The organism is Microbacterium sp. NPDC087589 (assembly GCF_044743635.1).
In the GTDB taxonomy this organism is placed as follows: Bacteria; Actinomycetota; Actinomycetes; order Actinomycetales; family Microbacteriaceae; genus Microbacterium.
On sequence record NZ_JBIUWV010000008.1, the window covers coordinates 55,346 to 109,922 of the forward strand.

Genomic DNA, 54,577 nt, shown 5'->3' on the forward strand with positions numbered 1-54,577 from the left:
CAAAATGGCCCCCGAGGCGAACTACCTCACCCCGCAGCAAGTCTGCGACCTCATCCCAGGCATGACCGTGGGCGGGCTCGCGCAGCTCCGCTTCAAGGGCACCGGTCCCACGTATCTCAAGCCCACCGCAAGAAAGGTGCTGTACCGCCCCGCCGACATCACGGATTGGCTCGACGGCACCGCTCGCACGTGGACCGGCGAGGCTCGCGCAGCGTGAAGCGGCCACTGAGCGTAAGAGAAGCCGCGAGCATGACCGGCAAGCACCCCGAGACGATCGCCGAGGCGCTCAGGCGCGGCGACCTGCACGGCGGCCAGCGGGTCAAAGGCGGCACGTGGAGCATCCGCGAGAAGTGCCTAGAAGCGTGGCTCTACGGCAAGAAGTGCAAGCACCAGATTGAAGGAACGGCATGAGCATCACCGGCAAAGCAATCGTTGAAACCACGCTCCGAGCAGACGGCATCTCTCCGCTCGTCTACGGTGTGCACATCACCGAAGGCGTCATCCACATGGGCGACACGCTCACCGCTCCAAGCGGAGAACGCGCAACAGTCGTCGCCGTCCAGACACACAACCGAGAGCCCGTCGAGTATGCACTCGCCGGGGCGCGCCCAGTGCTCGTCACTAGCCCCGTTATCGCCTTGCGGGAACTCGACGAGATCACAGTGGGCGGGGGCGTGCGTTGAGCGCCTTGATCGCAGAGGTCGGCAGCGGGAGGCGGCTGCGGCTCGAGGAAGTCGATCATGCGCCGGGCTCCGTGTTCCTCACCATGCTCACCGAGGCCGGCCGCGAGTCCGGGTGTTTCGAGTTCGCCAAGAGTGAGTTGCTCGAGGCGCTGCGAGAGACGTTCGGCCTCGTCGATCCGCTCGAGGCCCTGTTTGTCGAACCGGGGGTCGAGAGGCGGATCCGCGCTTAGACTCCGCCGCGCTCACCCATCCGCCCGCCTCGCTTGGTCTCTCCTTCTCTTTCAAGCGAGGCGGGCCTTCTCATACCTGCGCACCGCCTGAGCGCGCACACCTAGACTCCGCCGCTCACCGGCGTGAGCGCCATCCGTAGTCGCGGCAGAGGCCGCAGCACCTCATAGGAGGAAACCCCATGACCCATGACCCCTACGCCCCGTACGGCCGAGAGGCGAAGCTCTACCCAGCCAAGGGGGCTGGCTGGCACCCCACCCTGGGAAGGATCGAGGACGCGAACGCACTCGGCGTCACCCTCTCCTATCCCAACCCGGTCAACAGCCGCTACCGGACGGTCTCGACGTTCCCGCTCACCTCGATCGACCGCATTGAGTACCCGGCGACGGATGCGGAAGTGCGCGCCGCTGCCGCCGACCTCCAGGCCGAGTATGCCGACGCGCTGCACGACACCCAGACCACAAACCGACTCGAAGTCATCGCCACCGCCTCAGAAGAGATCGCCGAGTGCAACGGGCAACATACCTGGCGCGGCATCCGCGAGGCGGGCGCCGCGTGAGCGCCGCCGAGAACCTCGCACCCGATCCCATGACGAAGGCCCTCGGCCTCGCGTCGCGTGCTGCTCTCGCTGTGCTGCCGGTTCGCAGCGACGGCACCAAGCGGCCAGCGGGCGGGCTCAGCGTGTACGACGCCACCACCGACCCGCAGCGAATCGTTGATCTCTGGACAGATCACCCCGGCTCGCTCGTCGGAGTCGCGTGCGGTGCAAGCGGTCTGCTCGTCGTCGATATCGACCGCCACGAAGGCGGCGCGGATGGCTTCGCGAGCCTCGACGCGGCACGCGTCGCTCTGCCCGAGACATGGCAGCACGCTTCGCTCTCCGGCCGCGGTGCCCATCTCGTGTACGCGGCGCCGAGCGGCGGCGCAGCTGGCGGCCAGCCTCACCCCGGCGTCGACCTGAAGGGCGATGGCGGATATGTCGTCTGGACAGGCGGAGTACCCGACTCCCGCGACGCATTCGCGCCGGCACCCGAATGGACTCTCGCACCGCGGCGCGAAGGCGTGGCCGGCTCTGACTCTGAGCGCGTCGCGGCGTGGTTGGCCAAGCACACCGGCCAGCCATCTGCGACCCTCGCTGACGCACTTGCCGCGCTGCCTTCCCACGGGTCGACAGAGTGGAACAACGCCAACCTCCTCGCGCTCGCGCTGCCCCTCGTGCAAGCCAGTCAATGGAGCCTCGGCGGTGCAGCTGCTCGGGCAGAGTTCGCGGCTCGGTATTCGGCCGGCACTTGGCACAGTCCTGAAAATGAGCGTGCCGCTCTCCGCGCCTTTGATCGAGCGCTTGCGAGACTCGACTACCCCTCAGCCTTCGCCGCGGTGCCCGCTGTAGAGGCCACCTTCATCGACATGGCCGATACCGCGCCTGTCCCGACCGCTCCGACGCACAGCGCCCCGTTTCAGATCCTCTCGCGGGCAGACCTCAAGGCCCTGCCTCGACCTGAGTGGCTGGTCGATGGGCTCGTGCAGGAATCCGGCATCATCGTGCTCGCGGGCGAAGGTGGCCTCGGCAAGTCGTTCTTGGCCATCGACTGGGCTTGTCGGCTCGCGACGGGCGAGCGGTGGTTCGGGCGCAAGGTCAAGCACGGGAAAGTGCTCTACGTGGCGGGCGAGGGTGTCGAGTTCTTCGATGACCGCCTCACCGCATGGGAAGAGCACCACGGTCTCCGCGTGCCTGACGACCGCCTGCAGTACGTCTGTGACGGGTTCACGCTCTCGGATCCGGCCGCCGTCGAGCACATGCGCCAAGTCGTCGCGGCTCATGGGTTCGATCTCGTCATCCTCGATACGCTCTCGCAGCTGGCTGAGGTTGAGAACGAGAACGACAATGCGCAGCTGGCCGCCGTTCTCAGGCAAGCGCGCGCGATCCGTCAGGCACGTCCGGGCTGCTCGGTGCTGATCGTCCACCACACCAACAAGGGTGAGCGCGCGAAAGTGCGTGGAGCCTCGGCGATCCGATCGAACGCTGACGCAGTGATCGTCGCGAGGTCGGCGGATGGGGACACCTTCAAGCTCTCCACGAAGGTCGAGCACGACGGCAAGCAGAAGAATGGCCCGGCGGAGGTGCTGACGGGGTTCCACCTCCTCGACTCTGGGCTGTCCGCCGTGATCGCGAAGGATCACGGCGCCGACCCTGACATCGAGGCAATCGAGAAGGTGCTCGCGGTGCCCGGCGAGCACCCAATTGCCGAGTTCCTCATAGTGCGCGGCGAGAACGATAGTGCGACCTCTCAGCGCATCAAACGCAGGCTCGGTGCGCTCGTCGAGGAGGGGCGAGCGGTCGCGTCCGGGTCAACGTCAGCGAGGCGCTGGGCAACCACTTGATCATGATCAAGTGATCGCGTGATCAAGTTGCAGACCCCCGGAATCGTTGATATTCCGGGGGTTTTCACTTGATCAAGACCAACTTGATCAACCCGCCGCACGCCCGAAGGGTGGGCAGGGCGATTGAGTTGAGAGATTAATCGAGTGCCGAGGCTACGAAACTAGGCCTTGCTCGGACTGCTGCCCCTAGACTCCGCGGCCATGAGCGCCAGAGATGCAAGACTCGTCACCCTGTGGACCGAGGGTCGAAGCGCCGATGAGATCGGCTCGGCGCTGGGAATCGCCCGATCGACCGTGTTCGCGTACGCCAGGCGGCTCGGCCTCAAGAGCCGACACGCGAAGTCTTACCTCGTCGACCCGCGAAACGCAGAGGTGCGCGAGCGACTCCTTCGCGGCGAGTCATTCAATGAGGTGGCGCGGGCACTCGATATCCGCGCTCACTCGATTCGCGCACGGGCAGACAGCGTTGACTGGCCTGCGGTTGAAGCGGCTCAGACGAAGCGTCGGGCGCTCGACGGCGTGCCTGCCCCGGCTGACCGGGCGGTAGCCTCGAGCCGCGCACGCGAGCTCTACGGAGCCGGTGCGACAATCCCCGAGATCGCTCGGGCGGTGCAACGCAGCGAGGTCGCTGTATATGGAACGCTCAACCGCTATGCCCTCACGCCGCCGACGGCGCGATTCCTTCGCATAGCTGGACCCATCAAGCAGATGCTTCTAAACGGGGTATCCCGATCCGCCATCAGGCACACCCTGGGAGTAGCCCGTGACGACGTGTCTCGGGCTGCTGCCGAGATTCGAGCGGCGCATTGAGTAAGCACTCGTCACGTGGGGCAGCGTGGCAGCGGCTACGGCGCGACGTCCTCGACCGTGACAACTGGACATGTCAGCTATGCGGCAACGACCTGCACGAAGACGATGCGCGCCCAGAGCATGACGCAACGGTCGATCACGTCATCCCTAAGGCGGCAGGCGGCCGGGATGAGCCGAGCAATCTGATCGCAGCGTGTCGGCGTTGCAACGGGATCAAGTCAGACAAGACCCTCGTGCGCGTCGACTGGCTCAACCCTGAGTGGTTGGCGTCCGCCGCATGACCTTGCTCTTTTTTCGAGGCGGCATGCAGATCACCCCGCCCCACCTCTTCTTTTCACCGACAGGCCCGAAATATCCGGGAGAACGGCGCACACCATGACGGTTAGCACCGCAAACAGCTTCAGCGAGTCAGTAGCCGAGTTCGAAAGCTCCGCGCCGTGGCTCGGCGCACCCCATATGCCCGCGCTCGTCACACTGCGAAAGCTCGCCGAGGCGCTCGACGGCGGCGCGCTCACGCCCGCGCTCGTGGCCCAGTTCGGCTTGACCTATCGCAACCTCGCGAAGCTCGCGCCAGCCGCCACTGGCGAGGAAAGCCCGCTCGAGAAGGCACTCCGGGAGGCGGCACAATCGTGACAACGCGACGAGCGTTCGTGCCGCCCCCGTGTCGGTGCTTAGAAGGCGCTGCGCAGAGCGTCGTCGAGGCGCTGGGAAGCGATCTTCGCGCCAGCCTCAGGTGCTTTGTCAACTCGCTCCGCGAGCAGATCAATAGCCTTCCAAAGGCGTTCGGCCTCAGTAAGTGCAGCGTCAGCCTTGATAACTTCAATGTCCTGCTTGGCAGTCATGTCGATCCCTTTCCGTGGTCGCACGCCGCGATGGGCTCCGCGGCACCTGCCCCGATCGTAGGGGGCGCCGCCGACATTGGTGCGGAGCGGATGGGCGCGCGATGAGCGTTCCGCCGTTCGCCGATATCGAGGCGTGGCCGCCGCCCCGCTACACGCCGCCGCTCACCCCTGACTTCGAGAGCGCCTTCGACCCGTACGCCAAGGCATTCGCGATCGCATGGGTGATGGCGTTTAGCTACGCGCTCGAAGAGTGGCAAGTGCAGCTGATCCGTGCCGTGCTCGAGGTCTACCCGCCAGGCCACGCACGCGCCGGCCAGCTTCGCTGGCAGCAAGCAGTCATCTCGCTCGGCCGCCAGAACGGCAAGACCGAGATCGCCGCCGCGCTCGGCCTCTGGCGCTTGCTCTCGAAGCCCGTGGCCCTTGTGATCGGCATCGCGTCGAACGCTGATCAGGCGGGGCTGGTCTATGACCGCGCGCGCCGCGCTATCGACGGCAACCCCGAGATCGCTCGGATGTTCACCAGGACGACAGAGACGCGTGGTCTCCGTATGGTCGCGGGCGGCTCGTACAAGATCAAGGCGGCGAGGAGCGCCGCGCTGCAGGGCCTCCCCATCGACCTTGGTCTCGTGGATGAGTTGCACCTTCTCCGGCGCGCTCTTTGGGGTGACCTGTTGTCGGGCACCGGCGGCCGGCCGAGTTGCCTCGTCGCAGGCATCACGACCGCAGGCGACAGTGACAGCGAACTCCTTCTCGACCTCTATCGTCTCGGCGAGCAGTCGATTGCGGACGGCGGCGCCGCGCGCGTCTTCTTCGCCGCATGGGAAGCGCCCGAAGCGCGCATCCCCGATGACGACGAAACCCTCGGCCGCTGGCTAGCGATAGCCAACCCCGCTGTTGCGAGCGGTCGCACAGACCTCGAGGCGCTCATCACGCTCGTGCGCACCAAGCCGCCAACGGACGCCGTGCGTTACCACCTCAACCGGTTCCTGACATCGACCCGTGCGCCGTTCATTGAGCCCGCGCTTTGGATGCGGGCCGCACGGCGCCCAGAGGCCACCTTCCCGCGCGCTGCTCGCCTTGTCTTCAGCATCGACGCCACTCCCGGTCTCGGCTTCGCTTCGATCGTCGCCACCGCGCGCACCGAGAGCGGCGAAGTGCACTCAGAGCTCGTCGCGTCACTACGTGCACCGTCGATCGATCGCCTACTGGCGCTTTGCCTTCATCTCTGGCGGTTCCGGCCCGCGACCATCGCCGTTGATGGCTACACGCTCCGCGCGCTCGGCAAGCGCCTCGCAGAGCGCGGCATCCCCACCATGACCGGCAGCTACTCCGACGCGATCAGCGCGACAGCCATGCTCTACCGACTCATCTCGACGCGCAAACTTGTGCACGGCGGTGACCCGCTGCGTACCGCCCAGATGCAGCGCGCGACTCGCAAGAATGCGGGCGATGCGTTCGTGATCTCTCGAGCGGACTCCGGCACTGAGGTAGACGCGATCAAGGCCACGGCGCTCGGCGTGCTCGCGCTCGAAGTAGCTCCAGCGGCGACTGGAGTGCAGGTCTTCTAGACCTCGACCCAAGCGGAAAAGTGCCCCTTAGACTCCGCGCCGATGCGAGCACAGGAGTGGACTCTAGCCGGAGCCTTTGGGCGTCTCTTCCGGCGCTCTGAGTCGTCGCCGACCGCCCTCGAAATTCCCTCGCGCAGCGAATCAACCGCGGCGAACGTCTCACCGAACGAAGCCCTCACTCTCGGCGCCGTGTATCGCGCCGTCGCCATTCGCGTCGCCGCACTCTGTCAGCTGTCGATCGATGTGGAGCGCGCCGGGCAGGTCATCGACTCCCCCTCACTCCTCCGACGGCCCGACATCGACACGTCGTACCGCGCATTCATCGAACAGACGGCCGTCAGCCTTTCTCTCAACGGCAATGCTTACTGGCGGATCCGTCGCAATGACCGCGGCGAGGTCTCGACACTCGAAGTACTCAACCCGCATGACGTGGTGATTCGCACCTCAGACGCCGGCCGAATCATCGGCTTCACCCACCGCGGGCACGATCTCAAGAGCGACGAGGTGAAGCACCTCTCGAAGCTCCGCGTTCCTGGCACTCCGTACGGGCTCGGCCCGATTCAGGCAGCACGCGCCGAACTTCGCGGCGCCATCGACCTTCGCGACTATGCGTCGAAGGTAGTCAGCACCAGCGACGTGCCCTCAGGCGTGCTGTCGGTCAGCACCCCCCTGAGCGACGCCGAAGCAACCACGATCAAGGGTGCGTGGACTGAGACCCACGGCGGCAAGCGCGGCGTCGCTGTCCTCGGGCACGGCGCGACATACGCCGCCACCTACCTGACACCCGCAGATGCGCAGTTCCTCGAGAGCCAGCGCTTCAGTGTCATCGCGATCGCGCGCCTCTTCGGCGTCCCCGCCTCTCTGATGCTCTCTGGGATCGACGGTTCCGCGCTCACCTACGCGAACATCTCGCAAGAGTGGCTCGGCTTCGTCAAGTTCGGCCTCGCCGACGACATCGCGGAGATCGAAGAGGCGTTCAGCGACTTACTCCCCCGCGGCCAGCGGGCACGCTTCAACGCCGAGGCCCTGCTCCGACTCGACACCGCCGCTCGCTACACAGCGCACGCCGCTGCAATCGCCGCTGGCTGGCTACTCCCGAGCGAAGTCCGAACCATCGAGAACCTGCCCGAGGTAACGGGCATCGACGACCGCGTGCCGCCTGCACGCCCAACCGAAAAGGCGGCAGCATGACCGACCTCGAAACACGATCTTTCGCCGTCCGCGCGAGCGCCGACGACGCCGAGCGCACCTTCACCGGCATCGCAGTCCCCTGGGACTCGTCAGTCAGTATCGCTGGCTACTACCGCGAGAGCTTCGAGCGCGGCTCTGTCGAGCTGCCTGCCTCGGGGCGCGTCCTCGTCTACTGGCGGCACTCAGAGCCAATCGGCGTGCTCACCGCTCACAGCGACACGGACGAGGGCTGGGAGGTCACCGGCAAGCTCTCCGACACACCACGCGGCCGCGAGGCGTACACGCTGCTTCGCGATGGCGTGCTCGACGAACTCTCGATCGGTTTCCTGCCCATCGAGCACCGCGAAGACGACGAGACCGGCGATATCACCCGCACCCGCGTCGAAGCCCGCGAAGTCTCCCTCGTGCCGTTCGGCGCCTATGGCCGTGACGCACTCATCACCGATGTTCGCGCGGCGAACTCGACCAACGCGGCGAACGCCGCAGAAAGGGCAACCATGCCTGAGACCGACAACACCGCCGCCGAGATCACCGAGATCCGCGCGGCCATCGACGAGATCGACCGCAAGATGTCGACGCTGAGCGTCCGCGAGGACGACAGCCCCACTGTTGACACGCGCTCGGCGGGCGAGATCCTCAAGGCGATCGCTTCGGGCGATGAGTCGACGATCCGCGACTATGAGGCTCTTTACGAGGAGCGCGCCTACGCGGGCGGCACCTCTGCGGATGCCGTCGTCAAGCCGCAGGGAATCGTCAACCTCGTCCGCATCTTCGACGCCTCCTCGGGTGTACTGGCCGACACGTTCGGGACTGGCACGCTGCCAGCCTCCGGGAACTCGATCGAGTTCGCCGAGGTCGCATCGAACACGATCAGCGTCGATGAGCAGGCAGCCGAGGGCGAAGATATCCCCTTCGGCAAAGTATCGATCACGACTCGTACCGCGCCGGTCAAGACCTACGCCGGTGGCACCGAACTCACCCGCCAGAGCATCGAGCGTTCGACGGTCGGAGTCCTGAATACTTCGCTTGAGGCGCTCGCGACTGCCGCCGGGGCGCGCAAGAAGGCCGTGCTCCGCGCGGCGTTCAACGCTCTGGTGACCGCGCGCCGCGGGATCGCCGCCGACGCCGGCGTCGTCACCCTCGGCGCGACTCTGGCAGCCGGCACGGCCGGCCACTGGGAAGACGCCCTCATCGATGCCGCACTCAAGTTCGAGACCGAGAACCTCTCGCCCGAGGCGCTCATCGTCTCCGGCGCAGTCTTCAAGAAGCTCCGCAGCCTCACCGTGGCCGGTGAGCGAGTCTTCCGCGTCGGCGAGAAGAACAACTCCGGCACCCTCGATCTCCCCGGCCTGTCCGGCGACTTCGCGGGGATCCCTGTCCGCCTCGACTCCGGGCAGACGGGAGACTCGGCCGTATTCGTCAACGGACGCGCGATCCGCGCCTATGACTCGCCCCTCGTCTCGCTCACTGACGAGAACATCGTCAACCTGAGCAAGAGCTTCGCGGTCTACCGCTACGGCGCTGTCGCGGCGGAGATCCCTGCCGCCGTCGTGCCGGTGAAGATGGCTGCGTAACGCATGACCGCCGCCGACCTGCTCGCGTACGTCTCCACGACGGGGCTCACGCCGACCCCCGCCGAAGAGACGTTCGCGGGCGCGTGCTGGGCGCAGGCCGCCGCGCTTGTCGCCCAGCACGTCGGTACTGCCGAGATCCCCACGGCGATCAGCGAGCGAGCGACGCTCGAAGTCGGAGCCGAGCTCTTCCACCGCCGCGACACCAAGAACGGCGTATCCCAGTTCGCAAGCCCCGACACGGGCGCGGCGATCCGCATCGCCCGCGATCCCATGGTCGCCGCGTATCCGATCCTCGCCCCGTTCGTCGGTCGCGGGATCGCTGGCATGCCGGCCTCGTCGAGCCGCGCAGGAAACCTCGACGGGGGAACGCCGTGAACTTGACGGAAGAGCGCCAGGCCGTGGCCGACCTCCTTACCGCAGGAGGCATCAGGGCAATCACGCACGTGCCTGGCAAGGTCACCCCGCCCTTCGCAATGACGCTGCCGGGTTCTCCGTACCTCAGTGCCGCCGAGACCTTCGGAGGCTCCAAGACCTTCCGACTCGATGTCTGGCTCGTCGAGGGCGTCGCCACAGGCAACGCCGCACTTGCCGAAGCGATGGATGCACGTATTGCGCAGACCCTCTCGATCCTCGAGGCCGATGAATGGCTCGTCGAAGACGTGCAGATCGACCAATGGGAGCCGAGTGCAGGCGGCAAGTTCCCCGTCGCGATTATCGGCATCCGCACCACCATCACCCCCTAACCCCGATTGGACAATCCCATGTCAACACGCATCAAGGGCAAGCGCCTCCGGCTGCTGCTCGACACCCCCGGCACCGAGGTTTGGCAGGACATTCGAGGCCTCACGCTTCAGTCCGACGAACCGGATGACCCGACGTTCGGCGAGATCGCCGATGGCGTCGCCAAGTGGCTGCTCTCCGGCAACGCCGTGCAGTCGACCGATGAGGGTTCGCTGTGGTCCTACGTCTGGGAGAACTCCGGGAAGCGAGTCGCCTACACGTATGCCGTGCACGGCAATGAGGTGCCCACTCTCTCGCAGCCCCACTTCGTCGGGTTCGTCTACATCGGACGCAAGCCCTCGCTCGGCGGCGAAGCCAACTCGGCCGGCTACGAGTTCGAGTTCGAGTGGGAATGTGACGGCGAGCCGGTCAAGGTCACCGTAGCGACCCCGTAACGCCATGAGCTTCCAGCGACTCGGCCCACGCTCTCGACCGTCGATCACCCTCGGCGGCCTTGAGCGTGCGGTCGAGCTGCTCGAGTACCGGCTCACCCCTACGCCGAGCGACGCCATGGGATTCACTGACCCGTTCGCGGACTCAGACTGGACCCTCGGCGGGGCCGCCTATCAGTCTCTCGACGCCGGCAGTCTGTACCGCTTCGCCCGAGCCAATTCCGGGGAGACGGTGCCTTTCACCATTCGCCCGCTCGGGAACGTCGCGCCATCCGCGCACGCGCCGCACTACGCCGGACAAGTCATCGTCGGCCCGAAGCCCGAGCTCGGCGGGGCAGCGAGCGCCCGATTCTTCGTCTTTGAGTTCGCCTGGAGCGTGCTCGGCGAGCCAACCGAGGTGACCGCATGAGTGACCTCGACCGGATCGCCCCTGGCGGACGCATCCGCGTCGAAGGCCTCCGTAAGACGATCCGCGCGCTCGATCAGGCAGGCGTGGATGTGCAGGATATGCGCGACCTCATGCACTCGATCGGCATGCTCGTCGTCACTGCAGCCACCCCGCCCCGCGCCTCTGGCGCCCTCGCCGGCACTCTGCGCGCTGGCCGAGGCAAGACCAAAGCCGTTGTGCGCGCTGGCGGCGCTCGCGCGCCGTATGCCGGCGTCATTCACTACGGCTGGCCCGCTCGTGGCATCGCCGCCCGTCCGTTCCTCACCGACGCTCTGAGTCGCAAGCGCAGCGACGTATTCCGCGCGCTCGATCAAGGCGTCTCTCAAATCCTCAAGTCCAACGACCTGTAACACCCACCCCTAGAAAGCGAGACCCATCATGGCCAAGGCCACCGCACCCGCGTACGACTTCAACTCCCTCACGATGCGTGAGATCAGCCAGATCGAGAAGCTCTCCGGTCAGGGGCTCTCGAGCCTCAGCGATGACGACCGCCCCAAGGGCCTCGTACTCGCCGCGATCGCGTTCACCTTCCGACTCCGCGAGAACCCTGCCTACACATGGAATGAGGCGCAGGATCTCACGCTGAAGGAGATCTCCGAGATCACCGCCGCACTCGGCGACCTCAACGTCTCGGAGGGCCCCGAGCTCGACGACGCCAGCGAGCCCGAAGCGCTCCCCGTGGCCGCCTGACTCGATGGGCGACCCGGCTGAAGAGCGCCTGCGAGACATGGCCTCCTTCGTCGTCAGCTTCCACTGGAGGCCGGCGGACTACTACTCGATGACGCTCGCTGAGCGCGAGGCAATCCTCACCGAGTCCCGCCGCCAGTCGAAGCGGAACTAGACCGCCTGCCCGGTTACTCGCGCCGGGCAGGCACCACCCTCTCAAGGAGTCGCACCGCATGGCCGGGCAAAACATCGTCATCAGTGTCCTCGCCGACACGAAGAAGCTCGCGGGCGGACTCAACGAAGCCACGGGCATGCTCGGCGGCCTCGGCAACATCGCGTCGAAAGGCGCGGCAGTCGCGGTCGGCGCTCTCGCCGCCGTCGGCGTCGCTGCAGCTGGCATCGGCGTCAAGGCGGTCTCGAGCGCATCCGGCCTCGAGCAAGCCATGGGCGCCATGGGTTCGGTATTCAAGGACAGTACCGGCCAGATGACCGAGTGGGCGAACAGCGCCGCCTCAAACGTCGGCCTCGCCAAGAGCGAGTACGCCGGGCTCGCCACCACTCTCGGCGCGCAGCTGAAGAACATGGGAGTCAGCGCCGACGCGCTCGGCGGACAGACCAACGACCTGATCGGCCTCGGCTCGGACCTCGCCGCGCAGTTTGGCGGCTCTACCTCCGAAGCCGTCAGCGCACTCTCGTCGCTACTCCGCGGAGAGCGTGACCCGATCGAGCGCTATGGCGTTTCGATGAACGAGGCCGCCGTCAAGGCGAAGCTCGCCGAGATGGGTCTCTCAGGGCTCACCGGAGAGGCTGAGAAGAACGCCAAGCTGCAAGCCACTCTGGCGTTGCTCTACGAACAGACCGCCGACGCACAGGGCGCGTTCTCGCGGGAATCCACTACTCTCGCTGGCGCACAGCAGCGTCTTGGCGCTGGCACCGAGAACCTCTATGCCACTCTCGGCACGTCGCTGCTTCCCGCGGTCACAGCCGTCACCGCCGCGCTCGGTGCACTCATCAACCGCGTGCAGGAATCTGCCGCATTCCAGGCCCTCACTGGCTGGCTCACCGACGCATCGAACAGCTTCGCTGATTTCGTCTTCGGCCTCATCAACGGCACCGACTCGCTCGACTTCTCGGGCATCCTCACCGCGATGCAGAACGGCATCAGCACCGCGCTCACCTGGCTGTCGACAGGCGGCCTGCTCAGCATCTTCGGCGCACTCTCCAGCGCTCGCGAAGGCATCCTCACGGCAGCGCTCAACGCGTTCCCGGGCATCCTCGACGCACTCGTGATCATCGCCCCGCAAGTCATCGGGACAATCGGCGCGCTGATCACGCAGATCGTCGCCTTCCTCGCCACCAACGGAACCCAGATCCTCGGCGCAGCGGTAACCATGCTCTCCGGACTCATCGCCGCCGTGGCTCAGATCCTGCCGGGAATCATCTCCTCGCTCGTGACGATCCTGCCGATGATCATCACCACGATCCTCGCCATGATCCCGCAGATCCTCGAATCCGCCATCAGCCTGTTTACGGCGCTCGTCGATGCGCTGCCGGTGATCATCCCCACCCTGATCACGGCCATCGTCGAGCTACTCCCCGTGCTGATCGAATCGATCCTCGGGATGATTCCAGCGATCCTCGACGGCGCCATCTCCCTCTTCACGTCGCTCATTGAAGCGATCCCCGTGATCCTCCCGCTGCTCATCGAGGCGCTGATCGACCTCGTACCGAAGATCATTTCGACCGTGCTCGATATGATCCCGAAGCTGCTTGAGGCCGCCGTGCGCCTCTTCACGGGCCTCGTCGAAGCCGTGCCCAAGATCGTTCCGCAGCTGATCCCCGCGATCCTCAACCTGCTCCCGAAGCTCGTCGGTGCGATCATCGGGATGATCCCCGACCTCATCACGGCCGGCGTCGACCTGATCGGCGGACTCATCAAGGGTCTCTGGCAGGCAGCGGGCTCGGTCGGCACCGCCCTACTCGACATCGCCAAGAATGCGATCGGTGGTTTCCTCGAGTTCCTCGGCATCCACTCCCCGTCGCGCCTCTTCGCTAGCTACGGCAAGAACCTCGTGCAAGGGCTCGTCGGCGGCCTCGACGGCAACCGCGGCATGTTCGCTCGGTCGCTCGACGGGCTGGCCGGCATGGCTGCCGACTTCAGCCCTGAGCCACTGAGCATCTCCCCTGCAGGCGCTCTGAGCGCCGAAACTGTGTCGAGCGCTCCCGCACCTCAGGCGTCGAGATCAGATCCGTCAGTGGTTGACCTGTCAGCTTCCAGCGCCCGATTGCTCGCCGACCTCATCGCCCGCGGGCTTACGGTCGTACTTCCTGGCGCTCAGCTGGCTGGCTCCGTCGGCGCACACCACATCGTCAGCGTCTCGCGAGGGAACGCTTGAATCGTGGATGCGACGTAGCCTTAACGAACGAACGCCATCGCTTCACGATCAGAGCCGTAAGAGCGGTGGCGTTCAAACCCCACAATGGGGGAGTTCTTTAAAGACGATACTGTGAAGCTCGTGCTCAGTCAAATCAAGAACTCAAGCGATGCGCTGGCGATTCGCTCGATCGTTCCACGTGCACGGTTTAGAACCTACACAGCAGCGCTGCCAAGTCTCTCGATTGAGCCCGCGCGACTCTACGTTCTTGATGCGGAGCTTCGTGGCGCACTCCTCGAGCTCATCCACTTCGCAGAGGTGGCGATGCGAGATTCGATGCACCGCACGCTCGCGGCGAGCTACGGCAACCACTGGTTCCACGGCAAATCGGTGATCCTTGACGACCGAACACAGGAGAAGTTTCGTGAGGCGGAAGGGCGACTCGGCGCGAGCTTCACCAATCCTGAGCGTGTTGTAGCTGAAGTTAGCTTCGGCGCTTGGGGGGATCTCCTTCAGCGAGGCGGCACGTCGTCGGGCACGGGCGGTTCTCTAGTTGGGCGCGCAGACTATGAGGTCGCGCTCTGGGACGGGCGCTTGGACGCGGTCTTCGCTCACGTTGGCCCCACCATGACAGCCGCGTCAAACGTGGTGAAGAGAGTGAAGTGGCTACGCAATCGAGTTGCTCACCATGAACCGATCGTGTTCGGAATTCATCAGCCCGGCGATCAGGATCGACTCCACAATCAACGACGCCAAGAACCACTCAACGCCTTGGCCGACCTACACACGTTGCTTGAAGCGTTCTGCGGCACGGCGAGTACGTGGATCGAGACCTGCGAGCACTCTAAGGAGCTGCTCAACGAACCACTGGCCGTTGATGCCCTGGCCCACGCGAAAGCCAAGAAGAAGCGAACAATCTGGATTTAGCCTGCCGCTACTTGGCGTCGGGTAGGTAAAGGCGCTGCGTTTTAGGCTTGTCCTTCAGGTCTGGCCTGTGGTGCCAAGAGACCTTCATTGGGCCTTGATCGTGGTTGTACGTGATCAGCACGTATGCGCTGAGAGCCTCATTGGGTCGAACTACCGACACACTCTCATCTGCCATGACGATATGCCCCGAGGGGCCTTCTATCCGAGGTCGATAGACCGTCCGCGGCTGACGGTTATGGAAGAGATACTCGTCCTTCGAACGCGCCTCGATCTCCCAGCGCTTGCCAAGCAGCTTCTGCGTGCGATCGGTTCGCCACGCTCGCCATGCGCCGTAGCCGCCGAAGAGGATTCCGAGGGCACCCGTGACAACCGCGAACCATTCCATATGCTCCACTCTAGAAGCGGCCTGCGACAGTCTCGGGGAGGCTCTCAGTGACAGAACGGCTGCAACCTCTAGAATTGCTCCCACGGCCGCGATTGCTCTCTCGGATCTGCCCACGTTTTGCCCACACTTCGCCAGAAACCGGTGAGATCGAGCGAAACTGAAGAAGATTCGAAGTGATGCCTGACCGGGCATTATCCGCCGAAGGCGAGTCAGAAGATGGGACTCGGTCAGGGTTCAAGTCCCACCTTCCGCACCGATCTGTCGCGTCCCCCGCGACCGACGACTTGACCGCCGCACAGCGCACGACGACGGGAAATCCATGCATCACGCCGCTCTCATCCCCTGGCTCGACCCCGCCACCATCATCGGCTCGGCCGGTCCCTGGGCGCTGCTCGTGGTGTGCTTCATCGTGTTCGCAGAGACGGGACTGTTGGTGGGGTTCCTGCTGCCGGGTGACACGCTGCTGGTCATCTCAGGCCTGCTGTCGCACCCGATCGCCGGCTCTGAGCACGGCGTCTTCGGCATCAACGTGTGGATCGTCGCGCTGCTCATCGGTCTCGCTGCTTTCGTCGGCGGTGAGGTCGGATACCTGATCGGCCATAAAGGCGGACCGGCTGTCTTCGAGCGCAAGGAGTCGGGGCTCTTCAGCAAGAAGAACGTCGAGCGGACGAACGCGTTCTTCGAGCGGTTCGGCGGCATCACCGTGATCCTCGCCCGTTTCGTGCCGATCGTGCGCACGTTCGCGCCGGTCGCCGCAGGTGTGGGCCACATGCCGTGGCGCCGATACACGCTGTATAACCTGATCGGCGCGATCCTCTGGGGCTTCGGTCTCACGATGTTCGGCTACGCGATCGGGTTCATCCCGCCGGTCGCACACTTCGTCGAGAGCTACATCGATCTGATCCTGCTCGCAGCAGTCGGCGGCACCGCGCTGATCACCGTCTGGCACTACTTCTCGGAGCGCCGCAAAGCCAAGAAGGAGGCCGCTGCCGGTGAAGGAGAGACCGACGCCGCCGAGGCCGAAGCGCTCGCGCTCGACCCCGAGGTCTTCGACCGCGCTCCCGACTTCGACGGCGACGGCAAGCACTGATCTCGAACGGCTGAGAAGAGCGGGCTGAGCACTCAGCCCGCCTTCTTCTTGCCCGAGGTCTTCTTGGTGCTCGCCTTCTCTTCGGACGACTCCGACGACTCCGATCGCGCGGCCTTGGTGCGGGCGACGCTGGCGCGCAGCGCCTCCATCAGGTCGATGACCTCGCCGCTCTTCGCGTCGGCATCGCCGTCGCCGTCGCCGAACGTCTCCGACACATCGAACGTGTCACCGGCCTCGATCTTGGCGTCGATCAGCGTGCGCAGCTCCTTCTGGTACTCGTCGACGAACGACTCGGGGTCGAAGTCGGCCGAGTAGCTGTCGACCAGGGATGCCGAGAGTTCGAGTTCCTTCTTCGAGATCCGCACGTCCTCATCCAGCGCCGGAAACTCCGCCTCGCGCACCTCGTCGGCCCACAGCAGCGTCTGCAGCACCAGCACCTTGCCCCGCACGCGAAGAGCAGCGAGCCGGGTCTTCTGGCGCAGTGTGAATCGCACGATCGCCGTGCGGTCGGTCTGCTCGAGCGTCCTGCGCAGCAGCACGTAGGCCTTCGGGGACTTGGAGTCGGGCTCGAGGTAATAGGGCTTGTCGAGGGTCAGCAGGTCGACCTGGTCGGAGGGCACGAACTCGACCACGTCGATCTCGCGGCTCTTCTCGGCGGGCAGAGCGGCGAGGTCGTCTTTCGTGAGCACGACGGTCTGCCCCTCGTCGACGTAGGCGCGATCGATGTCGGCGTACGCCACGGTCTCGCCGCAGACCTCGCACGTGCGCTGATAGCGGATGCGACCGCCATCCTTCTCGTGCACCTGATGCAGCGGCACATCGTGGTCTTCGGTCGCGGAGTACACCTTGACCGGCACATTCACGAGGCCGAAGGTCAGCGCGCCCTTCCAGATCGTTCTCATGACCCCAGTGAACACCAGCCGCCCGGGTGGGGGCCAGTACCTTGACTACGCTGTCGTCATGGTCGCAGAGGCTCAGAACGTGCAGATCGACGGTCGTCGACTGCGCATCACGAACCTCGACAAGGTCGTCTACCCCGAGACCGGCACCACGAAGGGCGAGATCATCGCCTACTACACGGCGATCGCACCGCACCTCCTCCCCTTGCTCGCCGGGCGCCCGGTCACCCGCAAGCGCTGGGTCGAGGGGGTCGGAACCGCGGATGCTCCCGCCGATTCGTTCTTCACCAAGCAGCTCGAACCGGGCGCTCCGAGCTGGATACCCCGCCATGCGATCCAGCACTCCGACGGGCCCAAGGAGTATCCGCTCGTCGACGATGTGCCGACGCTCGTCTGGCTCGCCCAGGTCGCCGCGATCGAGCTGCACGTGCCGCAGTGGCGCTTCACGCCCGACGGCCTGCCCGGCAGACCCGACCGTCTGGTGCTCGACCTCGACCCCGGACCCGGCGTCGGACTCACGCAGTGCGCCGAGGTCGCACGCATCGCGCGCGGCCTGCTCACCGACCTCGGGCTCGACCCCGTGCCCGTGACGAGCGGCAGCAAGGGCATCCACCTGTACGCGGCGTTGCCAGGGCAGCAGACGAGCGACGAGATCTCGGCCGTCGTGAAGGAGGTCGCCCGGCTCATCGAGACCGAGCACCCCGACCTCGCCACGAGCACCATGGCCAAGGCCGCGCGCGGGGGCAAGGTCTTCCTCGACTGGAGCCAGAACAACGGCAAGAAGACCACGATCTCGCCGTACTCGATGCGGGGCAGGGCACAGCCGTGGGTGGCCGCCCCGCGCACGTGGGAAGAGCTCGACGATCCCGACCTGGCGCAGCTCGACTTCGCGAGTGTGCTCGAGCGGGCGGAGTCGGGGCTGGAACCGGTCACTGCGCTGCTCACCGACCCCTCGGCATCGCTGCCATCCGCATCCGCATCCGCATCCGCATCCGAGCGCGCGGCCGCGCAGCCGGTCTCGGCGACGCGAGCGCCCGCCGCTCGACACCGCCCGCGCATCCCCGGTGCCGCGAGCGCACCGGCATCCGCCGTGGCTGCCTCCGTCTCCCCCATGCTCGCCGAGAACGGCACACCCGCGATCGCACGCAGCCTCAGTTCACCCTCATGGGTCGAGGTCAAGTGGGACGGTATCCGCGCGATCGGCACCTGGGCGGACGGGCGCATGCTGCTGCACGCCCGCAGCGGCACCGACATCACCGCCCGCTACCCCGAGCTCACCGCCGACGGCGCGCCCTTCCTGCCGATCGACGACGCGATCATCGACGGCGAGATCGTCGCCTTCGATGCGCAGGGCAGACCGAGCTTCTCCCTGCTGCAGAACCGGATGCACCTCACCCGGCCGCGAGAGATCGAGCGCGAGGTCGTCCGCACCCCCATCGTCTACATGGTCTTCGACCTGCTGCGCCTCGATGGTCATGACCTCAGCTCCATGCCGCTGTCACAGCGGCGCACGTTGCTCGAGGACGTCATCTCCGACCGCGATGCGCCCGTGCAGGTGCCGCCCGTGTTCGACGACGTCGACGCGGCTATGGCCGCGAGCGACGAGTTCGGCCTCGAGGGCGTGGTCGTGAAAGACCCCGCCTCCCGATACCGCTCCGGCCAGCGATCCCCCTCGTGGCTCAAGCTCAAGCACACGCGGATGCAGGAGGTGGTGATCATCGGCATCCGCCCGGGCAAAGGCGACCGCGAAGGAACCTTCGGCTCGCTGCTGCTCGCGGTGCCCGAATCCGGACGCTTGCGCTACGTCGGGCGGGTCGGCACCGGCTTCACCGATCGGATGCTGCGCGATCTGCTCGCACGACTCGCGCCGCTGCGTGTCGACGCGGCGCCGCTGGACGGCGTCCCCGCCCTCGATGCCTCCGACGCGCTGTGGGTGGCGCCGGAGATCGTCGGCGAGGTCGAGTTCGCGAACTGGACTCCCGACGGAGTGCTGCGGCACTCGCGCTGGCGCGGGCTGCGCCCCGACAAGACCCCCGCAGAGGTGGTCGTCGAAGCCTGACGCCTCAGGCGTGGTGGGGTTCGCAATCCGATTGCTCGGCAGGCTCGATCTGGAAGGTCGAATGCTCGACGTCGAAGTGATGCGCGAGACAGGACTGGAGGTCGCTCAGCAGCTTGGTCGTGCGCCCATCGGCCAGGAGAGCCGGGTCGACGCTGACGTGTGCGCTGAACACGGGGGCTCCACGGGTGAGCTGCCACACGTGAACGTCGTGCACCCCCACCACGCCGTCATAGTCGAGCAGATGCTGACGGATGTCGCTGACAGCAGTTCCGGCAGGCGCCGACTCCGAGAGCACCGAGAAGACCTCGCGCAGCAACGAGATCGCCCGCGGGATGATCAGCACGGCAATCATCATCGATGCGATCGCATCGGCCGGCATCCATCCGGTCGTCACGATGATGATCGCGGCGATGATGACCATCGCCGAGCCGATCAGGTCGCCCATCACCTCGAGATACGCACCCCGCACGTTGATGCTGGTGCGCTGCGCGCGGCTGAGCAACCACATCGAGATCGCGTTGGCGACGAGGCCCACGACGGCGACGATGAGCATCAGCCCGCCCACGACCTCGGTCTCACCCGGATTCAGTAGTCGTCCGACGGCCTCGAACGCGACCCAACCCGCGAGCAGGATCAGGATGATCGCGTTGATCAGGGCTCCGAACACCTCGGCCCGCTGATAGCCGAATGTGCGCCGATCGTCAGCCGGTCGCGCCGCGACGGCCGCGGCGATGAGCGCGATCACCAGCGCCGAGGCATCGGTGAACATGTGGGCCGCATCCGCCAGCAGCGCGAGCGAGCCGGTGAGGATCGCACCCACGACCTGCACGACCATGATGGTCGCGGTCAGGGTCAGCGAGATCGCCAGAAGACGGCGATGACTGGCCGAGCGGATGCCGCCGGCGGCGGGTGCGTGATCGTGCATGTCACCAGGCTAGACCGGCTCTCACGCGCGTCGGCGGCGATGAGCCTAGTCGGGAATGGTGATGATTCTCAGCAGTCGCGAGTCAGTCGAGAGTCGCGACTCAACGCGAGCGGGAGTACTCGAGCATGACGCAGTCGTTGTCGAACGAACGAACCTGGTCGAGCGCGAAGTGCGTCGGAGAGAACTCATGCCTCGCCATCGGGATGCCGGAGCCGGCGATAACCGGGTACTTCTTGACGATGAGGCGATCGATCTCGTCGAGCAGAACGCCCGCGAGCGAAGATCCGCCCGCGAGGTAGATGCCCAGCCCGTCCTCCGCTTTGAGCTCCCGGACCCGCGCGACGGGATCGGTGCGCACGACCTCGACATTCGCCTCCCCGGGGTCGGCGAGCGAGCTGCTGAACACCACCGTGCGCAGGTGCGCGTATGGGTCGGTGATGCCGACCTGCAGCGCAGGCTCGTACGTGCGGCGGCCCATCACAACCGTGTCGAACCGCGTGAGGGGTTCATCCGCTCCCCCTCGTGCCGCACGCACGTGCGCGGGCTGGATGTCGGCGAGTTCGGTGCCGAGCGTCTCGGCGAAGGCCGGAGTCACGGGATAGAAGTCGACCTCGTCATCAGGGCCGGCGATGAATCCGTCGAGGGTCACTCCGATGTAGTAGGTGAGTTCTCGCATGCCGTTCACCATAACCACTACGCATGAAGTACGTCAAGCGTAGTGGTTATGGTGGAAGCGATTCAGAGTTCTGCGAGCAGCGGTACCAGTTCGGCGAACGCGCGCGCTCGATGCGATTGGGCCTGCTTCTCCACGTCAGAGAGTTCGCCGACCGTGCGCTCGCGCCCTTCGGGCTGGCCGTCGGGGATGAAGATGGGATCGTAGCCGAATCCACCGCCGCCGGACGCCTCCCGCGCCAGCCGACCGGGCCAGTTCCCGACGACCACGTGCTCCTGACCGTCGGCGGTCACCAGGGCGATCGTCGAGGTGAAGTGCGCCGTGCGGTGTCGGTCGGCGATATCGTGCAGCTGATCGAGCAACAGCTCGAGATTCGCCGCCGCATCCTTCTTCTGTCCTGCCCAATAGGCCGAGAACACGCCGGGCGACCCTCCGAGGACGTCGACGCAGATGCCGGAATCGTCGGCGAGCGCCGGGAGACCCGTGTGCCGCGCTGCGGCTCGCGCCTTGATCAGTGCGTTCTCGGCGAACGTCACGCCGTCCTCGACCGGCTCGGGGCCGTCGTAGCCGATGACCTCGAGATCCGGACGCGTCGTCGCGACGATCTGCTGGAACTCCGCGACCTTGTGCGGATTGTGCGTGGCGAGGACGACCTTCATCAGCCGGCGAGGGCCTTCAGCTGCTGCTCCTTGAGGTCGGCACAGCCCGCGACGCCGAGGTCGAGCAGGGCATCGAGCTCGCGCTTGTCGAAGGGCGCGCCCTCTGCGGTGCCCTGCACCTCGACGAACAGTCCGCGACCGGTCACGACGATGTTCATATCTGTCTCGGCGCGCACGTCTTCGACATATGCGAGATCGAGCATGGGTTCTCCGTCGATGATGCCCACCGACACTGCGGCTACCGAATCGAGCAGCGGGGTCGCATTCTTGCCGATGAACTTCTTCTCACGGCCCCACTCGATCGCGTCAGCGAGCGCTACGTATGCGCCGGTGATCGCCGCGGTGCGCGTGCCGCCGTCGGCCTGCAGCACGTCGCAGTCGATCACGATCGTGTTCTCACCGAGCGCCTTGGTGTCGACCACGGCACGAAGGGCGCGGCCGATCAGGCGCGAGATCTCGTGCGTGCGTCCGCCGATGCGGCCCTTGACGCTCTCGCGGTCGTTGCGGCTGTTGGTCGCGCGAGGGAGCATCGAGTACTCGGCCGTGACCCAGCCCTTGCCCTTGCCGGTGAGCCAGCGAGGCACGCCGTTCGTGAACGACGCCGTGCACAGCACTTTGGTTCCGCCGAAGCTGATCAGGGCCGATCCCTCGGCGTGGCTGCTCCATCCGCGCTCGATCGTGATCTCGCGGAGCTGGTCGGTGGAACGGCCGTCGGCGCGGACGATGCTGGTCATGGGGGTTCCTTCGGGTGGAGGTGGATGAAACGGGTGCTGCAGGGGAGCTACGACCCGGCGGCCGTCGCGGGGAGGGTGATGACGCCGGTCTGCACGAGTTGGACGTCGCGCACCTCCCGGCCCATCAGACGGTTGGCGAGGGCGGTGAATTCGGTCGCCGAGTCGCCGGTCGCCTCATAGACGTACGACGCCGTGGCATCGGGAGAGGCGAGGAGGTCGCCGCGCACGAGCTGGCGATACACATCACCGGCGGTCTCATCGTCGCTGGAGACGAGCGTGACGCCCTCCCCCATCACGTAGCTGATCGCACCGCGGAGGAACGGGTAGTGCGTGCACCCGAGAACCAGCGTGTCGACGTCGGCATCGCGAAGCGGCGCGAGGTACTCCTCGGCGGTGGCGAGCACCTCCGGTGTACCGGTGATGCCTCCCTCGACGAACTCCACGAAACGAGGGCACGCGGCGGTGAACACCTCGAGGCGCTCATTCACCTCGAGCATGTCCTGATACGCACGGGAGCCGATCGTCCCGACCGTGCCGATGACGCCCACGCGTCCGTTGCGCGTGGTCGAGACGGCTCGGCGCACCGCCGGACCGATCACCTCCACCACAGGGATGTCGTACCGCTCCCGGGCATCGCGCAGCATGGCAGCGGATGCCGTGTTGCAGGCGATCACGAGCATCTTGACGCCCTGATCGACGAGAGTGTCGAGGACCTCGAGACTGTAGCGCCGCACATCCGCGATGGGCTTCGGTCCATATGGGGAGTGGGCCGTGTCGCCGATGTAGACGAACGATTCCCGGGGCAGCTGGGCTCGGATGGCACGAGCCACCGTGAGTCCACCGACACCGGAGTCGAAGATTCCGATCGGCGCGTCGTTCATGACTCCCCAGCCTACCCGCGCGCGACCGCGTCACGCTCAGCAACCCGTGCGGGTGTCGTCACTAAGCTGATCGGATGACGACGTCCACGGCGCTTCTGACCGATCGTTACGAACTCACCATGCTCGCCGCCGCGCTTCGCGACGGCACCGCATCACGGCCCAGTGTGTTCGAACTGTTCTCCCGGCGACTGTCCGGAGGCCGCCGCTTCGGCGTCGTGGCCGGTACCGGCCGCCTGCTCACGCTGCTGCGCGAGTTCCGCTTCGGAGACGACGAGCTGCGCTTCCTCCGAGACAACCACGTCGTGGATGCCGAGTCGCTCACCTACCTCGAGAACTACCGCTTCACCGGCTCGATCCGGGGCTACCGCGAGGGCGAGCTGTACTTTCCGGGGTCCCCTATCCTGACGGTCGAGGGCAGCTTCGCCGACGCGGTCGTGCTCGAGACGCTGGCCCTCAGCGTCCTCAACCATGACTCAGCCGTCGCCACTGCCGCGTCTCGCATGAGCATCGCGGCCGGAGAGCGTCCGCTGGCTGAGATGGGTTCCCGTCGCGCCGCCGAGCAGTCCGCGGTGGCCGCCGCCCGTGCCGCCTACATCGCCGGCTTCCGAGCGACGAGCAACCTCGAGGCCGGACGCCGCTGGGGCATCCCCACGATGGGCACCGCCGCGCACTCGTGGACTCTTCTGCACGAGACCGAGGAAGAGGCCTTCCGGTCGCAGATCGACAGTCTCGGGACCGACACGACCCTGCTCGTCGACACCTACGACATCCGCACCGGCGTCGAGACCGCGATCCGCGTCGCCGGCACGGGCCTGGGCGGAGTGCGGATCGATTCCGGCGACCTGCCGATCGTCGCCGCAGAGGTTCGGGCGCAGCTCGACGAGCTCGGCGCGACGGGCACTCGCATCACGGTCACGAGCGATCTCGACGAGTACGCGATCGCCGCCCTGGCCGCATCACCGGTCGACGCCTACGGTGTCGGCACCTCGGTGGTCACCGGCTCCGGATACCCGACGGCGAGCATGGTGTACAAGCTCGTGGCTCGTCAGGATCCGAGCGGATCGTGGATCGGAGTCGCGAAGGCGTCGAGTGACAAGGCGTCGCACGGCGGTCGGAAGGCCGCATTCCGCACCCTCGTCGATGGCGTCGCCGACGCTGAGACCGTCGTGGTCTCGGACGGGTTCGAAGAGCTCGACACCCCGGCGGAGCACGCGGATGGACGCGCGCTGCAGACCACGTTCGTCGATGGCGGCGAGATCGACACCTCGTTCGAAGGCCAGGAGGGAACGGCTTCCGCGCGCGCACATCACCTTCGGGTGCGTGAGGAGCTCCCTGTGCGAGCGCTCGCACTCAGCAAGTCGGACCCGGCGATCCCCACCGTCTTCGTCGACGCGAGCTGAACTCGAGAGGGCTCAGCCGACCATCGTCTCGTAGATCTCCTTGCACGTGGGGCAGATCGGGAACTTCTCGGGGTCGCGACCCGGCGTCCACTTCTTGCCGCACAGCGCACGCACCGGCTTGCCGGTGATCGCCGACTCGAGGATCTTGTCCTTCTTGACGTAATGGGAGAAACGCTCGTGGTCGCCCGGCTCGAGGTTCTCCTCGCGGAGGAGTTCTTCCAGTTCGCGATCAAGCGTTGCCACGCCGCCCTGATCGGGGCTGTCCAGCGGAGTACTCATGCCGAGAGTCTAGCCGCGGAAGCGCCTGCTTGGGCGGGTGTCACGCGGTCTCGACGAACTCCATCAGCCGCTCGCCCTCACGCTCGAAGATCCGCCCACCCACACCGACACCGATCGCGAAGACCGCGATGCCGGTCGCGAGTCCGGCCCAGAATGTCGCGGGGGCGAACTCCGACCCCTCGAGCATCGTGAGCACGAGCAGCCAGAGGGTCGGCATGCTCACGACTATCGCGCCGAGGAACGCCGCAGCCGGGCCGTATGCACCGCGCGACGTCGGCCGCTGCGGCTGCTGGAACGGACTGTCGCCCGGGCGCGATACGGCATAGGGAGCGATCACCGAGACGATGCTCGAGAACCCGAGCGCGGACAGCAGCAGGCTGGCTCCGAGGCCGGTGAGCGGAAGAAGCAGGCGCCAGTCGTCGATCCACAACAGCGTGAGGGGAACGGCGATCGCGAGCACGGGAACAGCCACGAGAATCACCGGGACGAGTCGTCCCAGACGATCGGGGATGCCGCGCACCCCGCTGGCCACGTGCGTCCAGAGCGCCGTGGAATCGTAGGCGACGTCGTTGTGCGGGAGCCACCCGAAGAACAGAGCCATCACCGGGACGGGCACGAGCGCAGCGATCTCGAGCGGCACTCCGGCCACCAGGAGGGGCAGCACGGTGAGCGCACCGGCGACGGGGACGACGATGAGGTTCATGATGTACCTGCGGTCGCGCAGCCAGTAGACCAGGCTGCGCGAGGCGATCGCACCGAAGGCGTTCGACGGGAGCAGACCGAACCAGCCGAGGCCCGAGCGCTCCCGAGAGGTCACGGGCCGCTCTGTGGTGGTGAGCAGTCTGCGCACGAGCCACGACCACACCGCCCAGAGCAGAACGGCGGTGACGAGCGCCACGATGCCGCTGATCCAGTTTCCGGTGACGTCATCCGTCGCGAACGAGAAGAGGAACCGCGATGATGCGGCGAAGGGAGTGAAGCCGATCGTCGCCGTCAGCGACGCGACGGCCGCAGGCACCTGCCCGTCCCACTCGAGCGAGGCGAGGAACACGGCGACGGGGAACGCGATCACGATCACGGCCAGCGCGAACAGGGCGGTGAGCTCGCGCGAACGACGCTCGGGCAGAAGCAGCGCGTTCACCGCCATGCCGATGCGCGCAGAGAGGATCGTCGACAGCAGGCCGATGAAGCTCATCAGCACCGCCGTGAACCAGGGCGCGCCGAGCCTGATCGCCACGATGCACACACTGATGTTCACCGCGACCAGAGCAAGGCTCGGAACGCTGATGAATGAGGCGAGTGCGAGGATCCAAGGCATCTGCCGCTCGTCTACTCCGAACACGGCGAATCGCCGGGGATCGAGCTGATCGACGGCACCGACGAGGATCGGGCCCAGCAGGAACCCCAGAAGCAGAGCAGCACTGCCGAGCACGATGACCGTGCGTGCGACAGCGACGGGGGCGTCGTCGAGGCTGAGGACCGCAGCGCAGACCACGGCCGTCAGGATCACCACGACAGCGAGCATGACCAGGGTGCGCACCCGACGTTCGCCGCGAAGCGATCCGATCAGGAGCGCTGCCCTCAGTCGGAGAACGTGTGCAGCCACTCGAGCCCCTCCACCTCTCCGATGCCACCGGAGAGCTCGACGAACCGCGCTTCGAGCGTCTGCCCTGCGCGGACCTCGTCGATCGTGCCCTCGGCGAGAACCTCTCCCCCGACGATGATCGCGACGCGCGAGCAGACGCGCTCGACGAGATCCATGCCGTGGCTCGAGAGCACCACTGTTCCGCCGTGCGAGACGTACGCACGCAGGATGTCCAGAATCACTGCGGAAGACACGGGGTCGACGGCCTCGAAGGGCTCGTCGAGCACCAGGACCCGCGGCGAGTGGATCATCGCGCCCGCGAGCATGATCTTCTTGGTCATGCCGGCCGAGTAGTCGGAGACGACGCGGTTCAGCGCCTCTCCGAGGTCGAAGGCTCGCGCGAGGTCGGCGACGCGCTTCTCGATCACCGCCGAAGCGAGCCCCCGCAGAAGCCCGTAGTAGTGGAGGAGCTGCCGCCCCGTGAGCCGGTCGAACGTGCGGAGGCGATCGGGCAGCACGCCCATCATGCGCTTCGCGGCGAGCGGCTTCGCCGACTGGTCGATGCCGCAGATCGCGATGTCGCCCGCGTCGGCGCGCAGAAGACCCGCGACGATCGAGAGGGTCGTCGTCTTGCCGGCCCCGTTCGGACCGACGATTCCGTAGAACGACCCTGCGGGCACCGTGAGATCGATGCCGTTGACCGCGGTGTGGTCGCCGAAGCTCTTCACGAGGCCACGGATGCGGATGGCCTCGGATCCGGATGCCGCCCCGACCTCACTGACGGGCTCGTCTGTCTCGTCCGCATCGGACACGGCATCGCCGACCTCGGATGCCGTGCTCTCGTCGACCGACGGTTCCTCAACGGACTCGGTGACCGTCTCGGCCTCGGCCGTGGCGTCTTCGACCGGTGCGGTGTCGACGGCGGGGTCCGGAGCGTCTGCGTCCGGAGCGCCTGCGTCCGAAGCGACTGGGTCCGGAGCGACTGGGTCCACAGCAACTGGGTCCACAGCAACTGGGTCCGCAGCCACGCCCTCGACTGCGGCAGCCTCCGCTTCCTCGGCCTCGGCGGCCGACGCCTTCGCCGCGGCGGCCTTGGCCGCAGCCGTCTGGGCCGCGGCCGTCTTCGCCGCAGCGGCCTTCGCAGCCGCTGTTCTCGCGGCCGACGTGCGCGCTGCGGACTTCGCCGCAGCGCTCTTCTGCGCCGCAGCCTTGGCGGCGGCGGTCTTCGACACAGCCGCCTTCGCTGCCGATGTGGTCGATTCCGCCCCTGCGGCGGCAGCGCTCTTGGCGGCCGTCGTCTTGGCGGCCGTCGTCTTGGTCGCCGCGGTTCGCGCGGCAGCGGTCTTCGCTGCAGCTGCACGAACCGTCGTATCGCGCGTCGAGTTCTTCGCTGCGGCAGCGCGCGCCGTGGCTGTGCTGGTCTTCTTCGGTGCTGCAGAACGCGGGCCGGCGCTCTCGGTGCCCCGGTCGATCTTCAGCGCCGGCTCGGCGACCACCTCGACGGTCGCTGCCGCCTTCTCGGCCGCAGCCCTCGACGGAGCACGCGTGCCGGTCGTCTTCTTGGCGGACGTCTTACGAGCGGGGGTCTTCTTCGGGGCGGCGGGCGCGGCGTCAGCCACCTGATCGGTGCGGTCGTCGGAGGAAGAAGCAGTCACCGTCCTACGGTATCAACGGGTGCCGCTTTTCTTCGGGTCACCGCTACAAATCGCACTTAGGATCGTCTCACCGACCTCTCGTCGCGCGGATATGGCCGAATCTGAGTGTTGGGTGTGTACTGGATCACGAATTGGCAACAGCGACGTCAACCCCCCGGGGCTTCCCAGGCTTGATCGCTAGCATGACTCACGGCACGACGAAGTGTCCGGTCGGTGAACCGACCATGAACACATACTTCATTTAGGAGCACTCGTGACTCTTCAGACCGTCATCCTCGCAGCAGGAATGGGCTCACGCCTGGGCCGCGCGCTGCCGAAGCCGCTCACGGAGCTGAGCGACGGCCGCACGATCATGCGCCAGCAGCACGACAACATCCGGGCCGCCTTAGGATCGGACGCCCGCATCACCTCCGTCGTGGGATACCGCGCAGAGACCATCATCGAGGCGTTCCCGAACGCCAACTACGTGCACAACGATCGTTACGACGAGACCAACACCTCGAAGAGTCTGCTGCGCGCCCTCGGCGCCACGGGCAAGTCGGGTGTGCTCTGGATGAACGGCGACGTCGTCTTCGACCCGATGATCCTCGGTCGGGCTGCAGCGTACATCGAGCGCGACCAGTCGTTCGTCACCGTCAACACCTCCAAAGTCAGCGACGAAGAGGTCAAGTACACGGTCACCGCAGAGGGCTTCATCAACGAGCTCTCCAAGACCGTCAAGGGCGGCCTCGGCGAGGCGGTGGGCATCAACTACATCTCGTCCGCCGACAAGAAGGCGTTCATGCGCCAGCTGCAGCGCGTCGAGGACCAGGACTACTTCGAGCGCGGCCTCGAGCTCTCGATCGCCGAAGACGGCCTGCTGCTCGAACCGATGGATGTCTCGGACCTGTACGCGGTCGAGGTCGACTTCGCCGAGGACCTCGAGCGGGCAAACCTGTTCGTCTGATCGTCTTTCACGAAAGCCCGGCTCCGTCAAGGGGAGCCGGGCTTTCGGCGTTTTCGCGGCCTGGGTTCCTAGGATCGTTCCATGGCCCCCAAGGTTCACAAGATCCACTCCCTCCCCGACGACGCCGCGTGGGACAGGGGCGTGCCTCCGGTGGGCTCGGCGGAGCACCCGCTGATGGTCCGAGGACTCGATCGCGTCCTCGCGATCCAGCGCCCTCTCGTCCTCGCGCATATCCGCAGCATCCGTCTGAGGAACCCGCACGCGTCACCCGAGCAGATCATCCGCATCCTCGAGCGTCGCTATCTCGCGGCTGTCACGACCGGCGGCGCAGCCGTCGGCGCGACCGCCGTCGTTCCCGGCATCGGCACTGGCATCACCCTCGCGCTGTCGGGAGTGGAGACCGTGGGTTTCGTCGAATCGACCGCGCTGTTCGCGCAGTCGGTCGCCGAGGTCCATGGGATCGCCGTCGCCAACCCCGACAGGGCCAGGGCACTGGTGATGACCCTGATGCTCGGCAAGGAGGGCGTGGCGCTCGTCGGACAACTGGCAGGGCAGGCGACGGGTCGCGGAGGAACGCGATCGTCGTACTGGGGCGAGATGGTTACGAAGTCGCTGCCCCGCGCAGCCGTCGGACCCCTCGTCGACCGACTCAAGAGCATGTTCATCAAGCAGTTCGCCGCGAAGGGCGGAGCATCCTTCATCGGCAAGGCCCTGCCTTTCGGTGTGGGCGCCGCAGTCGGCGGTGCGGGCAACCACATCCTGGGGCGGCGCGTCCTCACCACGTCGCATCACGCCTTCGGCGCGCCTCCCATGGACCTGCCTCTCGAGCTCGAGCCGGTCGGCGGAGCTGAGAAGCTCGAACTGCGGATGCTGCACGGAGCACAGTTCGTCGGGGGCGCCGTCGCCGGCGCGGCCGGCTCGGCAGCACGCGGCGTCGGCTGGGCAGGACGCAAGATCGCATCCGTCGGGCGCGGCCGCAGGAGCGGACTCGACGAGATCGACCAGCCGGGAACGCACGTTCTTCCGGGCGAGCTCGGATCCGGCGCGTCGGACGGCGCCACAGGCTGACGGCGGCTGACACCCGCGGCCGACACCGTTGACTGCATGACAGCCGCCAAAGGATCCGGCGACCCGTTGTGGTGAGCATCCAACGGACGGGGCCGACCCGACGATAGGGTGGAATCCGTGACGGACAAGCCCGAACTCTCGACCACCGCCGGCAGGATCGCAGACCTCCGCGCTCGCTACAACGAAGCCGTTGTCGACGCTGAGAGGGTCGCGCAGGAGAAGCAGCACGCCAAGGGCAAGATGACCGCCCGCGAGCGCATCGAACTGCTCGTAGATCCAGGGAGCTTCGTCGAGTTCGACGAGTACGTGCGACACCGCACCACCTCGTTCGGGATGGATCGCAACCGGCCTTACGGCGACTCGGTCGTCACAGGGGTCGGAACGATCCACGGACGCACGGTGGCGGTGTACTCGCAGGACTTCACCACGTTCGGCGGCTCTCTGGGCGAGGTCTCGGGCGACAAGATCATCAAGATCATGGAGTTCGCGCTGTCCGGCGGCATGCCGATCATCGGCATCCTGGACTCCGGCGGAGCCCGCATCCAGGAGGGCGTGCTCGCGCTCAGCAAGTACGGCGAGATCTTCCGCCTGAACACTCGCTCGTCGGGCGTCATCCCGCAGATCTCGCTCATCATGGGCCCGGCCGCCGGTGGCGCCGTGTACGGCCCGGCGCTGACGGACTTCGTGATCATGGTCGACAAGACCAGCCAGATGTTCGTCACCGGCCCCGACGTCATCAAGACCGTCACCGGCGAGGACGTCGGCATGGAGGAGCTCGGAGGAGCCCTCACGCACAACACGCGCTCGGGAGTCGCCCACTACCTCGCCGAAGACGAGGACGACGCGATCGACTACGCCCGGACGCTGCTCGGGTTCCTCCCCGACAACAACATGGCGGAGATCCCGGCCTACGAGAGCGGCTTCGAGTGGGAGACGACGGATGCCGATCGCTCGCTGAACACGATCATCCCCGACTCCGCCAACCAGCCGTACGACATCCACACGGTGATCGAGCATGTCGTCGACGCGGGAGACTTCATCGAGGTGCAACCGCTGTTCGCGCCGAACATCGTGATCGGTTTCGGCCGTGTCGAGGGCCGCTCCGTCGGCATCATCGCGAACCAGCCGTCTCAGATGGCGGGGACACTGAACATCGAGGCCGGCGAGAAGGCCAGCCGGTTCGTGCGGTTCTGCGACGCCTTCTCGATCCCGATCGTCACGCTCGTCGACGTGCCCGGGTACCTGCCTGGCACCGACCAGGAGTGGACCGGTGTGATCCGTCGCGGTGCGAAGCTCATCTACGCCTACGCCGAGGCTACGGTTCCGCTCGTCACGGTCATCCTCCGCAAAGCCTACGGCGGCGCGTACATCGTCATGGGCTCCAAGCAGCTCGGCGCCGACGTCAACCTCGCCTGGCCCACGGCGGAGATCGCCGTGATGGGTGGTCAGGGTGCGGTCAACATCCTCTACCGCGGCGAGATCAAGCGTGCGGAGGAGGCCGGCGAGGACGTCGCCGCCGTGCGCACTCGCCTCGCCAACGAGTACACCTACAGTGTGACCTCCCCCTTCCTCGCCGCCGAGCGCGGCGAGATCGACGGGATCATCGAACCGGCGAACACCCGGGTCTCGATCGCCAAGGCCCTCCGCGCCCTCCGCGGCAAGCGCGCCGAGCTGCCGCCCAAGAAGCACGGGAACATCCCGCTGTGACCATGCGCGCGACGCAGGACGGGACGTCGGACGAGCGCCGGATTCCGACGATGGAGATCACTCGGGGAACCGCGTCCGAGGAGGAGCTCGCGGCTCTCATCGCAGTGGTGAGCGACGCCTATACCCAGGAGGCTTCCGAGGCCGTGGCCGACGAGCCTCGTGTCTCGGCGTGGGCTCGCACGCAGAGACCGCTGCGACGCCCGCTGCGGCGAGACATTCCGTGGGGCCGCTTCGCCCGCTGATCGCAGCGTGCACGGAGTGCCTGCGAGACCCGGAGCCCCCCAGCTACCGGGCCACGCAGACGACCCTCCGATTGATGCGGGGCCGTCGCCCCTGGCACCTTGTCACCCCAGACGGCGCATCTCATCGATGGTACATCGATTGGAGTTATCCCTCCGGGGGGGCAACCGATATTCCGGTATGCAAACTGCGTCGTCACTCAGTCCTCGAGGTACAGGTCCGACGCCCGGGGCGTGAGAACGGCGTCGAGCACGACACAGGCTGCGCCCACAGCACCCACGTCCTCTCCCACGACTGCACCGTCGAGGGTCAGTGTGCGAACCGCGCGAGTCGCGCTCCTCCGGTGCAATGGCTCGGGGATCTCACGCAGGTAGATGTCGGAGAGGGGCCCCCAGAACGGGCCGCCGAGGACGACCCGATCGACGTCGAGCACGTTCGTGAGCACCGAGATCAGCACCGCGAGATGGCCGGCAGAACGACGCAGCACCCCGAGCGCTGTAGCCTCTCCTGCCGACGCCCGCTCACACAGAAGCAGGAACCGCTTCTCGACCTCGTTCGCAGCGCCATCCTCGGGGTCGTCGTCGAATGCGCCGGCCGCCTCACCCTGCTCGACGATCGCCTGCGGCGTGCACATCACCTCGACGCATCCGCGCGAGCCGCACGCGCACGCCGGACCGTCCGGGTCCACCATGATGTGTCCGATCTCGCCGAAGTTGTGCGTGCTCCCGGCGACAACGCTGCCGTCCCGCGCCGCAGCCGCCCCCAGCCCCGTACCGAGGTACACGAACAGAAAAGAGCCCTCGGCCGTCGCATCGCCTGTCCACAGCTCGCCCACCGCGGCTGCGGTGGTGTCCTTCTCGAGCGTGACCTCGAAACCCGTCGCCGCTGCGAGCACCGACCGTAGCGGAACTCGATTCCACCCGTCGAGTTTCGGAGGGTCGATCACGGTACCCCGCTCCGCGTCGAGGGGGCCGGGAGCAGCGACGCCGACCCCGGCGACCAGGTCTCGATCGATGCGTGCTTCTTCGATGAGGACATCGATCGTCTGCGCCATCGTCTCGACGATGCGGTTCGGGTGCGAGTCCTGCGTGCGCACGACCCGCCGGCCCACGACCTCACCGATCATGTTGAGCAGCACGAACGTGATCACGGCCGGATCGAGATGCACGCCGACCGAGAAACGGCTCTCCGCCACCAGGCGCAGCGTGACCCGCGGTTTTCCCGGTCCGTTGATGGTCCGTCCGGCCTCGGCGATGAGCCCCTCGTCGAGGAGACGGCGTGTGATGTTCGTGATCGTCTGGGCGGAGAGCCCCGTCGCCTCGACAAGTTCGATCCGGCTGAGTCCTTCGCCGGACCGGCGGATGGCCTCGAGGATGACCGACTGATTGAAGTCGCCCATACGGGGGAGATTTGTTCCTCGACGCGTTCCCATGCCCCATCATCTCGCACCGGGGTCCATTCCGTGTCCCCCAAAATACCTACAGACAACGACTTGAATAACCGTGAAACTGAATAAGACGCTCAGCGTTCGGCTGGTCTCTCTGTCCCAGGGTAGATAGACGCAGACCGGCCACCAGCGGACGGTTTTCGGGTAACTTGTCCGCTTGGCGAGGGGCTGGCGGATTCGCCGCCCCTCGCCCACTCTGTCTGACCTCGACTCTGACCTCCTCCCCCGGCCAGAGCCGAGGGCAGGGCCCTGCGTCAGACCTCTGGCGCGTCTCGCGGGATCTCGTGCCACACATCGACGGCGTCGTCGTCGCTCTGCCCGCCTGCGCCTGCGCGCCCGACCACCGTCACCGCAGTGAGTGGATCCTGGGCCGCACGGATGATCCATCGCTCCGCATCCGCATCGCGCAGCACGCGCGCGAGTTCGTCGCGGATCGTCGCGCGCCTCTTCTCGTCGACATCGGCCAGGCCGCCCTCGTCGAAGACCGTGACGACAGCGCCACGGCGACGCGCATCCTCGATCGCGTCCCGCACCGCGTCGTTGAGCAGATCAGCGCCGCGAAGCTCATCCCGGAGGCGCCCCTCGGCCAGACGCGCCTGCAGACGCTCCTCGTCATTCAGCGACCCGCGAGACGCGACGGTGCGACTGAGCACGGGCCCGGCGACCGCAAGCGCGAACTGTGTACGCAGGCGACGTTCCTTCTGGCGCACCTGTTGGGTCGCGTGCCACGCCGACACAGCCTGCTGGATCCCCGCGAGGCGCTCGGTGTCGCGAACGGCTCTGTCCCAGAAGATCACCAGCAGGTGAGCGATCACGACCCACATGAGCGAACCGACGAGGCCGAGCGACAGCGCGACGAAGAAGCCCAGGTACGCCGACGAGGTGGCGACGAGGACGGCCACCACCAGCCACCCGATCACGAACCGACGCCGCACGATGCACACCACGCCCAGCAGACCGAGGGCGCCGATGTACCAGGTCGCGAACGGCGCCGTGCGCGTGAGGGGATCGAGAGACAGCGTCACGAGAACGGGGATCAGCAGGCTGGAGGCCAGGGTCGCCAACGCCGCCCAGAGAGGCATCCGCACGGAGATCGCCGAGTCCCAGAGTATCGCGACATTGACGACGACGAGATACAGGGCGATCGCCGCGACCATCAGCAACGGCGCGGTCGGCTGCTCGATCCACCAGACGCCTCTGGCGGCGAAGTACATCGCGAAGCCGACGGCGAGCGAGGTCGCGACACTGCGCACCGTGCGGTTCATGGCAGCTCCCAGCCCAGCGTCACCGTGGTGCCGCTCTCGCCCGAGTCGATCTCTGCGGTGCCGGCCACTCCGGCCATGCGCGCGAAGATCGACGCTCTGATCCCGAGGCGGTCGGCACCGATCGCCCGAAGATCGAACCCAGGACCGGTGTCCGAGATCGTCACGGTGATGCCTTCCTCTCCTCGGCCCTCCACGAGGATGTGGAGGCCGCGCCCGCCCGCGTGGGTGACGGCATTGCCGAGCGCCTGTCTGGCGGCGAGCACCAGTGCTCTCGCGGCGCGTCCGGGGATCAGGCCGATCCCGCCTCGCTCTTCGACGATCGCATCCGCTCCGAGCTCCGAGAGCGCCCGCCGGAGCTCGACGACGATCTGCGCCGCACCCACCGGTTCGTCACTCCCTTCCTGCGCGACAGCGGCCTCGGTGTTCGCCAGACGGGTGAGCGCCTCGCGGGCCATGCCCACGGCGAGGTCCTGCGCTCGCTCGCCTTCCGCACGCTCCGCCGCGATCAGCGCTGCGAGAACGCTGTCGTGCATGAGGGCCGACATGGCCGCCCGCTCCTCCTCCGCAGCCGCTGCGGCCGCTGCCCCGGCGTACGAGGCGACGGCCCGTGCCCGGGCCTCGTCGACGCCTGCGGCGACCGAACGGAACATCCACCCCAGCGCGACGATGACGACCCCGAGAATCAGTGTGAACGACACGTCGAAGGCCGTCGTCACCCAGAAGTCGCGCGAGAAGTCACCCTCGACGAGACGGACGTAGCCGTAGACGAACGGCAGGCACAGTGCCCACGCGAACTGCAGCCAGAGCGGAAACGCGAGCATGGCGGCTACGACTCCCACGTTGACGAGGAAGAAGATCCATGGCTGGTCGGCCGCCTCGCCGACCGGGTCGACGAAACTCGGCCACGCACCGAGCGCGAGCGTGTAGACGATCGCGAATGCTCCCGACGCCGTCCTGACTCCACGACCGATGACGCACGCGATGAGCATCACGATCAGCGGTATGAAGACCACGAGCAGCATCGCGATGCGCGCGGCATCCGCCCCCGCTGTGGTCGTGATGCCCGCGATCAGGGCCTGCGCTCCGAGCACGGCCGATCCGATCGCGACGACAGTGGCGAGGATGCGTTCCATGCGCTTGCCTGTGAAGCGCTCGAACTCGGTCTCCACGCTGCCCGGAGAGGGGATCTTGCTCCAGGCCTCTCGGATGCTGAGCGGATCAGCGGCCACTCGGCGCCCCGTCTGCGGCGACGATCCCATCCTCCATCGCGCGGCGCAGGAGGTCGACCTTCGTCGGTGCCGGCCGTCCGACCTCCACGTACTTGACCCGGATACGAGTGATGTTCTCCTTCGCGGTCGAGTAGGCGACGCCCAGTCGCTCAGCCACCGCCTTCAGAGGCAGGCCTGCGGCATACAACCGCAGAACCTCGCGCTCACGGGTGGACAGCTGGGCATCGGCGAAGTCCCGATCGCCGTCAACCGCGCTCGCCCACTCGACGTTGTTCAGCGCCTCACCCTGAGCGACGGTGCGGATGGCATCGAGCACGTCGTCGAGCGCCGAGGATTTGCTCACGACGCCTGCAGCCCCCGCGGCGAGCGCCTCGCGCACGGCTGCAGGTCGATCGGCGACGCTGTGGATCACGACGCTCGCGCCGTCTGCGACGAGCGAGCGGACGTTCTCGGTCACCGTGGTGCCGTCCCCCAGAGTCAGGTCGAGCACCACGACGTCAGCTGGCTGCGCAGACGTCGCCGACCTCCACTCGAGGTACGACACGACGGTGCTGCCGGAGAAGACGACGGTCTGCGCTCCGTCACGAGCGCACGCCGCCTCGAGACCGAGGCGGACGGATTCGTGATCGTCGATGAGTGCGACCCTGCTCATCCGCCCAGCCTACTGAGTAGTCAGCGTCCGCAGATCATCGGTCACCGTGTGAGCAGCGCGACGACCTCGAAGTGATGCGAGTGCGGGAACAGATCGAACCCGCGCAGAGTCCCCACCTTCCATCCGTGCTCACGGAAGGTGCCGAGGTCGCGGGCGAGGGCGACGGGGTCGCACGCGACGTAGGCGATGGCTTCGGGGGCGAGCGAGTCGAGAGCGTCGACCACCGCGCGGCCGGCACCCGCGCGCGGCGGGTCGAGGACGACCGCTCCCGCGCGCGTGCCCGCCGGGATACCGGCAAGATAGCGGTCGACTCTCGCCGTGACGGCGTTCACGGCGAGAGGTGAGAGGTTCTGCTGTGCATGCTGGGTCGCTCGCCGACTCGACTCGACGGTGACGATGTCGGTACCACCGAGATCTGCGAGCGACGCGGCGAAGAGCCCGACTCCCCCGTAGAGATCGAAGTGCGTCTTCTCGGGGTCGACGTGACCGTCGAGGATTCCGTAGACGGCGCCGTCGAGCACGGAGGCGGCGCGCGGGTGCACCTGCCAGAATCCACCGGCATCGACCTGGAACCGACGGTCGCCCACTTGCTCGTAGACGACCTCGGGCGCTGGCCGACGGTGCTGGCCCCGTGCCGGTCGCTCGTCGAGGCGGTCTCGGCGGATCACCCGCACCGTGCCGTCACCGGGTTCGACGAGGTCGACACTGCCGGCCTCGCCGCCGGCGAGGCGCAGCGCCGCCTGTGCGACCGCCGGGCGGGCGAGCGGGTGGGAGCTCACCGGGATCACCCGGTGGCTGCGTGCGGCGTAGGGACCGACCCGGCCCTCGTCGTCGACGTGCAGGGTGACCCTCGTGCGCCATCCGGTGCCGTCGGTCGAGTCGACGGCCTCGATCTCGGGAGCCTCGAGTCCGGGCCCGGCGAAGCGATCGAGTGCCTCGGTCAGCACCTGGCGCTTCAGCACGCGCTGCTGGGCGAGGTCGATGTGCCCGAGGTCGGCGCCGCCCGGCCGGTCTCCCGGGGCGCGCGAGACGTCGGCCTCCGCCCAGATGTGCGGCCGGCGATGCGGCGACGCCTCGAGGACCTCGACCGTCTCCGCGCGCCAGAAGCTCTTCGACTCACCGGTCGAATCCTCGCTCAGGCGCGCGCGCACCCGCTCGCCGGGGATGGCGTCGGAGACGAAGACGACCCGACCTTCGTGTCGGGCGATGAACGTGCCGCCGTGCGCGATGCCGGTGATGTCCAGATCGAGCAGGACTGGGGAGGAAGTCATCCTTCGAGGATACGGTGGTGAACATGCGCGTCTGCCTCGCCTCCACCTCTCCCGCCCGTCTCATGCTGCTGCGTCAGGCCGGTATCGAACCGCTGACGCAGTCGCCAGGGGTGGACGAGGATGCCGTGGCCGCGGCCGCCGCGATCGACAGGGGCGCCGAGCTCGCCCCGGCAGACCTCGTGCTCCTGCTCGCCCGCGCCAAGGCCGCGGATGTCGCTCGGCGACTCGCGGAAGGTGGGTCGTTCGACGGCATCGTGATCGGCGGAGACTCCATGTTCGAGCTCGGCGGCCGCGTGTACGGCAAGCCCTACACGGCCGAGGAGGCGACGAGGCGGTGGAAGGAGATGCGCGGAGCCACCGGCATCCTGCACTCCGGGCACTCGGTCTTCCGCGTCTCGCCTGGTGCCGCACCGGTTGAGGCCACCGCGACCGCGGAGGCTTCCGTGACATTCGCCGAGGACATCACGGATGCCGAGATCGTCGCCTACGTCGCGTCGGGCGAGCCCCTGCTCGTCGCCGGCGCGTTCACGGTCGACAGCCTGGGCGGTGCCTTCATCACGCGCGTCGACGGAGACCCGTCGACCGTGGTCGGGATGTCGCTGTCGACCGTGCGGCGCCTCGCCGCCGATCTCGGCGTGACGTGGACCGACCTCTGGTCGTAGAGTCTCGTCGACGTTTCCCCTTCTTTCTTGTGGAGAGTCGTCAAAGAGAACGCCACCCTTCTCGCTAGGCTGGCAAGCATGCCTGATATCGCCAAGGTGCTCATCGCCAACCGCGGCGAGATCGCCGTCCGCATCATCCGTGCCGCTCGCGACTCGGGGATCGCCTCCGTCGCGGTGTACGCCGACCAGGATCGCGACGCTCTGCACACCCGCCTCGCCGACGAGGCCTACGCCCTCGGCGGAGCGACGAGCGCCGAGACCTACCTGCAGATCGAGAAGATCCTCTCGATCGCTCGCCGCGCCGGCGCAGACGCCGTGCACCCCGGGTACGGCTTCCTCGCCGAGAACGCCGAGTTCGCCCGCGCCGTCATCGGTGCAGGCATGACGTGGATCGGCCCCTCCCCCGAGGCCATCGAGGCGCTCGGCGACAAGGTCACCGCCCGGCACGTCGCCGAGAAGGTGGGTGCGCCTCTCGCCCCGGGTACGCCCGGACCGGTCGCCGGAGCGGACGAGGTCATCGCGTTCGCCCAGGAGTTCGGTCTGCCGATCGCGATCAAGGCCGCGTACGGCGGCGGAGGGCGCGGTCTCAAGGTCGCCCGTGAGCTCGACGAGGTCGCCGAGCTGTTCGAGTCAGCCACCCGTGAGGCCGTCGCGGCCTTCGGCCGCGGCGAGTGCTTCGTCGAGAAGTACCTCGACAAGCCCCGCCACGTCGAGACCCAGTGCCTGGCCGATGCCGAGGGAAACGTCGTCGTCATCTCGACGCGTGACTGCTCGCTGCAGCGCCGCCACCAGAAGCTCGTCGAGGAGGCGCCGGCTCCGTTCCTCACCGACAAGCAGAACGATCTGCTCTATTCGGCCTCCAAGGCCATCCTCAAGGAGGTCGGCTACGTCGGTGCGGGCACCTGCGAGTTCCTGATCGGCGCCGACGGCACCGTGTCGTTCCTCGAGGTCAACACCCGCCTGCAGGTCGAGCATCCCGTCTCGGAAGAGGTCACCGGCATCGACCTGGTGCGGGAGCAGTTCCGCATCGCCGCCGGCGGCACCATCGACTACGACGACCCGACGCCGACCGGACACTCGATCGAGTTCCGGATCAACGGCGAAGACCCCGGTCGCGGGTTCCTCCCCCAGCCGGGCCCCATCCACGTCTTCAAGACCTTCGGCGGACCCGGAATCCGACTCGACTCCGGCGTCACCGCCGGCGACTCGGTCTCGGGTGCGTTCGACTCGCTGCTGGCGAAGATCATCGTCACGGGCAAGGACCGCGCCGAGGCTCTGGAGCGGTCGCGCCGCGCGCTCGACGAGTTCGAGGTCGCCGGTCTGCCGACCGTGATCCCCTTCCACCGCAAGGTCGTGAACGACCCGGCCTTCACCGCCGAGAACGGCGAGTTCGGCGTCTTCACCCGCTGGATCGAGACCGAGTTCGTGAACGACATCCCCGCGTGGGATGGCGAGCTGGAATCGCCCGCGGCATCGGAGAACCGGCACACCGTGGTCGTCGAAGTCGGCGGCAAGCGCCTCGAGGTCAGCCTTCCCGACCGCGTCGCGGTGGCTGCCGGCACCGCCGGACGACCGGCTGCCGTGCCGCCGTCTCGCCGCAGCCACGCGACCTCCGTCAGCGCCGGCGCCTCCGGCGATGCGGTGAAGTCGCCCATGCAGGCCACCGTCGTCAAGGTCGCCGTCGAAGAGGGTCAGCAGGTCGTCAAGGGCGACCTCGTCGTCATCCTCGAGGCGATGAAGATGGAACAGCCGCTGCAGGCGCACAAGGACGGCACGATCGCCAACATCAGCGCGGTCGCCGGCGCGACCGTCTCGGCCGGCCACCAGCTGCTCACGATCAGCTGACACCGCCTCGGAAGATACGAGAAAGGCGCCCCGCCGGCCGCGGGGCGCCTTTCTCGTATCCGAGGTTTCGGGACGTCAGGAGATCTTCGCGTTGACGAGGTGCATCGCCCGACTCGCGTCGGTGATGCTGCTCGACAGCGACGGGTATGCCGCGAACACGCGCGAGACCTGGTCGACCGTGAGACGACGCTCGACCGCGACGGCGATCGGGTAGATCAGCTCTGAGGCCTTCGGTCCGACGATCACGCCGCCGATCACGGTGCCGGAGCCCTTCCGGGCAATGAGCTTCACGAAGCCGTCCTTGATGCCCATCATCTTCGCCCGAGGGTTCGCGGCGAGCGGCAGCTTGTAGACGAGTCCGTCGGCCACGCCGTCTTCGACGTCCTTCTCGGAGTAGCCGACCGTCGCGATCTCGGGGGCGGTGAAGATGTTGGAGGTGATCTTGATGAGCTCGAGCGGGATCACGATGTCACCGAGCGCGTGGAACACGGCCGTGCGGCCCTGCATCGACGCGACGGATGCGAGCGGGAAGAAGTTCGTGCAGTCACCCACGGCGTAGACGTTGGGCACCGAGGTGCGCGCGACGCGGTTGACTCGGACATGCCCGGTCTCGTCGAGTTCGACACCGGCTTCCTCGAGCCCGATGCCGGCGGTGTTCGGGATCGAGCCGACCGCCATCAGGCAGTGGCTGCCCTCTACCGTGCGTCCGTCGGACAGCGTCGCCGTCACGCCGTTCTCCGTGACCTCGACCTTCTCGGCGCGGGCTTTGGAGAGCACCGTCATGCCGCCGCGCTTGAAGACCTTCTCGAGCACGTGCGCGGCATCCTGATCCTCGCCGGGAAGCACCTGCTCACGGCTGGAGATCAGAGTCACCTTGGCGCCGAGGTTCATGTAGGCGGAGGCGAACTCCGCACCGGTCACCCCGGAACCGACGACGATGAGGTGCTCGGGGAGCGCCTTCATGTCGTACAGCTGCGTCCAGGTGAGGATGCGCTTGCCGTCGGGCTTGGCCGAATCCAGCTCACGCGGCGAGGCACCCACCGCCACGATGATCGTGTCGGCCTCGATCCGATCGAAGTCCGTGCCCTCCTGCCCCGTCGAGACGACGATCGCGGTCGGACCCTCGAGCCGCCCGTGACCGGAGAGGATGCGGACGCCTGCTTCGAGCAGCGTCGTGCGCATGTCCTCCGACTGCTGCCCGGCGAGCGCGATGAGCCGCTTGTTCACCGCTGCGAGGTTGATCGCGATCTCGGGCTTCAGCGGCTTGCCGTGCTCGCCCTTGGCGTAGAACTGCACCCCGAGGTCGGAGGCCTCCGAGATCGCGACAGCCGCATCCGCCGTGGCGATCAGGCTCTTCGACGGAACGACGTCGGTGAGCACTGCCGCCCCACCCACGCCCACGCGCTCGACCAGGGTCACCTCGGCTCCGAGCTGAGCGGCCGCGAGAGCCGCTTCGTAACCGCCGGGACCGCCACCGAGGACGGCGACGCGCTGTGTGCGCTCAAAAGGGGTGGAAGACATGATCTCCATTCTTCCGCAATCCTGGCCCCGGAGCCTGCACCTTCCTAGAGTGGATCCATGTCCGAAACACACAGCAACCCCCTCGACGACCCGAATGCCGACCCGTTCGAGATCGCAGCCGACGCAGCCGCCGACATCGCGCGCCTGACCGGAGTCGAGAAGCATGACATCGCCCTGACCCTCGGCAGCGGCTGGGGCAAGGCCGCCGACATCATCGGCGAGACCACAGCGACCATCCCCGCCACCGAGGTGACCGGCTTCTCGAAGCCCGCGCTCGAGGGGCACGTGGGCACTCTGCGCAGCATCCGCACCCCCGACGGCAAGAACGTGCTCGTCATCGGCGCCCGCACCCACTACTACGAGGGCCATGGCGTGCGCCGGGTCGTGCACTCGGTGCGCACCGCCGCGGCGACGGGCGCCGAGATCATGGTGCTCACGAACGGTGCAGGAGGCGTCCGCGAGACCTGGACCCCCGGCCAGCCGGTGCTGATCAGCGACCACATCAACCTCACCGCCGACTCGCCTCTCGAGGGCGCGACCTTCATCGACCTCACCGATCTCTACTCCTCGCGTCTGCGCGACATCGCCCGCGGTGTCGATCCCTCCCTCGATGAGGGCGTGTACACGCAGTTCCGCGGCCCGCACTACGAGACGCCCGCCGAGGTGCAGATGGCGAAGCACATCGGCGGCCACATCGTCGGCATGTCGACGGCGCTCGAGGCGATCGCCGCACGCGAGGCCGGTATGGAGATCCTCGGATTCTCGCTCATCACCAACCTCGCGGCCGGCATCCAGAAGACGCCGCTCAGCCACGCCGAGGTCATCGAGGCGGGCCGAGAGGCGGAGCCGGTGATCTCGGCCCTGCTGGCACGAGTGGTCGAGGCGCTGTGAACGACGAGCGCCTCGCACAGGCGCGCGCCTGGATGAGGCAGGACCCGGATCACGAGACCCGCGACGAACTGGCCGCGGTCATCACGAGAGCGGCGGCCGGTGACGAGGCGGCTGCATCGGACCTCGACGACCGCTTCAGCACGAGGCTCGCGTTCGGCACGGCGGGGCTCCGTGGCGCGCTCGGCGCCGGCAGCAACCGCATGAACCGCGTGCTCGTCGCACAGGCGGCCGCGGGCTTCGCCGCGTACCTGCGCGAGAAGTCGCGCGGCGGCACGCCGACGGTCGTCGTCGGCTATGACGGACGCCGCAACTCCCGGGTGTTCGCGACCGACTCCGCCGAGCTGTTCGCAGGAGCCGGACTTCGCGCGATCCTGCTTCCGAGGCTGCTGCCGACGCCGGTGCTCGCCTTCGCGGTGCGCCACCTGGGAGCCGATGCCGGTGTCATGGTCACGGCGTCGCACAACCCGCCGAACGACAACGGCTACAAGGTCTACCTGGGTGGCGCAGACCAGGGTTCGCAGATCGTCTCGCCCGCCGACGCGGAGATCGCCGCGCACATCCGGCGGATCGCCGACGCGGATGACGTCTCGGCTCTGCCTCGCTCCACCGACTACGAGATGGCGGGTGAGGAGGTCGTCGAGGCGTACGTGGCCGCGACAGCCGCGATCGCTCCGGCGCCTGCGGGCGCGTCGGACCTGCGGTGGGTCTACACCGCGATGCACGGAGTCGGTTGGGAGACCCTGTCGAAGATCGTGTCGGCCGCCGGGTATCCGCAGCCCATGGTCGTCGAGGAGCAGCTGAAGCCCGACGCGACCTTCCGCACCGTCTCGTTCCCCAACCCGGAGGAGCCGGGGGCGATGGACCTGTCGTTCGCCCGGGCACGCCGAGTGCAGGCGGACTTCATCATCGCGAACGATCCGGATGCCGACCGCCTCGCCGTTGCCGTCCCGGATTCGTCATCGGAGAACGGATGGCGACGCCTCACAGGCAATGAGGTCGGTCTTCTTCTCGGCGCTCGAGCCGCCAGGGCTGCTGCAGGCACTCCCGGCGCGTCGCTCGCCTGCTCGCTCGTGTCCTCCCCGGGTCTCGGCGCCGTCGCCGCGCACCACGGGCTCGATTTCCACGAGACGCTCACGGGCTTCAAGTGGATCTCCAGGGCCCCCGGCATCGTGTTCGGGTTCGAGGAAGCCCTCGGCTACCTCGTGAACCCCGAGACCGTGCGCGACAAGGACGGCATCTCGGCCGCCGTCGCGGTTCTCGGGCTCGCGTCCGAAGCCCACGAGCGCGGGAAGTCGCTCGCCGACCTGCTGTCGGAGCTGGGCGACACCTACGGCTACTTCGCCAGCGGACAGGTGTCCGTGCGCGTCGACGACCTCTCGGTGATCGGCAGTGTGATGCTGTCGCTGCGCACGCTTCCTCCGCAGCAGCTCAGTGGCCACGCCATCGCCTCTGCGGAGGATCTGCTGCACGCCGACGAGGGACAGCCGTCGGGCGATGTGCTGCGCTACCGGCTCTCAGACGGCTCCCGCATCATCGTGCGTCCGAGCGGCACCGAGCCGAAGCTCAAGGTCTACATCGACGCCACCGCCGACTCGGCTGAGCGGGCGAGTGCGACGGTCGGCGAACTCGAGGCCGCGGTGCGCGTGCTCCTGGAAGAACGCTCGTAGGCCGCATGCCGAGAAGACATGTCGTGATCAGCGCCCACAACGGGGTGCACGCGCGCCCCGTCGCCGAGCTCGTCAGGCTCGTGCAGGCGCACCCGCACGCCGTGACTCTGCGCACGTCGTCGGGCGCGATCGTGGACCTCAGCAGCGTTCTCGCGCTGATGGACCTCGCACTCGCGCCCGGCGACGCGGTGGTGCTCGAGACTGCCGAGTCGGCGAACGCCGAAGCCGTCCTCGACACGCTGGCCGGCGTGTTGGATCCCCGGGGCTGATGCGGTCGTCAGCCGTCGATGACGGCGACGAGCTCGTCGAGGAACGCCTCGAAGGTCGTGCCTCGCCGGAGGATGCGCTGCACGCTGTCGCGTTCGCTGAACACCTCGACCAGCTGCTCGAACACCGTCTGGAACGCGGCGCGGTCGCTCTCGCTGAACGCGGCGAGGGCGACCACCTGCACCCGTCCCTCACCCCAGGCTGCTGATCCGTCGGCGACGCCGACGGCGATCGCGGTGCGCGTCGCGGTCATCTGGAGTGCGTGCGGCACCGCGAGGGCATCGGTGAACGCCGTCGACGACATCCGTTCGCGGAGGATCGTGTTGTCGACGTAGTCGTTCCCGATGAGACCGGCGTCCACGAGCAGTCCGCCCAGCCGACGGATGATCGCCTCCTCCCCCTCGTCGGGCAGCGGGTAGACGAAAGCATCGGCGACGAAGTAGCGCGCCAGCTCGGCGCGCAGCCGGGTCAGTCGCCGGCCACGCCTGACCCGAGCTGCCGCCTGCTGGATCCGATCGACATCGGCATCCGTGAGGAAGGGCTGGATCCGCACGAAGCGATCGCCGGACGCACCGGGTTCGATCGTGCTGAGCACCAGATCGGTGTCGAAAGATGCCCAATCCGGGTCGACCTTGGTGATGACGCTGGTCACCTCGATCGCCGATCCCAGCGAGCGGTCGACACTCGAGCGGAGGAGCTCGTGGAGCTCGTAATAGCCGGGGCACACGATGGTCGCGGTGAGGATCGACTCCGCCTTGCGGCTGCGCTCGAGTCGGCCGCCGACGTGCATGGCGATGTAGGCGATCTCGTCGTCGTGGATCGGTGTGCCGAGCCGGTCGTGGAGTCCACTGGCTATCGAGACGGCCACCTCGAAGATCATCGGATACGAGGTCTTGAGCGAACGGGTGAGCGGGTTGCGGGTCAACGCGCTCTCTTCGGCGCGTCGCATCAGATTCTGCACGTGCAGGGCGAGGCGCAGCACGAACGTCTCATCGACCAGATCGACCTGGAAGTCGTCCGCCGCTCTCGCGATCTCGGCGCGCACGGCAGCCTCGACCCGAGCGTCCACGCCGCTGCGGGCCACATCGCCCGCGGCGTCTTCTCCGGGTGCCACGATGCGGGTCAGCACGAGCGACGCGAGGTGCCCGCTGTCTCCGTCTCCCAGCGCCACCGAGAAGTGCTGCTGGGCGAGGCGGGCGATCACGGCGCCCACCCGCGGGATCTCCTCACGCGCGCCGGCTGGACCCGACTCGAGCGCGTGCCCTGCGGCGACCCTCTCGGCGGCGATCGCGATGTGCAGGAGGACATCGGAGATCGCGAGCTCGTTGACGTAGTAGCCCTGCTCGCCGAGCTCGCGCACCAGCTCGGACTTGAAGGGTCCGACCGCATCAGCGGCGATGATCCCGCCGGCGAGCGCGCGGCGGAACGTCTCGGGGTGGAACGATGCGGCGTCCATCTCGTCGTGCGCCAACCGCGACAGCAGGCGCCGCTGTGCGGCCTCGTTGCCGCGCAGCCGCACGATCTCCCGGTCTCTCTCGAGGGTCAGATCGGTGCCGTCGAGCAGCGTGCGGACGCGAGCGAGATCCGCTTCGAGAGTCGCCTCGCTCACGTGAAGCGCCTCAGCCGTGGCGAAGACGTCGACGCCGTCCGGCACATCGAGCAGGGTGCGCACGAGACCGTGCAGGCGGTCGCGCGGAGCCGACTCGCCGCTCTGCCGGGCGCGCAGCGCGTTCCGAGCCCCCGACCCGGCGCGGTACCCGGCGGGGCCCGACTCGACGGCATCCGCCGCTCCGGTCCTGGCGTTCAGAGCGGCGACGTACGAGCGGATGCTGCGCGGGGTGACGCCGAGCTGATCGGCGAGATTCGCGGCCGTCACCCACTTCTCCTGTCGGAGCAGGGACGACAGGAGCTGGTCCTGACGCTGTCGCGACATGATGCTCCCTCCTCCGTGCCGACTGCACTGTCCTGACGTGACTCCATGATGTCAGGAAGGAGAGGGCCCCGCGTCGAAACCGATGTTCCGCAGGGGCGGAAAGGAACGTGTTGGCGACCGCACCCCGACTCTTCCCAGACTGTTCTCAGGAAAGGTGAGCATCGATGAAGATCCTCGTGGTGTGCGGCGCCGGTGCGTCGAGCACGTTCGTCGCGCAACGACTCCGCCGAGCGGCCTCCGAGGCCGGCCTCGACTGGGACGCCGCAGCCGGCATGGAGCAGTCCGTCGCCGGCAGCGACCACGACCTCATCCTCGTCGGCCCTCACCTCGCCGATCGCCTCGAAGCGATCCGACAGACCGCACCTGCTCAGGTGGCCGTGCTCCCCGACGACGTCTTCGCCGACAGAGACGGCACCCGCACGCTGGCGCTGGCTCGGTCGATCGTCGCCGACGCCAGGAACACCCCGAAAGGAACATCATGACCGTCTCTCGCACCGTCCGCATCGGCTCATCCCATGGACTTCACGCCCGTCCGGCGAAGCTCTTCGCACAGGCGGCCAAGGACTCAGGTGTTCCCGTCACCATCGCGAAGGACTCGGGCAAGGCGGTCAACGCGGCCAGCATCCTCGGCGTCATCGCGCTCGCGGTCGAGCACGGCGACTACGTCACGCTGACCGCCGAGGGCGACAGCGCCGAAGGCGTGCTCGACACGCTCACCGAACTGCTCACGACCGATCACGACCAGGACGCCGGCGCGTGAGCGAGCTCAGAGGAGTCGGGATCGGTCTCGGAGTCGCCCAGGGCGTCGTCGTCCGCATGACCGAGCCGCTGCCCGCTCCCGAGAAGACTCCCAGCACCCAGGGTGTCGACGCCGAGCGCGCACGGGTGCGTGAGGCTGTCGCCGCGGTCGCCCAGGAGCTCACCGCACGCGGCGAGGCCGCAGGCGGCTCGGCGCAGGAGGTGCTCGAGGCGCAGGCGATGATCGCCGAGGACCCGACGCTTCAGGATGAGGTCGACACCCGCATCGACGACGGCGCGACGGCCGAATGGGCGGTGCATGACGCGTTCGCGGGGTTCCGCGCGACGCTCGAAGCCGTCGGCGGCTACCTCGGCGAGCGCGCAGCCGACCTCGATGACATCGCCCAGCGGGTGCTCGCGCGTCTTCGCGGCGTCGACGCACCGGGAGTCCCCGATCCGGGGCACCCGTTCGTCCTGGTCGCCCGAGACCTCGCCCCGGCTGACACCGCGCTGCTGAACCTCGATCAGGTGCTCGCTCTGATCACGTTCGACGGCGGGCCCACCTCGCACACCGCGATCCTCGCCCGCGAGAAGGGCATCGTCGCGATCGTCGGCGCAGCATCCGCATCCGAGCTCGTCACCGGCAGCCCCGTCATCGTCGATGCCGCCGCCGGGATCGTGACGGTCGATCCGTCCGACGATGAGAAGACGCGCGCCGAGCAGCGCGCAGCCGCCCGCCGCTCGGCGGACGCCGCACCGCTGACCCCCGGCGCCCTCGCCGACGGCACTCGGATCCCGCTGCTGGCGAATCTGGGGAAACCTGCAGACGCATCGGATGCCGTCGAACGTGGGGCTGAGGGCGTCGGGCTGTTCCGCACCGAGTTCCTGTTCCTCTCCTCAGCGCAGGCTCCGACGGTGCAGCAGCAGCGCGAGTCGTATCGGCAGCTGCTCGAAGCCTTCCCGGGCCAGAAGGTCGTCGTGCGGATGCTGGACGCGGGGGCCGACAAGCCGCTGGCCTTCCTCAACGACGCTCACGAGGAGAATCCCGCGCTCGGACTCCGCGGGCTGCGTGCACTCCGCGCGAGCGAGGACATCCTGCGCGAGCAGCTCACGGCGCTGGCCGAGGCGGACGCCGCCACCGAGGCCGACCTGTGGGTCATGGCGCCCATGGTCGCGACCGTCGAGGAGACCCAGTACTTCACCTCGCTCGCCCGAGAATACGGCCTGAAGACCGCCGGTGTGATGGTGGAGATCCCGGCGAGCGCGCTGCTCGCCGACCGTGTGCTCGCGCACGCGGACTTCGCCTCGATCGGCACCAACGATCTCACGCAGTACACGATGGCCGCAGACCGGATGCTCGGCTCGGTCGCCGCGTTCCAGGATCCGTGGCACCCCGCCGTGCTCCGACTCGTGCGCGAGGTCGGTGCAGCAGGCGCTCGCCTCGGCAAGCCGGTCGGGATCTGCGGCGAGGCTGCCGCCGATCCGATGCTCGCCGTCGTGCTCGTGGGGCTCGGCGCGACGAGTCTCTCGATGGCGCCGTCGGCCCTCGCAGACGTGCGGCACACCCTGTCGCAGCACACTCTCGACGAAGCCCGCAACTTCGCCGAACTCGCACTGGCGGCCGACGACGCCGCCGGTGCTCGCCTCGCCGTGGCTGACGCCGCGGCACCCCTTCCCCCTCACCAGAAAGAGACGACATCATGACGACGACGTCACCCGCAGCCACGAAGGCTGGCGGCCTCAGAACGGGCGTGCAGCGCTTCGGCACGTTCCTCTCGGGCATGATCATGCCCAACATCGCCGCGTTCATCGCGTGGGGATTCATCACGATGCTGTTCATCCCTGCCGGCTTCTTCGGCGTCGACAGTCCGTTCGGCTGGCACTGGTACCCGGTCGCCGAGATCGTCGGCGGTGGCGGTGACTCCGCGATCATCGGCTGGCAGGGCGCGATGACCGCCGTAGCCGAAGGTGCCGACGGCAACTTCTTCGGCTACGTCGGCCTGGTCGGCCCGATGGTCACCTACCTGTTGCCCCTCCTGATCGCGAACACCGCCGGCCGCATGGTCTACGGCGAGCGCGGCGGCGTCGTGGCGACGATCGCGACGATGGGTGTCATCGTCGGCACGAACATCCCGATGTTCCTCGGCGCGATGATCATGGGACCGCTTGCGGCCTGGCTCACCAAGCAGATGGACAGACTGTGGGACGGCAAGATCCGCCCCGGCTTCGAGATGCTGGTGAACAACTTCTCCGCCGGCATCCTGGGCATGCTCCTCGCGATCTTCGGCTTCTTCGCCTTCGGCCCCGTGATGCTCGGCATCAGCGCGGTGCTCGGCGGTGCGGTCGACTGGCTGGTCGCGCTGAACCTGCTGCCGCTCGTCTCGATCATCGTCGAGCCCGCGAAGGTGCTGTTCCTCAACAACGCCATCAACCACGGCGTGTTCACCCCGCTCGGCATCGAGCAGGCCGCGGAGACGGGCAAGTCGATCCTCTTCCTGATCGAGGCGAACCCCGGACCCGGCCTCGGCCTGCTGCTCGCGTTCACCTTCTTCGGCGTCGGCGCTGCGAAGGCATCCGCACCGGGAGCTGCGATCATCCAGTTCTTCGGTGGCATCCACGAGATCTACTTCCCGTACGCGCTGAGCAAGCCGACCACGATCCTCGCGCTGATCGCGGGTGGCGCAGCCGGTGTGACCACGAACATGGTGCTCGGCGGCGGCCTGGCCTTCCCGGCAGCTCCCGGCAGCATCATCGCCGTGACCGCCGCAGCCGTCGGCCCTGGCGTCGGCAACCTGCTGGTCGTGTACCTGTCGGTCGTCATCGCCGCGGTCGTCACGTTCCTCATCACCGGGGTCATCCTGCGGGCCTCCCGCAAGCGCGACCTCGAGGCCGAGGGAGACAGCTTCGGCGACGCGATCGCTCAGACCGAGGCGAACAAGGGCAAGTCCTCCGCCGCGATGGACGCGCTGCGGGTCTCCTCGGGCGCAGGCGCTGCCGGTGCAGCCGCAGGTGCAGCCGCAGGCGTCACCACCGACCGCCGCATCGAGAACATCGTGTTCGCGTGCGACGCCGGCATGGGCTCGTCCGCCATGGGCGCGAGCGTGCTGCGCAACAAGTTCAAGAAGGCAGGGGTCGAGGGCATCACCGTCACCAACCAGGCCATCGCGAACCTCGACGGCACCGCCGACCTGGTCATCACGCAGCAGCAGCTGACCGACCGGGCGCAGGCGCAGTCGCCGAACTCGATCCACGTGTCCGTCGACAACTTCATGAACTCTCCGAAGTATGAAGAGGTCGTCGAGATGGTGCGCGAACAGCGCGACTCCGACGCGTGACAGACCGGGCGGGGCGGATGCCACGGCACCCGCCCCGCCCCCACATTCTCAGAAAGAAGGAATCACCATGAGCGTTCTCACCCTCGACCAGGTCCGCATCCACTCAGGCTCCAGCACCCAGCAGGAGGCTCTGCAGGAGGCCACGGACATCCTCGTGTCCGTCGGCGCCGTCACCCCCGCCTACGTCGACGCGATGCGTCAGCGCGAGGAGACGGTGTCGACCTACATGGGCAACGGTCTGGCGATCCCGCACGGCACGAACGACACCAAGGATGCGATCCTCGCATCGGCGCTCTCGGTCGTGCGCTACGACGGCGGCGTCGACTGGGCCGGTGAACCGGCGACCTTCGTGATCGGCATCGCCGGACGCGGCGACGAGCACCTCGAGATCCTCTCGCAGATCGCGATCCTGTTCTCGGACGACGACGACGTCGCGAAGCTCAACGCCGCACAGACCCCCGACGAGCTGTATGCCCTGCTCTCGGCGGTGAACGACTGATGAAGGCGGTCCACTTCGGCGCAGGCAACATCGGCCGAGGCTTCGTCGGGCTGCTCCTGCACGAGGGCGGGTACGAGGTCGTGTTCTCCGACGTCGCCGACGCACTGGTCGACGCGATCAACGCCGTCGACTCCTACACCGTGCACGAGGCGGGCCCCGGCGGCACCGATCACGTGGTCACCGGCTTCCGCGCGGTGAACAGCAAGACAGATCCGGATGCCGTCGCCGACGAGGTCGCGACCGCCGATGTGGTCACGACGGCGGTCGGGCCGACTGTGCTGCGTTTCGTGGCTCCGACGATCGTGGCAGGCCTCGCCCGCCGCTCCGCCGGCGCCGCCCCGCTGCAGGTCATGGCGTGCGAGAACGCGATCGGCGCGACCGACACGCTCCGTGCGGAGATCGCGAAGGCTGCGGGAGTGGATGCCGAGGAGCTGCTCTCGCGCGCGGTGTTCGCGAACACCGCGGTGGATCGCATCGTGCCGGGGCAGCCCGCGGACGGCGGAGTGGACGTCACGGTCGAGCCGTACTTCGAGTGGGCGATCGAGTCGGAGTCCTTCGGCGGCGCGCTGCCGAAGATCCCCGGAGCGCACTTCGTCGAGAACCTCGCCCCCTACATCGAGCGCAAGCTCTTCACGGTGAACACGGGGCATGCCGCGACGGCGTACTTCGGCGCTCGCGCCGGCATCGAGCGCATCTCGGATGCGCTGGCGGATCCGGACATCGCCGCTCGCGTGTCGGCCACGCTCGAAGAGACCTCTGCGGTTCTCGTCGCCGAGCACGGCCTCGACCCCGCCGAACTCGCCCGGTACCGCACGACGATCCTCGAGCGGTTCCGCAATCCGGCTCTCGTCGACACCGTGCAGCGCGTCGGGCGACAGCCACTGCGCAAGATCTCGCGGCACGAGCGGTTCATCGGGCCCGCCGCGATGGCCGCAGAGCGGGGGCTGTCGACCATCGCTCTGGTCGGCGCCGTCACCGCCGCGCTGGAGTTCGACGCGCCCGACGACGAGCAGGCGGTCGAGATGCAGGAGGCCCTGCGCACCGAGGACGCTCTCGACTTCACCGTGCGCACGACGGGACTGGATCCCGAGCATCCGCTCTTCCCCGCGGTGCGCGACGCCGTGATCTCGCGCCAGACGGCTCTGAACGCCTCCTGAGCGCCGCTGCACGCATCATCTGCGCCCTCTGCCGATACGATCGGCGGAGGGCGCAGATGCGCGCACAGCGAGGTGCGGGAGCAGTATGAACAGATACGCCGTCATCGGCGCGGGGCCGTCAGGACTCGCTGCCGCCCGCGCGCTCACGAGGCGCGGGATCGGCATCGATGGGTACGAGGCCTCTGCAGGGGTCGGCGGTCTCTGGGACATCGGCAATCCGCGCAGCACGATGTACGAGTCGGCGCATCTGATCTCGTCACGCACCACCACCGAGTTCACCGAGTTCCCCCTGCGATCGACGGCCGACTACCCGGGGCACCGTGTGCTGCGGCAGTACTTCCGCGACTACGCCGACCATTTCGGGCTCACCAGCCACTTCCGGTTCGAGACGAGGGTCACCCGCCTCGCACCGCAGGGCGGCGGCTGGGACCTCACCAGCGACGGTCCCGAGGGCGAGCAGACCAGGTGGTACGCCGGCGTCGTGCTCGCGAACGGCACCCTGGCCGAGCCGAACATCCCGGCATTCGCAGGCACCTTCACCGGTGAGCTGATGCACACGAGCGCCTACAGGTCCCCCGCCCAGCTCGCAGGCAAGCGCGTGCTCCTGATCGGCGCGGGCAATTCGGGTTGCGACATCGCGGTGGATGCCGTGCACCACGCCGCGTCCGTCGACATGAGCGTGCGTCGCGGCTACTACTTCGTCCCGCGCTATCTCTTCGGCCGACCGAGCGACACGCTCAACCAGGGGCGTCCGCTGCCCGCGCGCATCAAGCAGGCCGTCGACAGTCGCGTGCTCAGGGCGTTCACCGGCGATCCGGTGCGGTTCGGATTCCCGAAGCCCGACTATCGCATCTACGAATCCCATCCGATCGTGAACACGATGATCCTCAACCACCTCGGCCAGGGCGACCTGAGCATTCGCCCGGACGTCGACCGGTTCGACGGGGCGACCGTGCGGTTCCGCGACGGCACGGCGGACGACTACGACCTCGTGCTCCTCGCGACCGGCTACACGCTCGACTATCCGTTCGTCGACCGCTCGCACCTGCACTGGCGCGGCGCGGCTCCTCGGCTGTTCCTGCACATCTTCCCCGCCTCGTTCAACGGTCTCTACGTGATGGGCATGATCGAGGCATCCGGGATCGGATGGCAGGGACGATACGAGCAGGCCGACCTGCTCGCGACCTACCTCGACGCCGTCGAACACGCTCCGGCCACCGCGACGCGGTTCCGAGACCGGGTGAACTCGGAGCCGTGGCCCGATCTCACCGGCGGCTATCGCTACCTCGGCATCGACCGCATGGCCTACTACGTCAACAAGGACGCCTACCGAGGAGCCGCCCGCCGAGAGAAGCACGCCCTGGAGAACCCGAGTGGGCTGCGGCCGTGATCCGCTGCGCCGAGGTGGTTCACATGCGCGGGCTCTAACCTTGATCCCGTGCAGAAGAAGCGTGGCCGTCGTGTCCTGAAAGTGATCGTCTGGGGAGTCGTCGCCGTCCTCGTGCTCGGAATCGGCGGGATCGTCGTCTGGAGCCAGATCGGAGTGATGCCCGCCGAGAAGGCACCGCTCGCGAGCGTCCGAGAGAACCCGGCGATCCACGTCGAAGACGCCGATCAGGGAATCGTCCTCACGCCCGCAGACGGCGAGTCCGAGACGGGTCTCGTGTTCATCCCCGGGGCGAAGGTCGATCCGTGGGCGTACGCCGCGATCCTGCAGAGCCTCGCCGAAGAGGGCGTGACGGTCGTGATCACGCGTCCGTGGCTGAACCTGGCGTTCTTCGATCTGCGCGGCCTGGATTCCTTCACGTCTGCGGCCCCCGCGATCGACGAGTGGGCGATCGGCGGTCACTCGCTGGGCGGCGTGCGCGCCTGCCAGCTCGCTGCAGATGCCGAGGCGCTCGTGTTGTTCGGGTCGTACTGCTCGAACGATGTCTCCGACACCGATCTCGCCGTGCTGAGCATCTCGGGCAGCGAGGACGGACTCTCGACGCCCGCGAAGATCGACGCGGCCCGCGACCTGCTCCCGGCGGATGCCGAGATGATCGAGATCGAGGGCGCGTCCCACGCATCCTTCGGCGACTACGGCCCCCAGGCGGGAGACGGGACGCCGACCGTCACGGACGACGAGATGCACTCCGAGGTCGCCG

At 67.5% G+C, this 54,577-nt stretch carries 59 protein-coding genes (1 of these 59 only partly in view); 41 read left to right on the forward strand and 18 right to left on the reverse strand.

Annotated features, from left to right (window positions below; all coding sequences use genetic code 11):
- The first annotated feature begins 4 nt into the window (after nucleotides 1–4).
- The 9 genes from ACIOU8_RS15845 (at nucleotide 5) to ACIOU8_RS15885 (ending at nucleotide 4,736) form a co-directional block, all read left to right on the forward strand.
- Nucleotides 5–217 (forward strand): helix-turn-helix transcriptional regulator, encoded by a 213-nt coding sequence (locus tag ACIOU8_RS15845; protein ID WP_400791485.1) that lies wholly within the window; start codon nucleotides 5–7, stop codon nucleotides 215–217.
- Nucleotides 214–411 (forward strand): helix-turn-helix domain-containing protein, encoded by a 198-nt coding sequence (locus ACIOU8_RS15850; RefSeq protein ID WP_400791487.1) that lies wholly within the window; start codon nucleotides 214–216, stop codon nucleotides 409–411. Before ACIOU8_RS15845 ends, ACIOU8_RS15850 begins: the two co-directional genes overlap by 4 nt.
- Entirely contained in the window at nucleotides 408–683 is a 276-nt protein-coding gene (locus ACIOU8_RS15855) for a hypothetical protein (protein ID WP_400791490.1), read from the forward strand. Before ACIOU8_RS15850 ends, ACIOU8_RS15855 begins: the two co-directional genes overlap by 4 nt.
- The gene (locus tag ACIOU8_RS15860; protein ID WP_400791492.1) at nucleotides 680–913 is read left to right on the forward strand and encodes a hypothetical protein; all 234 of its coding nucleotides are present in this window, start codon (nucleotides 680–682) and stop codon (nucleotides 911–913) included. Before ACIOU8_RS15855 ends, ACIOU8_RS15860 begins: the two co-directional genes overlap by 4 nt.
- 179 nt (nucleotides 914–1,092) lie before the next feature.
- Entirely contained in the window at nucleotides 1,093–1,470 is a 378-nt protein-coding gene (locus tag ACIOU8_RS15865; protein WP_400791494.1) for a hypothetical protein, read from the forward strand.
- Nucleotides 1,467–3,293 carry an AAA family ATPase gene (locus ACIOU8_RS15870; protein WP_400791496.1) on the forward strand — a complete coding sequence of 609 codons (1,827 nt, stop codon included), beginning with the start codon at nucleotides 1,467–1,469 and terminating at the stop codon, nucleotides 3,291–3,293. Before ACIOU8_RS15865 ends, ACIOU8_RS15870 begins: the two co-directional genes overlap by 4 nt.
- A 201-nt stretch (nucleotides 3,294–3,494) precedes the next feature.
- The gene (locus tag ACIOU8_RS15875) at nucleotides 3,495–4,103 is read left to right on the forward strand and encodes a hypothetical protein (RefSeq protein ID WP_400791499.1); all 609 of its coding nucleotides are present in this window, start codon (nucleotides 3,495–3,497) and stop codon (nucleotides 4,101–4,103) included.
- Nucleotides 4,100–4,384, forward strand: a complete 285-nt coding sequence (locus ACIOU8_RS15880) for an HNH endonuclease (RefSeq protein ID WP_400791501.1) — start codon at nucleotides 4,100–4,102, stop codon at nucleotides 4,382–4,384. The genes ACIOU8_RS15875 and ACIOU8_RS15880 overlap by 4 nt, the downstream gene beginning before the upstream one ends.
- A 94-nt stretch (nucleotides 4,385–4,478) precedes the next feature.
- Nucleotides 4,479–4,736: a hypothetical protein gene (locus ACIOU8_RS15885; RefSeq protein ID WP_400791503.1), complete on the forward strand. Its 258-nt coding sequence runs from the start codon at nucleotides 4,479–4,481 to the stop codon at nucleotides 4,734–4,736.
- Between the two features lie 38 nt (nucleotides 4,737–4,774).
- Here ACIOU8_RS15885 and ACIOU8_RS15890 read toward each other — a convergent pair whose 3' ends face one another.
- Nucleotides 4,775–4,945, reverse strand: coding sequence for a hypothetical protein (locus ACIOU8_RS15890; protein ID WP_400791505.1), 171 nt, complete (start codon nucleotides 4,943–4,945; stop codon nucleotides 4,775–4,777).
- Nucleotides 4,946–5,046: 101 nt separating this feature from the next.
- Here ACIOU8_RS15890 and ACIOU8_RS15895 point away from each other — a divergent pair, with 101 nt between their 5' ends.
- The 12 genes from ACIOU8_RS15895 (at nucleotide 5,047) to ACIOU8_RS15950 (ending at nucleotide 14,866) form a co-directional block, all read left to right on the forward strand.
- Nucleotides 5,047–6,513: a terminase large subunit domain-containing protein gene (locus tag ACIOU8_RS15895; protein ID WP_400791508.1), complete on the forward strand. Its 1,467-nt coding sequence runs from the start codon at nucleotides 5,047–5,049 to the stop codon at nucleotides 6,511–6,513.
- 42 nt (nucleotides 6,514–6,555) lie between these two features.
- Nucleotides 6,556–7,704 carry a phage portal protein gene (locus ACIOU8_RS15900; protein ID WP_400791510.1) on the forward strand — a complete coding sequence of 383 codons (1,149 nt, stop codon included), beginning with the start codon at nucleotides 6,556–6,558 and terminating at the stop codon, nucleotides 7,702–7,704.
- Complete coding sequence (locus ACIOU8_RS15905; protein WP_400791513.1) at nucleotides 7,701–9,278, forward strand: HK97 family phage prohead protease; 1,578 nt, start codon at nucleotides 7,701–7,703, stop codon at nucleotides 9,276–9,278. The genes ACIOU8_RS15900 and ACIOU8_RS15905 overlap by 4 nt, the downstream gene beginning before the upstream one ends.
- A gap of 3 nt (nucleotides 9,279–9,281) precedes the next feature.
- Entirely contained in the window at nucleotides 9,282–9,653 is a 372-nt protein-coding gene (locus ACIOU8_RS15910; protein ID WP_400791516.1) for a hypothetical protein, read from the forward strand.
- A complete protein-coding gene (locus tag ACIOU8_RS15915; protein ID WP_400791519.1) occupies nucleotides 9,650–10,021 on the forward strand; it encodes a hypothetical protein in 372 nt (123 codons plus the stop codon). The genes ACIOU8_RS15910 and ACIOU8_RS15915 overlap by 4 nt, the downstream gene beginning before the upstream one ends.
- Nucleotides 10,022–10,039: 18 nt before the next feature.
- Complete coding sequence (locus tag ACIOU8_RS15920; protein ID WP_400791521.1) at nucleotides 10,040–10,453, forward strand: hypothetical protein; 414 nt, start codon at nucleotides 10,040–10,042, stop codon at nucleotides 10,451–10,453.
- A 4-nt stretch (nucleotides 10,454–10,457) separates the two neighbouring features.
- Nucleotides 10,458–10,859 (forward strand): hypothetical protein, encoded by a 402-nt coding sequence (locus ACIOU8_RS15925; protein ID WP_400791523.1) that lies wholly within the window; start codon nucleotides 10,458–10,460, stop codon nucleotides 10,857–10,859.
- Nucleotides 10,856–11,248 carry a hypothetical protein gene (locus ACIOU8_RS15930; protein ID WP_400791525.1) on the forward strand — a complete coding sequence of 131 codons (393 nt, stop codon included), beginning with the start codon at nucleotides 10,856–10,858 and terminating at the stop codon, nucleotides 11,246–11,248. Before ACIOU8_RS15925 ends, ACIOU8_RS15930 begins: the two co-directional genes overlap by 4 nt.
- Before the next feature lie 28 nt (nucleotides 11,249–11,276).
- Nucleotides 11,277–11,588, forward strand: a complete 312-nt coding sequence (locus ACIOU8_RS15935) for a hypothetical protein (RefSeq protein WP_400791528.1) — start codon at nucleotides 11,277–11,279, stop codon at nucleotides 11,586–11,588.
- 4 nt (nucleotides 11,589–11,592) lie between these two features.
- Nucleotides 11,593–11,739 (forward strand): hypothetical protein, encoded by a 147-nt coding sequence (locus ACIOU8_RS15940; protein ID WP_400791531.1) that lies wholly within the window; start codon nucleotides 11,593–11,595, stop codon nucleotides 11,737–11,739.
- A gap of 58 nt (nucleotides 11,740–11,797) precedes the next feature.
- Complete coding sequence (locus ACIOU8_RS15945; RefSeq protein ID WP_400791534.1) at nucleotides 11,798–13,960, forward strand: hypothetical protein; 2,163 nt, start codon at nucleotides 11,798–11,800, stop codon at nucleotides 13,958–13,960.
- Between the two features lie 111 nt (nucleotides 13,961–14,071).
- On the forward strand, nucleotides 14,072–14,866 hold the full coding sequence (locus tag ACIOU8_RS15950) for a hypothetical protein (protein WP_400791537.1): 795 nt from the start codon (nucleotides 14,072–14,074) through the stop codon (nucleotides 14,864–14,866).
- Between the two features lie 7 nt (nucleotides 14,867–14,873).
- Here ACIOU8_RS15950 and ACIOU8_RS15955 read toward each other — a convergent pair whose 3' ends face one another.
- The gene (locus tag ACIOU8_RS15955; RefSeq protein WP_400791540.1) at nucleotides 14,874–15,251 is read right to left on the reverse strand and encodes a hypothetical protein; all 378 of its coding nucleotides are present in this window, start codon (nucleotides 15,249–15,251) and stop codon (nucleotides 14,874–14,876) included.
- A gap of 319 nt (nucleotides 15,252–15,570) precedes the next feature.
- Between ACIOU8_RS15955 and ACIOU8_RS15960 the strand changes: the two genes are divergently transcribed.
- The gene (locus ACIOU8_RS15960) at nucleotides 15,571–16,341 is read left to right on the forward strand and encodes a DedA family protein (protein WP_400791543.1); all 771 of its coding nucleotides are present in this window, start codon (nucleotides 15,571–15,573) and stop codon (nucleotides 16,339–16,341) included.
- A 32-nt stretch (nucleotides 16,342–16,373) separates the two neighbouring features.
- Here the strand turns inward: ACIOU8_RS15960 and ACIOU8_RS15965 are convergent, their stop codons facing one another.
- Nucleotides 16,374–17,243: a Ku protein gene (locus ACIOU8_RS15965; protein ID WP_400791546.1), complete on the reverse strand. Its 870-nt coding sequence runs from the start codon at nucleotides 17,241–17,243 to the stop codon at nucleotides 16,374–16,376.
- Nucleotides 17,244–17,301: 58 nt separating this feature from the next.
- Here ACIOU8_RS15965 and ligD point away from each other — a divergent pair, with 58 nt between their 5' ends.
- A complete protein-coding gene (gene ligD / locus ACIOU8_RS15970; RefSeq protein ID WP_400791549.1) occupies nucleotides 17,302–19,299 on the forward strand; it encodes a non-homologous end-joining DNA ligase in 1,998 nt (665 codons plus the stop codon).
- Nucleotides 19,300–19,303: 4 nt separating this feature from the next.
- Here the strand turns inward: ligD and ACIOU8_RS15975 are convergent, their stop codons facing one another.
- The 5 genes from ACIOU8_RS15975 to murI form a co-directional block, all read right to left on the reverse strand.
- Nucleotides 19,304–20,224, reverse strand: a complete 921-nt coding sequence (locus tag ACIOU8_RS15975) for a cation diffusion facilitator family transporter (protein WP_400791552.1) — start codon at nucleotides 20,222–20,224, stop codon at nucleotides 19,304–19,306.
- 100 nt (nucleotides 20,225–20,324) lie between these two features.
- Nucleotides 20,325–20,900, reverse strand: a complete 576-nt coding sequence (locus tag ACIOU8_RS15980) for a dihydrofolate reductase family protein (protein ID WP_400791554.1) — start codon at nucleotides 20,898–20,900, stop codon at nucleotides 20,325–20,327.
- 62 nt (nucleotides 20,901–20,962) lie between these two features.
- Complete coding sequence (rdgB, locus tag ACIOU8_RS15985) at nucleotides 20,963–21,556, reverse strand: RdgB/HAM1 family non-canonical purine NTP pyrophosphatase (RefSeq protein WP_400791557.1); 594 nt, start codon at nucleotides 21,554–21,556, stop codon at nucleotides 20,963–20,965.
- Nucleotides 21,556–22,290: a ribonuclease PH gene (gene rph / locus ACIOU8_RS15990; RefSeq protein WP_400791559.1), complete on the reverse strand. Its 735-nt coding sequence runs from the start codon at nucleotides 22,288–22,290 to the stop codon at nucleotides 21,556–21,558. Before rph ends, rdgB begins: the two co-directional genes overlap by 1 nt.
- Nucleotides 22,291–22,337: 47 nt before the next feature.
- Nucleotides 22,338–23,171 (reverse strand): glutamate racemase, encoded by an 834-nt coding sequence (gene murI / locus ACIOU8_RS15995; RefSeq protein WP_400791562.1) that lies wholly within the window; start codon nucleotides 23,169–23,171, stop codon nucleotides 22,338–22,340.
- Between the two features lie 74 nt (nucleotides 23,172–23,245).
- Between murI and ACIOU8_RS16000 the strand changes: the two genes are divergently transcribed.
- Nucleotides 23,246–24,571 (forward strand): nicotinate phosphoribosyltransferase, encoded by a 1,326-nt coding sequence (locus ACIOU8_RS16000; RefSeq protein WP_400791566.1) that lies wholly within the window; start codon nucleotides 23,246–23,248, stop codon nucleotides 24,569–24,571.
- Nucleotides 24,572–24,583: 12 nt separating this feature from the next.
- Here ACIOU8_RS16000 and ACIOU8_RS16005 read toward each other — a convergent pair whose 3' ends face one another.
- The 3 genes from ACIOU8_RS16005 to ACIOU8_RS16015 are packed head-to-tail and all read right to left on the reverse strand — an operon-like array spanning nucleotide 24,584 to nucleotide 28,090.
- Nucleotides 24,584–24,850, reverse strand: coding sequence for a DUF3039 domain-containing protein (locus ACIOU8_RS16005; protein WP_042536500.1), 267 nt, complete (start codon nucleotides 24,848–24,850; stop codon nucleotides 24,584–24,586).
- Nucleotides 24,851–24,890: 40 nt separating this feature from the next.
- On the reverse strand, nucleotides 24,891–26,456 hold the full coding sequence (locus ACIOU8_RS16010) for a hypothetical protein (protein WP_400791569.1): 1,566 nt from the start codon (nucleotides 26,454–26,456) through the stop codon (nucleotides 24,891–24,893).
- Complete coding sequence (locus tag ACIOU8_RS16015) at nucleotides 26,432–28,090, reverse strand: ABC transporter ATP-binding protein (protein ID WP_400791572.1); 1,659 nt, start codon at nucleotides 28,088–28,090, stop codon at nucleotides 26,432–26,434. The genes ACIOU8_RS16010 and ACIOU8_RS16015 overlap by 25 nt, the downstream gene beginning before the upstream one ends.
- Before the next feature lie 253 nt (nucleotides 28,091–28,343).
- Between ACIOU8_RS16015 and ACIOU8_RS16020 the strand changes: the two genes are divergently transcribed.
- From ACIOU8_RS16020 to ACIOU8_RS16035, 4 genes are all read left to right on the forward strand, one after another.
- Entirely contained in the window at nucleotides 28,344–29,036 is a 693-nt protein-coding gene (locus ACIOU8_RS16020; RefSeq protein ID WP_400791575.1) for an NTP transferase domain-containing protein, read from the forward strand.
- 81 nt (nucleotides 29,037–29,117) lie between these two features.
- On the forward strand, nucleotides 29,118–30,104 hold the full coding sequence (locus ACIOU8_RS16025; protein WP_400791577.1) for a hypothetical protein: 987 nt from the start codon (nucleotides 29,118–29,120) through the stop codon (nucleotides 30,102–30,104).
- A 117-nt stretch (nucleotides 30,105–30,221) separates the two neighbouring features.
- Nucleotides 30,222–31,811 (forward strand): acyl-CoA carboxylase subunit beta, encoded by a 1,590-nt coding sequence (locus ACIOU8_RS16030; RefSeq protein WP_400791580.1) that lies wholly within the window; start codon nucleotides 30,222–30,224, stop codon nucleotides 31,809–31,811.
- Nucleotides 31,812–31,813: 2 nt separating this feature from the next.
- Nucleotides 31,814–32,053 carry an acyl-CoA carboxylase subunit epsilon gene (locus ACIOU8_RS16035; RefSeq protein WP_400791911.1) on the forward strand — a complete coding sequence of 80 codons (240 nt, stop codon included), beginning with the start codon at nucleotides 31,814–31,816 and terminating at the stop codon, nucleotides 32,051–32,053.
- Nucleotides 32,054–32,250: 197 nt separating this feature from the next.
- Here the strand turns inward: ACIOU8_RS16035 and ACIOU8_RS16040 are convergent, their stop codons facing one another.
- From ACIOU8_RS16040 to ACIOU8_RS16060, 5 genes are all read right to left on the reverse strand, one after another.
- Nucleotides 32,251–33,450 (reverse strand): ROK family transcriptional regulator, encoded by a 1,200-nt coding sequence (locus ACIOU8_RS16040; protein ID WP_400791582.1) that lies wholly within the window; start codon nucleotides 33,448–33,450, stop codon nucleotides 32,251–32,253.
- A 302-nt stretch (nucleotides 33,451–33,752) separates the two neighbouring features.
- Nucleotides 33,753–34,763 carry a hypothetical protein gene (locus ACIOU8_RS16045; RefSeq protein ID WP_400791584.1) on the reverse strand — a complete coding sequence of 337 codons (1,011 nt, stop codon included), beginning with the start codon at nucleotides 34,761–34,763 and terminating at the stop codon, nucleotides 33,753–33,755.
- The gene (locus tag ACIOU8_RS16050) at nucleotides 34,760–35,992 is read right to left on the reverse strand and encodes an ATP-binding protein (RefSeq protein ID WP_400791586.1); all 1,233 of its coding nucleotides are present in this window, start codon (nucleotides 35,990–35,992) and stop codon (nucleotides 34,760–34,762) included. Before ACIOU8_RS16050 ends, ACIOU8_RS16045 begins: the two co-directional genes overlap by 4 nt.
- Nucleotides 35,982–36,644, reverse strand: coding sequence for a response regulator transcription factor (locus ACIOU8_RS16055; RefSeq protein WP_140037550.1), 663 nt, complete (start codon nucleotides 36,642–36,644; stop codon nucleotides 35,982–35,984). The genes ACIOU8_RS16050 and ACIOU8_RS16055 overlap by 11 nt, the downstream gene beginning before the upstream one ends.
- 41 nt (nucleotides 36,645–36,685) lie before the next feature.
- The gene (locus ACIOU8_RS16060; protein ID WP_400791589.1) at nucleotides 36,686–37,915 is read right to left on the reverse strand and encodes a class I SAM-dependent RNA methyltransferase; all 1,230 of its coding nucleotides are present in this window, start codon (nucleotides 37,913–37,915) and stop codon (nucleotides 36,686–36,688) included.
- A gap of 23 nt (nucleotides 37,916–37,938) precedes the next feature.
- Here ACIOU8_RS16060 and ACIOU8_RS16065 point away from each other — a divergent pair, with 23 nt between their 5' ends.
- Nucleotides 37,939–38,577: a Maf family protein gene (locus ACIOU8_RS16065; protein WP_400791914.1), complete on the forward strand. Its 639-nt coding sequence runs from the start codon at nucleotides 37,939–37,941 to the stop codon at nucleotides 38,575–38,577.
- A 78-nt stretch (nucleotides 38,578–38,655) separates the two neighbouring features.
- The gene (locus ACIOU8_RS16070; RefSeq protein ID WP_400791592.1) at nucleotides 38,656–40,422 is read left to right on the forward strand and encodes an acetyl/propionyl/methylcrotonyl-CoA carboxylase subunit alpha; all 1,767 of its coding nucleotides are present in this window, start codon (nucleotides 38,656–38,658) and stop codon (nucleotides 40,420–40,422) included.
- Nucleotides 40,423–40,497: 75 nt separating this feature from the next.
- On the opposite strand, the gene ACIOU8_RS16075 is transcribed toward ACIOU8_RS16070, so the two are convergent.
- Nucleotides 40,498–41,952 carry an NAD(P)H-quinone dehydrogenase gene (locus ACIOU8_RS16075; RefSeq protein ID WP_400791595.1) on the reverse strand — a complete coding sequence of 485 codons (1,455 nt, stop codon included), beginning with the start codon at nucleotides 41,950–41,952 and terminating at the stop codon, nucleotides 40,498–40,500.
- A 48-nt stretch (nucleotides 41,953–42,000) separates the two neighbouring features.
- Between ACIOU8_RS16075 and ACIOU8_RS16080 the strand changes: the two genes are divergently transcribed.
- From ACIOU8_RS16080 to ACIOU8_RS16090, 3 genes are read left to right on the forward strand one after another with little or no spacing between them, the layout of a single operon-like run.
- Complete coding sequence (locus ACIOU8_RS16080) at nucleotides 42,001–42,834, forward strand: purine-nucleoside phosphorylase (protein ID WP_400791598.1); 834 nt, start codon at nucleotides 42,001–42,003, stop codon at nucleotides 42,832–42,834.
- Entirely contained in the window at nucleotides 42,831–44,501 is a 1,671-nt protein-coding gene (locus tag ACIOU8_RS16085) for a phospho-sugar mutase (protein WP_400791601.1), read from the forward strand. Before ACIOU8_RS16080 ends, ACIOU8_RS16085 begins: the two co-directional genes overlap by 4 nt.
- A 5-nt stretch (nucleotides 44,502–44,506) precedes the next feature.
- Complete coding sequence (locus tag ACIOU8_RS16090; protein WP_400791604.1) at nucleotides 44,507–44,770, forward strand: HPr family phosphocarrier protein; 264 nt, start codon at nucleotides 44,507–44,509, stop codon at nucleotides 44,768–44,770.
- An 8-nt stretch (nucleotides 44,771–44,778) separates the two neighbouring features.
- On the opposite strand, the gene ACIOU8_RS16095 is transcribed toward ACIOU8_RS16090, so the two are convergent.
- Nucleotides 44,779–46,701, reverse strand: a complete 1,923-nt coding sequence (locus tag ACIOU8_RS16095) for a BglG family transcription antiterminator (protein ID WP_400791606.1) — start codon at nucleotides 46,699–46,701, stop codon at nucleotides 44,779–44,781.
- 164 nt (nucleotides 46,702–46,865) lie between these two features.
- On the opposite strand from ACIOU8_RS16095, the gene ACIOU8_RS16100 reads away from it, so the two are divergent.
- The 8 genes from ACIOU8_RS16100 to ACIOU8_RS16135 form a co-directional block, all read left to right on the forward strand.
- On the forward strand, nucleotides 46,866–47,183 hold the full coding sequence (locus tag ACIOU8_RS16100) for a PTS sugar transporter subunit IIB (protein WP_400791609.1): 318 nt from the start codon (nucleotides 46,866–46,868) through the stop codon (nucleotides 47,181–47,183).
- Entirely contained in the window at nucleotides 47,180–47,461 is a 282-nt protein-coding gene (locus ACIOU8_RS16105; protein WP_400791611.1) for an HPr family phosphocarrier protein, read from the forward strand. Before ACIOU8_RS16100 ends, ACIOU8_RS16105 begins: the two co-directional genes overlap by 4 nt.
- Nucleotides 47,458–49,143 carry a phosphoenolpyruvate--protein phosphotransferase gene (gene ptsP, locus ACIOU8_RS16110; protein WP_400791613.1) on the forward strand — a complete coding sequence of 562 codons (1,686 nt, stop codon included), beginning with the start codon at nucleotides 47,458–47,460 and terminating at the stop codon, nucleotides 49,141–49,143. Before ACIOU8_RS16105 ends, ptsP begins: the two co-directional genes overlap by 4 nt.
- Nucleotides 49,140–50,774 (forward strand): PTS mannitol transporter subunit IICB, encoded by a 1,635-nt coding sequence (locus ACIOU8_RS16115; RefSeq protein WP_400791615.1) that lies wholly within the window; start codon nucleotides 49,140–49,142, stop codon nucleotides 50,772–50,774. The genes ptsP and ACIOU8_RS16115 overlap by 4 nt, the downstream gene beginning before the upstream one ends.
- A 67-nt stretch (nucleotides 50,775–50,841) precedes the next feature.
- Nucleotides 50,842–51,273: a PTS sugar transporter subunit IIA gene (locus ACIOU8_RS16120; RefSeq protein WP_400791617.1), complete on the forward strand. Its 432-nt coding sequence runs from the start codon at nucleotides 50,842–50,844 to the stop codon at nucleotides 51,271–51,273.
- Nucleotides 51,273–52,430, forward strand: a complete 1,158-nt coding sequence (locus ACIOU8_RS16125) for a mannitol-1-phosphate 5-dehydrogenase (protein WP_400791618.1) — start codon at nucleotides 51,273–51,275, stop codon at nucleotides 52,428–52,430. Before ACIOU8_RS16120 ends, ACIOU8_RS16125 begins: the two co-directional genes overlap by 1 nt.
- An 85-nt stretch (nucleotides 52,431–52,515) precedes the next feature.
- Nucleotides 52,516–53,820, forward strand: a complete 1,305-nt coding sequence (locus tag ACIOU8_RS16130; protein WP_400791620.1) for a flavin-containing monooxygenase — start codon at nucleotides 52,516–52,518, stop codon at nucleotides 53,818–53,820.
- Nucleotides 53,821–53,868: 48 nt separating this feature from the next.
- A protein-coding gene (locus ACIOU8_RS16135) for an alpha/beta hydrolase (protein WP_400791622.1) crosses the window boundary here: on the forward strand, nucleotides 53,869–54,577 show its 5' portion. The gene runs 41 nt beyond the window's last position; only the first 709 of its 750 coding nucleotides appear in the window; its start codon is at nucleotides 53,869–53,871; the stop codon falls past the right edge of the window.

What these genes read in the sequence shown, in the direction of transcription:
- ACIOU8_RS15975 (WP_400791552.1), bottom strand. Translation starts at nt 20,224, where the DNA reads ATGCACGATCACGCACCCGCCGCCGGCGGCATCCGCTCGGCCAGTCAT.
- ACIOU8_RS16000 (WP_400791566.1), top strand. Translation starts at nt 23,246, where the DNA reads ATGACGACGTCCACGGCGCTTCTGACCGATCGTTACGAACTCACCATG.
- ACIOU8_RS16045 (WP_400791584.1), bottom strand. Translation starts at nt 34,763, where the DNA reads ATGAACCGCACGGTGCGCAGTGTCGCGACCTCGCTCGCCGTCGGCTTC.
- ligD (WP_400791549.1), top strand. Translation starts at nt 17,302, where the DNA reads ATGGTCGCAGAGGCTCAGAACGTGCAGATCGACGGTCGTCGACTGCGC.
- ACIOU8_RS15960 (WP_400791543.1), top strand. Translation starts at nt 15,571, where the DNA reads ATGCATCACGCCGCTCTCATCCCCTGGCTCGACCCCGCCACCATCATC.
- ACIOU8_RS15940 (WP_400791531.1), top strand. Translation starts at nt 11,593, where the DNA reads ATGGGCGACCCGGCTGAAGAGCGCCTGCGAGACATGGCCTCCTTCGTC.
- ACIOU8_RS15890 (WP_400791505.1), bottom strand. Translation starts at nt 4,945, where the DNA reads ATGACTGCCAAGCAGGACATTGAAGTTATCAAGGCTGACGCTGCACTT.
- ACIOU8_RS16100 (WP_400791609.1), top strand. Translation starts at nt 46,866, where the DNA reads ATGAAGATCCTCGTGGTGTGCGGCGCCGGTGCGTCGAGCACGTTCGTC.
- ACIOU8_RS16040 (WP_400791582.1), bottom strand. Translation starts at nt 33,450, where the DNA reads ATGGGCGACTTCAATCAGTCGGTCATCCTCGAGGCCATCCGCCGGTCC.
- ACIOU8_RS16130 (WP_400791620.1), top strand. Translation starts at nt 52,516, where the DNA reads ATGAACAGATACGCCGTCATCGGCGCGGGGCCGTCAGGACTCGCTGCC.
- ACIOU8_RS16025 (WP_400791577.1), top strand. Translation starts at nt 29,118, where the DNA reads ATGGCCCCCAAGGTTCACAAGATCCACTCCCTCCCCGACGACGCCGCG.
- ACIOU8_RS15935 (WP_400791528.1), top strand. Translation starts at nt 11,277, where the DNA reads ATGGCCAAGGCCACCGCACCCGCGTACGACTTCAACTCCCTCACGATG.
- ACIOU8_RS15945 (WP_400791534.1), top strand. Translation starts at nt 11,798, where the DNA reads ATGGCCGGGCAAAACATCGTCATCAGTGTCCTCGCCGACACGAAGAAG.
- ACIOU8_RS15925 (WP_400791523.1), top strand. Translation starts at nt 10,458, where the DNA reads ATGAGCTTCCAGCGACTCGGCCCACGCTCTCGACCGTCGATCACCCTC.
- ACIOU8_RS15875 (WP_400791499.1), top strand. Translation starts at nt 3,495, where the DNA reads ATGAGCGCCAGAGATGCAAGACTCGTCACCCTGTGGACCGAGGGTCGA.
- ACIOU8_RS15895 (WP_400791508.1), top strand. Translation starts at nt 5,047, where the DNA reads ATGAGCGTTCCGCCGTTCGCCGATATCGAGGCGTGGCCGCCGCCCCGC.
- ACIOU8_RS16070 (WP_400791592.1), top strand. Translation starts at nt 38,656, where the DNA reads ATGCCTGATATCGCCAAGGTGCTCATCGCCAACCGCGGCGAGATCGCC.
- ACIOU8_RS15955 (WP_400791540.1), bottom strand. Translation starts at nt 15,251, where the DNA reads ATGGAATGGTTCGCGGTTGTCACGGGTGCCCTCGGAATCCTCTTCGGC.
- ACIOU8_RS15885 (WP_400791503.1), top strand. Translation starts at nt 4,479, where the DNA reads ATGACGGTTAGCACCGCAAACAGCTTCAGCGAGTCAGTAGCCGAGTTC.
- ACIOU8_RS15845 (WP_400791485.1), top strand. Translation starts at nt 5, where the DNA reads ATGGCCCCCGAGGCGAACTACCTCACCCCGCAGCAAGTCTGCGACCTC.
- ACIOU8_RS16115 (WP_400791615.1), top strand. Translation starts at nt 49,140, where the DNA reads ATGACGACGACGTCACCCGCAGCCACGAAGGCTGGCGGCCTCAGAACG.
- ACIOU8_RS16125 (WP_400791618.1), top strand. Translation starts at nt 51,273, where the DNA reads ATGAAGGCGGTCCACTTCGGCGCAGGCAACATCGGCCGAGGCTTCGTC.
- rdgB (WP_400791557.1), bottom strand. Translation starts at nt 21,556, where the DNA reads ATGAAGGTCGTCCTCGCCACGCACAATCCGCACAAGGTCGCGGAGTTC.
- ACIOU8_RS16105 (WP_400791611.1), top strand. Translation starts at nt 47,180, where the DNA reads ATGACCGTCTCTCGCACCGTCCGCATCGGCTCATCCCATGGACTTCAC.
- ACIOU8_RS16055 (WP_140037550.1), bottom strand. Translation starts at nt 36,644, where the DNA reads ATGAGCAGGGTCGCACTCATCGACGATCACGAATCCGTCCGCCTCGGT.
- rph (WP_400791559.1), bottom strand. Translation starts at nt 22,290, where the DNA reads ATGACCAGCATCGTCCGCGCCGACGGCCGTTCCACCGACCAGCTCCGC.
- ACIOU8_RS16075 (WP_400791595.1), bottom strand. Translation starts at nt 41,952, where the DNA reads ATGGAGATCATGTCTTCCACCCCTTTTGAGCGCACACAGCGCGTCGCC.
- ACIOU8_RS15930 (WP_400791525.1), top strand. Translation starts at nt 10,856, where the DNA reads ATGAGTGACCTCGACCGGATCGCCCCTGGCGGACGCATCCGCGTCGAA.
- ACIOU8_RS15910 (WP_400791516.1), top strand. Translation starts at nt 9,282, where the DNA reads ATGACCGCCGCCGACCTGCTCGCGTACGTCTCCACGACGGGGCTCACG.
- ACIOU8_RS15965 (WP_400791546.1), bottom strand. Translation starts at nt 17,243, where the DNA reads ATGAGAACGATCTGGAAGGGCGCGCTGACCTTCGGCCTCGTGAATGTG.
- ACIOU8_RS15905 (WP_400791513.1), top strand. Translation starts at nt 7,701, where the DNA reads ATGACCGACCTCGAAACACGATCTTTCGCCGTCCGCGCGAGCGCCGAC.
- ACIOU8_RS16080 (WP_400791598.1), top strand. Translation starts at nt 42,001, where the DNA reads ATGTCCGAAACACACAGCAACCCCCTCGACGACCCGAATGCCGACCCG.
- ACIOU8_RS16005 (WP_042536500.1), bottom strand. Translation starts at nt 24,850, where the DNA reads ATGAGTACTCCGCTGGACAGCCCCGATCAGGGCGGCGTGGCAACGCTT.
- ACIOU8_RS15900 (WP_400791510.1), top strand. Translation starts at nt 6,556, where the DNA reads ATGCGAGCACAGGAGTGGACTCTAGCCGGAGCCTTTGGGCGTCTCTTC.
- ACIOU8_RS16095 (WP_400791606.1), bottom strand. Translation starts at nt 46,701, where the DNA reads ATGTCGCGACAGCGTCAGGACCAGCTCCTGTCGTCCCTGCTCCGACAG.
- ACIOU8_RS16060 (WP_400791589.1), bottom strand. Translation starts at nt 37,915, where the DNA reads ATGACTTCCTCCCCAGTCCTGCTCGATCTGGACATCACCGGCATCGCG.
- ACIOU8_RS16120 (WP_400791617.1), top strand. Translation starts at nt 50,842, where the DNA reads ATGAGCGTTCTCACCCTCGACCAGGTCCGCATCCACTCAGGCTCCAGC.
- ACIOU8_RS16090 (WP_400791604.1), top strand. Translation starts at nt 44,507, where the DNA reads ATGCCGAGAAGACATGTCGTGATCAGCGCCCACAACGGGGTGCACGCG.
- ACIOU8_RS16035 (WP_400791911.1), top strand. Translation starts at nt 31,814, where the DNA reads ATGCGCGCGACGCAGGACGGGACGTCGGACGAGCGCCGGATTCCGACG.
- ACIOU8_RS15980 (WP_400791554.1), bottom strand. Translation starts at nt 20,900, where the DNA reads ATGCGAGAACTCACCTACTACATCGGAGTGACCCTCGACGGATTCATC.
- murI (WP_400791562.1), bottom strand. Translation starts at nt 23,171, where the DNA reads ATGAACGACGCGCCGATCGGAATCTTCGACTCCGGTGTCGGTGGACTC.
- ACIOU8_RS15920 (WP_400791521.1), top strand. Translation starts at nt 10,040, where the DNA reads ATGTCAACACGCATCAAGGGCAAGCGCCTCCGGCTGCTGCTCGACACC.
- ACIOU8_RS15865 (WP_400791494.1), top strand. Translation starts at nt 1,093, where the DNA reads ATGACCCATGACCCCTACGCCCCGTACGGCCGAGAGGCGAAGCTCTAC.
- ACIOU8_RS16065 (WP_400791914.1), top strand. Translation starts at nt 37,939, where the DNA reads ATGCGCGTCTGCCTCGCCTCCACCTCTCCCGCCCGTCTCATGCTGCTG.
- ACIOU8_RS15855 (WP_400791490.1), top strand. Translation starts at nt 408, where the DNA reads ATGAGCATCACCGGCAAAGCAATCGTTGAAACCACGCTCCGAGCAGAC.